Origin of the sequence: uncultured Rhodoblastus sp. (assembly GCF_903903185.1) — a bacterium.
GTDB lineage: Bacteria > Pseudomonadota > Alphaproteobacteria > Rhizobiales > Beijerinckiaceae > Rhodoblastus.
In genome coordinates this window covers 1-56,985 of record NZ_CAIUXT010000016.1, presented here as the reverse complement: position 1 = coordinate 56,985, position 56,985 = coordinate 1, and the positions used below count along the sequence as shown (strand labels likewise).

The 56,985-nt window shown below is 64.1% G+C and carries 50 protein-coding genes and 1 pseudogene; 28 read left to right on the top strand and 23 right to left on the bottom strand.

The window, feature by feature from the left end; all coding sequences use genetic code 11:
• Nucleotides 1-198 precede the first annotated feature (198 nt).
• Nucleotides 199-990: a TOBE domain-containing protein gene (locus QZY01_RS01335; RefSeq protein ID WP_294532463.1), complete on the top strand. Its 792-nt coding sequence runs from the start codon at nt 199-201 to the stop codon at nt 988-990.
• Nucleotides 991-1,131: 141 nt separating this feature from the next.
• Entirely contained in the window at nt 1,132-1,455 is a 324-nt protein-coding gene (locus QZY01_RS01330; protein WP_294532461.1) for a hypothetical protein, read from the top strand.
• Nucleotides 1,456-1,838: 383 nt separating this feature from the next.
• On the opposite strand, the pseudogene QZY01_RS01325 reads toward QZY01_RS01330, so the two are convergent.
• Nucleotides 1,839-2,549, bottom strand: a pseudogene (locus QZY01_RS01325) (hypothetical protein).
• 58 nt (nt 2,550-2,607) lie between these two features.
• Between QZY01_RS01325 and QZY01_RS01320 the strand changes: the two are divergent.
• Entirely contained in the window at nt 2,608-2,961 is a 354-nt protein-coding gene (locus QZY01_RS01320; RefSeq protein ID WP_294532459.1) for a diacylglycerol kinase, read from the top strand.
• Nucleotides 2,962-2,998: 37 nt separating this feature from the next.
• On the opposite strand, the gene QZY01_RS01315 is transcribed toward QZY01_RS01320, so the two are convergent.
• On the bottom strand, nt 2,999-3,988 hold the full coding sequence (locus tag QZY01_RS01315; RefSeq protein WP_294532544.1) for a P1 family peptidase: 990 nt from the start codon (nt 3,986-3,988) through the stop codon (nt 2,999-3,001).
• Between the two features lie 103 nt (nt 3,989-4,091).
• Between QZY01_RS01315 and QZY01_RS01310 the strand changes: the two genes are divergently transcribed.
• A complete protein-coding gene (locus QZY01_RS01310; protein WP_294532457.1) occupies nt 4,092-4,823 on the top strand; it encodes a cytochrome c biogenesis protein CcdA in 732 nt (243 codons plus the stop codon).
• Nucleotides 4,824-5,099: 276 nt separating this feature from the next.
• Here the strand turns inward: QZY01_RS01310 and QZY01_RS01305 are convergent, their stop codons facing one another.
• From QZY01_RS01305 to QZY01_RS01280, 6 genes are all read right to left on the bottom strand, one after another.
• Entirely contained in the window at nt 5,100-6,227 is a 1,128-nt protein-coding gene (locus QZY01_RS01305) for a branched-chain amino acid ABC transporter substrate-binding protein (RefSeq protein WP_294532455.1), read from the bottom strand.
• Between the two features lie 65 nt (nt 6,228-6,292).
• The gene (locus QZY01_RS01300) at nt 6,293-6,613 is read right to left on the bottom strand and encodes a DUF6867 family protein (protein WP_294532453.1); all 321 of its coding nucleotides are present in this window, start codon (nt 6,611-6,613) and stop codon (nt 6,293-6,295) included.
• Nucleotides 6,610-7,332 (bottom strand): ABC transporter ATP-binding protein, encoded by a 723-nt coding sequence (locus QZY01_RS01295; RefSeq protein ID WP_294532451.1) that lies wholly within the window; start codon nt 7,330-7,332, stop codon nt 6,610-6,612. The genes QZY01_RS01300 and QZY01_RS01295 overlap by 4 nt, the downstream gene beginning before the upstream one ends.
• A complete protein-coding gene (locus QZY01_RS01290) occupies nt 7,329-8,258 on the bottom strand; it encodes an ABC transporter ATP-binding protein (RefSeq protein WP_294532449.1) in 930 nt (309 codons plus the stop codon). Before QZY01_RS01290 ends, QZY01_RS01295 begins: the two co-directional genes overlap by 4 nt.
• 19 nt (nt 8,259-8,277) lie before the next feature.
• A complete protein-coding gene (livM, locus tag QZY01_RS01285; protein WP_294532448.1) occupies nt 8,278-9,594 on the bottom strand; it encodes a high-affinity branched-chain amino acid ABC transporter permease LivM in 1,317 nt (438 codons plus the stop codon).
• Nucleotides 9,595-9,597: 3 nt separating this feature from the next.
• On the bottom strand, nt 9,598-10,512 hold the full coding sequence (locus QZY01_RS01280; protein ID WP_294532446.1) for a branched-chain amino acid ABC transporter permease LivH: 915 nt from the start codon (nt 10,510-10,512) through the stop codon (nt 9,598-9,600).
• Between the two features lie 239 nt (nt 10,513-10,751).
• On the opposite strand from QZY01_RS01280, the gene QZY01_RS01275 reads away from it, so the two are divergent.
• From QZY01_RS01275 to panC, 6 genes are all read left to right on the top strand, one after another.
• Nucleotides 10,752-11,261, top strand: coding sequence for a flavin reductase (locus QZY01_RS01275; RefSeq protein ID WP_294532444.1), 510 nt, complete (start codon nt 10,752-10,754; stop codon nt 11,259-11,261).
• A gap of 117 nt (nt 11,262-11,378) precedes the next feature.
• Complete coding sequence (locus tag QZY01_RS01270; RefSeq protein ID WP_294532442.1) at nt 11,379-11,879, top strand: hypothetical protein; 501 nt, start codon at nt 11,379-11,381, stop codon at nt 11,877-11,879.
• A 226-nt stretch (nt 11,880-12,105) separates the two neighbouring features.
• Nucleotides 12,106-14,112: an acetyl/propionyl/methylcrotonyl-CoA carboxylase subunit alpha gene (locus QZY01_RS01265; protein ID WP_294532440.1), complete on the top strand. Its 2,007-nt coding sequence runs from the start codon at nt 12,106-12,108 to the stop codon at nt 14,110-14,112.
• Nucleotides 14,113-14,243: 131 nt separating this feature from the next.
• Nucleotides 14,244-15,128 carry a DUF4339 domain-containing protein gene (locus QZY01_RS01260; RefSeq protein WP_294532439.1) on the top strand — a complete coding sequence of 295 codons (885 nt, stop codon included), beginning with the start codon at nt 14,244-14,246 and terminating at the stop codon, nt 15,126-15,128.
• A gap of 76 nt (nt 15,129-15,204) precedes the next feature.
• Complete coding sequence (locus QZY01_RS01255; protein ID WP_294532437.1) at nt 15,205-15,675, top strand: gamma-glutamylcyclotransferase family protein; 471 nt, start codon at nt 15,205-15,207, stop codon at nt 15,673-15,675.
• A gap of 6 nt (nt 15,676-15,681) precedes the next feature.
• A complete protein-coding gene (gene panC / locus QZY01_RS01250) occupies nt 15,682-16,533 on the top strand; it encodes a pantoate--beta-alanine ligase (protein ID WP_294532435.1) in 852 nt (283 codons plus the stop codon).
• On the opposite strand, the gene QZY01_RS01245 is transcribed toward panC, so the two are convergent.
• From QZY01_RS01245 to QZY01_RS01220, 6 genes are all read right to left on the bottom strand, one after another.
• Nucleotides 16,530-17,201 carry a response regulator transcription factor gene (locus QZY01_RS01245; protein ID WP_294532433.1) on the bottom strand — a complete coding sequence of 224 codons (672 nt, stop codon included), beginning with the start codon at nt 17,199-17,201 and terminating at the stop codon, nt 16,530-16,532. The two genes, panC and QZY01_RS01245, sit on opposite strands and share 4 nt — an antisense overlap.
• Nucleotides 17,194-17,388, bottom strand: coding sequence for a hypothetical protein (locus QZY01_RS01240; protein ID WP_294532430.1), 195 nt, complete (start codon nt 17,386-17,388; stop codon nt 17,194-17,196). The genes QZY01_RS01245 and QZY01_RS01240 overlap by 8 nt, the downstream gene beginning before the upstream one ends.
• Nucleotides 17,389-17,740: 352 nt before the next feature.
• Complete coding sequence (locus tag QZY01_RS01235) at nt 17,741-19,255, bottom strand: histidine kinase (protein WP_294532429.1); 1,515 nt, start codon at nt 19,253-19,255, stop codon at nt 17,741-17,743.
• Between the two features lie 55 nt (nt 19,256-19,310).
• Nucleotides 19,311-20,828, bottom strand: a complete 1,518-nt coding sequence (locus QZY01_RS01230; protein ID WP_294532426.1) for a porin — start codon at nt 20,826-20,828, stop codon at nt 19,311-19,313.
• A gap of 220 nt (nt 20,829-21,048) precedes the next feature.
• On the bottom strand, nt 21,049-23,349 hold the full coding sequence (locus QZY01_RS01225) for an NADP-dependent malic enzyme (RefSeq protein ID WP_294532424.1): 2,301 nt from the start codon (nt 23,347-23,349) through the stop codon (nt 21,049-21,051).
• A 113-nt stretch (nt 23,350-23,462) separates the two neighbouring features.
• Nucleotides 23,463-24,725: a hypothetical protein gene (locus QZY01_RS01220; protein WP_294532421.1), complete on the bottom strand. Its 1,263-nt coding sequence runs from the start codon at nt 24,723-24,725 to the stop codon at nt 23,463-23,465.
• Nucleotides 24,726-24,971: 246 nt separating this feature from the next.
• On the opposite strand from QZY01_RS01220, the gene QZY01_RS01215 reads away from it, so the two are divergent.
• Nucleotides 24,972-25,286, top strand: a complete 315-nt coding sequence (locus QZY01_RS01215; protein ID WP_294532419.1) for a rhodanese-like domain-containing protein — start codon at nt 24,972-24,974, stop codon at nt 25,284-25,286.
• 37 nt (nt 25,287-25,323) lie between these two features.
• Here QZY01_RS01215 and QZY01_RS01210 read toward each other — a convergent pair whose 3' ends face one another.
• A complete protein-coding gene (locus tag QZY01_RS01210) occupies nt 25,324-26,229 on the bottom strand; it encodes a UDP-2,3-diacylglucosamine diphosphatase (RefSeq protein WP_294532417.1) in 906 nt (301 codons plus the stop codon).
• 177 nt (nt 26,230-26,406) lie between these two features.
• On the opposite strand from QZY01_RS01210, the gene QZY01_RS01205 reads away from it, so the two are divergent.
• The 3 genes from QZY01_RS01205 (at nt 26,407) to QZY01_RS01195 (ending at nt 28,485) form a co-directional block, all read left to right on the top strand.
• Nucleotides 26,407-27,366, top strand: coding sequence for a DMT family transporter (locus QZY01_RS01205; protein WP_294532415.1), 960 nt, complete (start codon nt 26,407-26,409; stop codon nt 27,364-27,366).
• A 96-nt stretch (nt 27,367-27,462) separates the two neighbouring features.
• Nucleotides 27,463-28,080 (top strand): XRE family transcriptional regulator, encoded by a 618-nt coding sequence (locus QZY01_RS01200; protein ID WP_294532412.1) that lies wholly within the window; start codon nt 27,463-27,465, stop codon nt 28,078-28,080.
• A 96-nt stretch (nt 28,081-28,176) separates the two neighbouring features.
• Nucleotides 28,177-28,485: an MliC family protein gene (locus QZY01_RS01195; RefSeq protein WP_294532411.1), complete on the top strand. Its 309-nt coding sequence runs from the start codon at nt 28,177-28,179 to the stop codon at nt 28,483-28,485.
• A gap of 38 nt (nt 28,486-28,523) precedes the next feature.
• On the opposite strand, the gene dgcA is transcribed toward QZY01_RS01195, so the two are convergent.
• Entirely contained in the window at nt 28,524-29,519 is a 996-nt protein-coding gene (gene dgcA, locus QZY01_RS01190; protein WP_294532408.1) for an N-acetyl-D-Glu racemase DgcA, read from the bottom strand.
• A 130-nt stretch (nt 29,520-29,649) separates the two neighbouring features.
• On the opposite strand from dgcA, the gene QZY01_RS01185 reads away from it, so the two are divergent.
• The 4 genes from QZY01_RS01185 (at nt 29,650) to QZY01_RS01170 (ending at nt 33,348) form a co-directional block, all read left to right on the top strand.
• A complete protein-coding gene (locus QZY01_RS01185; RefSeq protein ID WP_294532405.1) occupies nt 29,650-30,795 on the top strand; it encodes an ABC transporter permease in 1,146 nt (381 codons plus the stop codon).
• Between the two features lie 133 nt (nt 30,796-30,928).
• Complete coding sequence (locus tag QZY01_RS01180; RefSeq protein WP_294532542.1) at nt 30,929-31,726, top strand: ABC transporter ATP-binding protein; 798 nt, start codon at nt 30,929-30,931, stop codon at nt 31,724-31,726.
• A gap of 34 nt (nt 31,727-31,760) precedes the next feature.
• Complete coding sequence (locus tag QZY01_RS01175; protein ID WP_294532403.1) at nt 31,761-32,657, top strand: MlaD family protein; 897 nt, start codon at nt 31,761-31,763, stop codon at nt 32,655-32,657.
• A 130-nt stretch (nt 32,658-32,787) separates the two neighbouring features.
• Complete coding sequence (locus QZY01_RS01170; RefSeq protein ID WP_294532400.1) at nt 32,788-33,348, top strand: ABC-type transport auxiliary lipoprotein family protein; 561 nt, start codon at nt 32,788-32,790, stop codon at nt 33,346-33,348.
• Between the two features lie 258 nt (nt 33,349-33,606).
• Here the strand turns inward: QZY01_RS01170 and QZY01_RS01165 are convergent, their stop codons facing one another.
• Complete coding sequence (locus QZY01_RS01165) at nt 33,607-40,842, bottom strand: hypothetical protein (protein ID WP_294532398.1); 7,236 nt, start codon at nt 40,840-40,842, stop codon at nt 33,607-33,609.
• Between the two features lie 342 nt (nt 40,843-41,184).
• Between QZY01_RS01165 and QZY01_RS01160 the strand changes: the two genes are divergently transcribed.
• A complete protein-coding gene (locus QZY01_RS01160; RefSeq protein ID WP_294532395.1) occupies nt 41,185-41,580 on the top strand; it encodes an Hpt domain-containing protein in 396 nt (131 codons plus the stop codon).
• Between the two features lie 88 nt (nt 41,581-41,668).
• Here QZY01_RS01160 and pcaD read toward each other — a convergent pair whose 3' ends face one another.
• The 3 genes from pcaD to map are packed head-to-tail and all read right to left on the bottom strand — an operon-like array spanning nt 41,669 to nt 43,983.
• Complete coding sequence (gene pcaD / locus QZY01_RS01155; RefSeq protein WP_294532394.1) at nt 41,669-42,451, bottom strand: 3-oxoadipate enol-lactonase; 783 nt, start codon at nt 42,449-42,451, stop codon at nt 41,669-41,671.
• A 12-nt stretch (nt 42,452-42,463) separates the two neighbouring features.
• A complete protein-coding gene (gene radC, locus QZY01_RS01150; RefSeq protein WP_294532391.1) occupies nt 42,464-43,156 on the bottom strand; it encodes a DNA repair protein RadC in 693 nt (230 codons plus the stop codon).
• Nucleotides 43,153-43,983: a type I methionyl aminopeptidase gene (gene map, locus QZY01_RS01145; RefSeq protein ID WP_294532389.1), complete on the bottom strand. Its 831-nt coding sequence runs from the start codon at nt 43,981-43,983 to the stop codon at nt 43,153-43,155. Before map ends, radC begins: the two co-directional genes overlap by 4 nt.
• Nucleotides 43,984-44,211: 228 nt before the next feature.
• Between map and QZY01_RS01140 the strand changes: the two genes are divergently transcribed.
• Both QZY01_RS01140 and QZY01_RS01135 read left to right on the top strand, forming a co-directional pair.
• Nucleotides 44,212-45,081 carry an FkbM family methyltransferase gene (locus QZY01_RS01140; RefSeq protein ID WP_294532386.1) on the top strand — a complete coding sequence of 290 codons (870 nt, stop codon included), beginning with the start codon at nt 44,212-44,214 and terminating at the stop codon, nt 45,079-45,081.
• Nucleotides 45,078-45,824, top strand: coding sequence for a molybdopterin-binding protein (locus tag QZY01_RS01135; protein ID WP_294532384.1), 747 nt, complete (start codon nt 45,078-45,080; stop codon nt 45,822-45,824). The genes QZY01_RS01140 and QZY01_RS01135 overlap by 4 nt, the downstream gene beginning before the upstream one ends.
• A gap of 68 nt (nt 45,825-45,892) precedes the next feature.
• On the opposite strand, the gene QZY01_RS01130 is transcribed toward QZY01_RS01135, so the two are convergent.
• Nucleotides 45,893-47,386, bottom strand: coding sequence for a mechanosensitive ion channel domain-containing protein (locus QZY01_RS01130; protein ID WP_294532381.1), 1,494 nt, complete (start codon nt 47,384-47,386; stop codon nt 45,893-45,895).
• A 148-nt stretch (nt 47,387-47,534) separates the two neighbouring features.
• On the bottom strand, nt 47,535-48,296 hold the full coding sequence (locus QZY01_RS01125; protein ID WP_294532378.1) for an amino acid ABC transporter ATP-binding protein: 762 nt from the start codon (nt 48,294-48,296) through the stop codon (nt 47,535-47,537).
• Nucleotides 48,297-48,469: 173 nt separating this feature from the next.
• Between QZY01_RS01125 and QZY01_RS01120 the strand changes: the two genes are divergently transcribed.
• From QZY01_RS01120 to QZY01_RS01090, 7 genes are all read left to right on the top strand, one after another.
• Nucleotides 48,470-49,345 (top strand): aldose 1-epimerase family protein, encoded by an 876-nt coding sequence (locus QZY01_RS01120; protein ID WP_294532376.1) that lies wholly within the window; start codon nt 48,470-48,472, stop codon nt 49,343-49,345.
• Between the two features lie 22 nt (nt 49,346-49,367).
• Nucleotides 49,368-50,579: an MFS transporter gene (locus QZY01_RS01115; RefSeq protein WP_294532373.1), complete on the top strand. Its 1,212-nt coding sequence runs from the start codon at nt 49,368-49,370 to the stop codon at nt 50,577-50,579.
• Nucleotides 50,580-50,648: 69 nt separating this feature from the next.
• On the top strand, nt 50,649-51,572 hold the full coding sequence (folD, locus tag QZY01_RS01110) for a bifunctional methylenetetrahydrofolate dehydrogenase/methenyltetrahydrofolate cyclohydrolase FolD (RefSeq protein WP_294532370.1): 924 nt from the start codon (nt 50,649-50,651) through the stop codon (nt 51,570-51,572).
• A 167-nt stretch (nt 51,573-51,739) separates the two neighbouring features.
• Nucleotides 51,740-52,219 carry a cupin domain-containing protein gene (locus tag QZY01_RS01105; protein WP_294532367.1) on the top strand — a complete coding sequence of 160 codons (480 nt, stop codon included), beginning with the start codon at nt 51,740-51,742 and terminating at the stop codon, nt 52,217-52,219.
• 260 nt (nt 52,220-52,479) lie between these two features.
• On the top strand, nt 52,480-54,117 hold the full coding sequence (locus tag QZY01_RS01100; protein WP_294532364.1) for an acyl-CoA synthetase: 1,638 nt from the start codon (nt 52,480-52,482) through the stop codon (nt 54,115-54,117).
• A 37-nt stretch (nt 54,118-54,154) separates the two neighbouring features.
• Nucleotides 54,155-55,942, top strand: a complete 1,788-nt coding sequence (locus tag QZY01_RS01095; protein ID WP_294532361.1) for an acyl-CoA dehydrogenase — start codon at nt 54,155-54,157, stop codon at nt 55,940-55,942.
• 107 nt (nt 55,943-56,049) lie between these two features.
• Complete coding sequence (locus tag QZY01_RS01090; RefSeq protein WP_294532358.1) at nt 56,050-56,274, top strand: DUF6489 family protein; 225 nt, start codon at nt 56,050-56,052, stop codon at nt 56,272-56,274.
• 185 nt (nt 56,275-56,459) lie between these two features.
• Here the strand turns inward: QZY01_RS01090 and QZY01_RS01085 are convergent.
• Nucleotides 56,460-56,985, bottom strand: a 526-nt coding sequence (locus tag QZY01_RS01085) for a M23 family metallopeptidase (RefSeq protein ID WP_294532355.1), incomplete at its 5' end; no start/stop codon positions are given.

Genomic DNA, 56,985 nt, shown 5'->3' with positions numbered 1-56,985 from the left:
CAACAGACCTTTTCCGCGCGAGCGACGCGGCCTTTGCCTTGCAGTGGACCAGATAACGGGCAAAAAGCGTAATGTCATTCGATTACATATTGTCATGAGCTAAAACCAAAACGATCTGCCGGGCAAGCGGAATTTTTACCCGGCCGCGCGACGAAAAGCGCCCCAGGCGAAAAGGTGGCGCCGGGAAACGAGGCTGAAATGACGGGACACAAGATCAACGCCCTGCTGGCTTTGCACAGCGAGGGCCGCTTCCTGGTCGGACGCGAGCGCATCAAGCTGCTCGAAAAAGTCGCGGAACTCGGCAGCATCGCCAAGGCCGCCAAGGCCACCGGCTTCAGCTACAAGACGGCGTGGGATTCGGTCAATGCGGTCAATAATCTGCTGCCGACCCCGGCGTTCCTGACGCGGCCGGGCGGGCGCTCCGGCGGCGGCGCCGAAGTCACCGAGGAGGGGCGCCGCCTGATCGCCACCTTCCACCGGCTGGAGGAGAAATTATCGCTCATTTCCAATATGATCGCCGAGGAAGGCGTGCAAGGCCAGGAAGAGGCGCTGCTGTGGACGGTCGGCGCGCGCATTTCGGCGCGCAACGTGTTTCAGGCCGAAGTGGCGCAGGTCAGGCGCTGGCCGGTCGATGTCGAAGTGACGCTCAAGATCGCCGAGGATCGGCACATTCTGGCCATCGTCACCAACGAGGCCGCCGACGATCTCGATCTCGCGCCCGGACGCAAGGTGCTAGCGCTGGTCAAGTCTCCGTTCATCCGCCTGTTTTCAGTTGAACACGCGCCAAAAGATGGGCGTAATTGTTTCATCGGCGAAGTGACCGAGCGCACCGACGCCGAACGCAACAGCGAAGTGCTGCTCGATATCGGCCACGGCAAGACGCTTCATGCGGTGGTTCCGCGCCAGACGGCTGAAGATCTCGGCCTCGTGCGCGGCAGCAAGGCCGCCGCGACGTTCGACCCCAGCCAGGTCATTCTGGCGGTGAATTAACTCAAAATCCGGAAAAAACCGCCGCTTCCGCGCGACCGCGCGGAATTCATAAATCGCGCTCGGTTAGCCCGGGTTTGAGAACGAATATCCGGACGCGCGATGGCGTGGTTCCATTCGCCGTGGCGCGACGATACTCTTGGGATGGCGCTTTTCGTCGCGTTTGCATCGAACCGTCGATCCGTTTTCGGTGGTCGTCGCGCCGATACTTTCGACGATGACGCGTTAGCTGACGAACGGCGCGCCGCGCGCGTTTTGCATGATGAACGAGAAAAGGCGACGCCCGATCTTGTTCCGCTGGCTGGTTCCCGGCGGCGGATGGCGAGCCTCGACAGATATGTTCCCCCGGCAACGGCCGCAAGCTCTTCCATGTCCAGCGTAGAAGCAGGAAGTGATCTCCTGGGAACTCGGCATTACGCCGATTTGATTTCAGATCTCGGTCCCTTCCGGCTCTTTCGATGGATATGAGACACTTCGGCACCCTTTCCCTATACCTGCCACGTTCGTGACAGCCTGCTTGAAGGCCGTTTCCTGGGCATCGCTCCTCTTTTTTGAATACCGCCAGTAAGTGATCCCGGTCTGCGCATTGCATTTATAATAGCCCGCATCGTGGGGTCCAGCAAAAGCCTGGAAGGAAACCATAGTCGCAACTAAGATTGCAGCGGATAGGGCGATTTTAAAAACTTGTTCTTTGTGCATTCGCTTATTTCCTCCCATTGACAACAATAAGAAATGCCGCTGTCGTTCCGGCGACATGGATAGCGTTGTTTAACCACGCAATCCCAAATAGTTTATTGGCGGCTCGAAATTTGTCAACGCGAGTGAGACAGGCGCTTCGAAATGAGGGATCGTCAGGAATCAACCGCTTTGATTGTCGGGTTTGAATGCGCGAAGGAGTAGTTCCATCCGCCGTGGAAATCCGCGCGCTGGATTTTAAGGCTCCAAATTTCCTCGTCCAACACGCCGATACCCTTGGGATTGGGCTTTTTGTCGGGTTCGCACCGCGCTGTCGATCGGTTTTCGGTGGTCGTCGCGCCGATCCGTTCGACGGTGACGTGATAGTTGACGGGCGGTTTAGCGCGCCAGTTTTGCATGATGAACGAGAACAGGGGATGGTCGATCTTGTTCTATTTGCTAATTCCCCGCAGCAGATGATGAACCTCGATGGAGATGCCCAGTTCATCGGCGAGGCGCTGCAGTTCGACCTTCCGCAATCGCACGCGCGAGCCATTCGACCCGCCGCCAACGGCGGTGACGACCTGGCGCCTCGCGAGCCGATCAAGCAATGCGCGAAAATGTGGACGCCGGTTTTGCGCAAAAACATTGCGAAAACAAAGGAATCTAAAGTCGATTGCGATTCAACCGAATCGCAATCGACTCTAGCGAACGCGGCGGACATCTTGGCGCCATCGGCGGATCGTCTGAACCGCGAAGGCGCCCGTGTCGTTTTGGACGCAGCCCTTGACCCAGCCCGCGTTGTTGGCGAGATCATGAATTCCATTTGGTGTAATAATCGAGATGTGGGGCGCATGAGTTCCGGGATAAAGGTTAGACAGTTTCATGCGACCCTCGTATATACGCGATAGAATTGGGTTCCCTCCCTGGAAAATGTGTAGAGTTTTGAGCAAGCATCAATTGATCCGCGCCTTCGAGGCCTCGTTCCGCGGCCTCGCCAGCGCCTGGCAAACGGAGCGCGCCTTTCGTCTTGAAGTGGCTGTGCTGGCGGCGTCCATTCCCTCTGCCTTCATTCTGACGCCGGACGCCTTTCGCCGCGCTGAATTGATCGCCTGTTTGCTGGCGGTGCTCGCGGTCGAGCTGTTGAATACCAGCATCGAAAAACTCTGCGATCGCACGACGCCGCAGATCGACCCTGTCATCAAGATCGTCAAGGACATGGGTTCGGCCGCCGTATTCTGCGCAATTTGCATGGCGGGCGTGCTCTGGATGGGCGCGACGGTCGAACGATTCTCATGAAGGCGTCGATGCCGCCCGGCGGAAACATCGATTAAAATCAGCCGCCAAATTTCTGCCGCCAACTCGGCAGGGCGCCTACAAAGGGCAAAGGCGTCGCCTCATAGACCGCGCGGGCGATGGCGCGGGCGAGGCAATCGGCCGCCGCCGCGCCGATCCCGGTCAGGCTGAAAATATCGGCTTCGCGGCCGCTGGCGCCGGTGGCCGCCGCAAAAACCACGTCGCCGTCGAGCGCCGCATGGATCGGCCGCAACGCGCGGGCGACGCCATCCTGCGCCATGATCGCCATGCGCTTGGCCAGCGGCTTGGTCAGCGCGGCGTCGGTGGCGACAATCGCGATGGTGGTGTTCTGCGGCGCCGCGCTCTTGGATTTCAGCGCCAGATGCTCCGGCAAGAAGGCTTGCGGCCAGCCGCCGCCGCCGAATTCGCGATTCTGTTCATAAGGCGCGGCCCAGAAATGGCCGGTGTCGCCAATCGTCGCCTGTCCCACCGAGTTGACGGCGACCAGCGCGCCGACGACAAAACCGTCTTGCGTCACCATGCTGGCCGAACCGAGGCCGCCCTTGAGATCGGCCAGCGTCGCGCCATAGCCGGCGCCGCTGGTGCCGAGGTCGAAAACCTCCGCCGCCGCCCGCGCCGCCTCGCGCCCGAGTCGCCAATATTTCGGCTCGCTCCAGAAATTCTTGTCGCCGCCATTGGCGAGGTCGAACAGGATCGCGCCCGGCGCCAGCGGCACCAGCTGGCCGGCGACGTCAAACCCCCGACCGATCTCGCGTAAATAAGACTGCACGCCGCCCGTCGCATCGAGGCCATAGGCCGACCCGCCCGAGAGAACCAGCGCGTCGATCGTCTGCACGGTCATTTCCGGCTCCAGCAAAGCCGCGTCGCGCAGACCCGGCCCGCCGCCGGCGATCGAAATGGCGGCGGTCGCGGGCAAGTCAAAGATCAGCGCGGTGACGCCGGAAGCCAGGACCGGATCATGGGCGGAGCCGACCTTGACGCCGGCGACATCGGTGATGAGATTGCGCAAGGACAGTTCCATTTCCCAAGGATCGGTTGAAATCCATTGAAGCAGAGATGGGATTCTATCGTATAAGGCGTCAGGGCGCAGCGACGAAGACGGAATTCTTGCAATGACGAGTAATGTGACCATGTCGGCGGCGGCGCTGGCGGGGCTGTTGTCCTTTCTCAGTCCCTGCGTGCTGCCTCTGGTGCCGCCCTATCTGACCTTTATTGCCGGTTCGGGGCTGGAGGAACTGGCCGAGGGCGGCGAGCGCCGCGCCGAACGCGACATGCTGATCGCGGCGATATTGTTCGTGCTCGGCTTTTCCACGGTGTTCGTGCTGCTCGGCGCCACCGCTTCCGTGCTCGGCCAGTCGGTGCGCCAGCATCTGCCCCTGCTTTCGGCGCTGGCCGGCGTCGCCATCGTCGGCATGGGCCTGCATTTTCTGGGCGTTTTCAGGCTGAATCTGCTCTATCGCGAAAAGCGAGTCAGCGTCGAAAAGCCGATCGGCCTCTGGGGCGCCTATGTCATGGGCCTCGCCTTCGCCTTCGGCTGGACGCCCTGCATCGGGCCGATTCTCGCGGCGATCCTCGCCGTCGCCTCGCAGGAGGCGACGGTCGCCCATGGCGCGATCCTGCTCGCGGCCTATTCCCTTGGCCTCGGCCTGCCTTTCGTGCTCGCGGCGCTGGCGATGGAGCCCTTCATCCGGTTCATGAAGCGTTTCCGCGCGCATTTCGGCAAGGTCGAGAAAATCGTCGGCGCGTTGCTGGTGGTCACCGGCGTGATGTTCCTGACCGGGGGCATCCAGAGCGTCAGTTTCTGGCTGTTGCAGACGTTTCCGGGGCTCGCGACGCTGGGGTGACGGGCGAGCGCGGCCCGGGCGGACGGAAGGCCAAGACGCTCGTCGCCTCTTCGCGTCAAGGAGCGCGGTCAGGCGCGTCTCGAACCATGGGCCGCAGACGAAACCTTCATCACAGGCGCATTGCGGAAAGATCGCGGCCAGCGATCCCCCCTGCTTCGAGACGGCCCTTTCAGGGCCTCCTCAGCATGAGGGGCGTGGTGGACGAGGCCAGATGGAGCGTTTTCTCAAGTGCAGAATTAGTTATATTTTCCAGTAATTTAAAATTAGTATATCACCTCAATTCTGAACTTGCTCATAGGTGATTTTGCCGTCCGCGCCGGGGCGCCACTGGTAGACGACATAATCGGCGCGGGTGACGTCGCCCTTGGCGTCGAAGGACAGGTCGCCGACCACCGTCTTGAACGGGCCGCCTTCACGCAGGGTCTTGGCCACCAGGGTCGGATCGGTGGACTTGGCCTTTTCCATCGCCTGTTTGATCGCCTGTACGGCGGCGTAGGAATAGAGCGTATAGGTCTCCGGGTTGTAGTGCTTGGCCTCAAAAGCTTTGACCACGGCGGCGGCTTCGGGGCGCTGGCGCGGGTCGGGCGGGAAGGTCATCAGCGTGCCGACCACGCCCGGTCCGGCAATCGCGGCGAATTCCTGGCTGGCGATGCCGTCGCCGCCCATCAGCACGGCCTTGACGCCCTGGTCGCGCATCTGGCGCACCAGTAGCCCGCCCTCGGTATGGAGGCCGCCGAAAAACACGATGTCGGCGTCGACCGATTTGAGCTTGGAGACAATCGCGGAATAATCCTTCTCGCCCTTGTTCAGCCCCTCATAGAGCACTTCCTTGACGCCGGCCGCCGCGAGCGCCTTGCGCGTCTCGTCGGCGAGGCCTTTGCCATAGGTGGACTTGTCGTGGACGATGGCGATTTTCTTGCCCTTGGCATGGGCGACGAGATAGCTGGCGGCGACCGCGCCTTGCTGGTCGTCGCGGCCGCAGGTGCGAAACAGCAGCGGCAGGCCGCGCTCGGTGATCTGCGGATTGGTCGAGGCGGGGGTGATTTCGAGAATCCCGGCCTCATTATAGGATTCGGAGGCCGGCATCGTGACCGACGAATTGAAATGGCCGACGACCAGGGTCACGCCCTCGCCGATGAATTGATTGGCGACCGAGCGGCCCTGCTTGGCGTCGCCCGCGTCGTCGCCGATGCTGAGCACGATTTTCTGGCCCAGAACGCCGCCGGCGGCGTTGATGTCCGAAACCGCCTGTTCGACGCCGTTCTTCAATTGCGCGCCGAAAGCAGCGTCGGAGCCGGTGATCGGCCCGCCGACGCCCATCTTGATTTGCGCCTGCGCGACGCCCGACAGCAGGACGGCGGCAAGACAAGTGGCGAGACAATGGGCCAGCAAACTCTTCTTCATGGATGTTTTCCCTTGCCGTTTAGCGACGCGATCTTGCCGTCATGCCGGGTTTTTGTCGATGGGCGTCAGTTATGTTTTTCGCCAAGCCAGGGATATTGCCTCCGCACCAGCGCGTCATGAGCGCTCCGCCAGGCGAGCCCCTGGGCGAAAAGCGTCCAGCCATAGGCGATCAGCGCGGCAAAAGGCGCGGCGAGCGGTTCGCCAAACAGCGACCAGTGCAGAAAGCGCATCGCAAAAGTCAAAGGCAGGCCATAGAGCGCCAGCAGCCACAAAGGCTTCCAGTTCAGGGCGACGGCGCGGCCCGCCGCGAACGAGGCCAGCCCGCCGATGATCAAGGTGACGCCAATGAAAACGCGCGGGTCGCCGATTACGAAGGCACTGTTCAACTTCCGCCTCCTTCGAGATAGGCGGCGCGGATTTTTGGATCGCGCAGCAGTTCCGCGCCCGGTCCCTGCATGGCGATGGCGCCATTGACCATGACATAGCCACGATTCGCGAGTTTCAGCGCATGATGCGCGTCCTGCTCGACGAGGAACACCGACAGGCCCTCCTCGCGGTTGAGGCGGCGCACCACTTCGAAAATCTGTTTGCAGATCAAAGGCGCGAGGCCGAGCGAGGGTTCGTCGAGCAACAGCAGTTTCGGACGGCTCATCAGGGCGCGGGCGATGGCCAGCATCTGCTGCTCGCCGCCCGACAAGGTGCCGCCGCGTTGCGCCGCGCGCTCTTTCAAACGCGGGAAAATGTCATAGACGCGGTCGAGATTGGCCGAAAAACCGTCGAGGCTCGCCAAAGCCGCGCCCATTTGCAGGTTTTCATAGACGGTCATGCGGGGAAAAATCCGCCGTCCCTCCGGCGACTGGGCGATCGACAGCCGCGCGATCTCATGGGTCGGCAGGCCGGTAATGTCGCGCCCGTCGAACCGGATTCGCCCGGCGCGCAGGCGGGGGGCGCCGAAAATGCTCATCATCAAAGTCGACTTGCCGGCGCCATTGGCGCCGATCAGCGCGACGATCTCGCCGGCGCCGACTTCGAGATCGACGCCGCGCAAGGCCTGCACGGCGCCGTAAAAGGCCTCGGCGCCCTCGATCGACAATAGCGCGCTCATGGCTTCGTCTCGGCTGTCAGCTCGGCTTCGGCGGGCCCGAGTTCTTCATCCTCGACGCCGAGATAGGCGGCTATAACGGCTGGATTCTCTCGCACTTCCAATGGCGAGCCATCGGCGATCTTCTGGCCGTAATCAAGCACCACGACATGATCGGATATGGCCATGACCACCGCCATGTCATGCTCGATCAAGAGGATCGAGACGCCTGATTCCCCCCGGATTTCGCGCAGAAGCGTCGCCAGCCCATGGGATTCGTTGGCGTTGAGGCCGGCGGCGGGCTCGTCGAGGCAGAGCAGGGCCGGGTTGGCGCACATGGCGCGGGCGATTTCGAGCCGCCTTTGGTCGCCATAGGGCAGGGCGCCGGCGGGATCGTCGGCGCGGCGCCGAAGCCCGATGCGCTCCAGCCATTTTTTGGCGCGCTCGACCGCCTCGCTTTCGGCGCGGCGGTAGGAGGGCAGTCCGATCAAGCCGAAGACGCCGTAACCCGAGGCCGGGGTCAAGGCGATATGCTGGGCGACGATAAGATTTTCCAGCGCGCTCATGCCGGAAAACAGTCGGATGTTTTGAAAGGTGCGGGCGATCCGGGCTTTTTTGGCGATCTCGAAATCGGCCATGCGCTCCAGCAGATAGAGGTCTTCGCCGCCGTCGTTGGAGTTCCTCCGGGCCGTGGCGGTCAATTCGTCGATGCGGTCGTCGTCGAGTCCGCCCTTGGGCGAAAAGGCGATGCGGCCGACGGTCGGCTTGTAAAAACCGGTCAGGCAATTGAACAAGGTGGTCTTGCCGGCGCCATTGGGGCCGATCAGCGCGGTGATGTCGCCGCGCCCGACCGAAAAGGACACGTCGTTGACGGCGGTGAGGCCGCCGAACCGCATGGTGACGCGATCGACCCGCAGCAGCGGATCGTCGATCCAGGCGAACCCCGTCATGGGTGGACCTCGCGCGCGCTCACGATCTGGCCTCCGGCTCGGGCCCGAGCGTAATGGTCGGCTGGCGCATGGACACCAGCCCGCGCGGACGGAAATTCATCATCGCCACCATGGCGATTCCGACCAGCAGCATACGATATTGCGTCGGGTCGAAATTCTCGCCGAAAATCGCCTTCAGGAAGGTCAGTTCGCGCAACAGTTCCGAGGAGCCGACGATCAGCGCCGCCGCCATCGCGACGCCGAACTGCGAACCGCCGCCGCCGAGGACGACAATGGCGAGAATGGTCGCGCTTTCGGTGAAGGTGAAGCTCGAAGGCGACACGAAACCCTGCCTCAGCGCGAACAGGCAGCCGGCGACGCCGGCGAAAAAGGCGCCGAGCGCAAAGGCGGTAAGCTTGATTTTGGCGGTGTCGAGCCCGAGCGCGCGGCAGGCGATTTCGTCCTCGCGAAGCGCTTCCCAGGCGCGGCCCAAAGGCAGGCGGCGCAGCCGGATCGAGACGAAATTGGCCAGAAGGGCGATGGCCAGCACCAGATAATAGAGGAAAATCAGCTTGTGCACACCGGCGAAAGCCACGCCGAAATGGGCGGCGAAGCCACGCGGGCCGGGGATGAAGGGCAGGCCGAAAAACGTCAGGCCGGGAAAGCCGTAAAGGCCGGCCTCGCCCTTGGTCACCGCGTCCCAGTTGACCGCGACAATGCGCAGCATCTCGCCGAAGGCCAGAGTGACGATGGCGAGATAGTCGCCGCGCAGGCGCAGCACCGGGAAGCCGATGCAAAAACCCCAGAAGGCCGCAAGCAGCCCGCAGACCGGCAGCAGCGCCCAGAACGACAGGCCGGTCAGGGGCGCCAGCAGCGCATAGCCATAGGCCCCCACCGCGTAAAAGGCGACATAGCCGAGGTCGAGCAGGCCGGCGAGGCCGACGGTGATATTGAGCCCCCAGCCGAGCAGGACATAGAGCAGGATCTGCACGCCGAACGTATCGACCCATTTGAGCGCCGCCTGCGGCCCGAGCAGGGCCAGGATCAGCAGCGGATAGGCGACCAGCGCCGCCAGCGCCGCGGGCGCCAGCCATTTCCTTTGCTTGCCCGTCGTGGCCTGAGCCAGAGCAAGCGCCGCTTTCGGGCGGGACTCCCAGAGCGAGAGCAGGAAGCGCAGGCCGAAGCCCAGCGCGCAGAACGCCAGGAACAGCGGCCAGCGCGCGGACAATTCCAGCAGATTGTTGAAATCGGGATCGGCGCGAAAGGCAATGATCGGAAAGGCTAGGCCGGCGACGATCAGCGTCGCCAGCGCGGACTCCTTCAGCGCGCGAGAAAAGGGCGAGGCGGCTGCGCTCAACACTCACACCTTCTCGACATCGGGCCGGCCGAGCAGGCCGGAGGGCATGAAGATCAAGGTGACGGCGAGGATCGAAAAAGCCGCGACATCCTTGTAGTCGCTGGAGAAATATTGCCCCCACATCGTCTCGATCAGGCCGATCGCCATCCCGCCCAGCACCGCGCCGGGCAACGAGCCGATGCCGCCGAGCACGGCGGCGGTAAAGGCCTTCACGCCGGGAACGAAACCGTCGGAGGATTTGACCACGCCGTAATGCAGCAGGAACAGGCTGCCGGCGACGGCGGCGAGCGCCGCGCCGATGACGAAGGTGAGGGCGATGGTGCGGTCGACGTCCACTCCGAGCAAGGCGGCCATTTTGGCGTCCTGTTCGCAGGCGCGCTGCGCCCGGCCGAGCGGCGTCTTCTGGACCACGTACCAGAAGGCGGCGAGCAGCGCCGCCGTCACCGCGACGATGAGAATTTGCTTGTAGGACAGGGTGACGTCGTAGGCGCCGCCGCTGGTGATGGCAATGACCTTGTCGAGGAAGGGCGGGATCGACTTGTTGTTCGGCCCCTGCGTTACGGTGACAAAATTGGCGAGAAAGGTTGACATGCCGATGGCCGAGATCAGCGGCGCGAGGCGGAAAGAGCCGCGCAGCCGGCGATAGGCGACGCGCTCGATGACGAAATTCCACAAGGCGGTCAGCGCCATCGAGGCGAACAGCACCACGACGAAGGCCGGGCCTTCCGCGACGCCGAAACCTTGAGTCAGCAGCAGCAGCAGCAAAAGGGCGATGAAGGCGGAAAGCATGAAAACGTCGCCATGGGCGAAATTGACCATGCCGATAATGCCGAAAACCATTGTATAGCCGATAGCGATCAGTCCATAGATCGAGCCGAGGGTCACGCCGTTAATCAGTTGCTGCAGGAAAATTTCCATCGGTAATCCAGAATCGGCCGGGGTCCGCGCGGCTTCGGCTTCGGGACGCTAGCAAGCGCCGGGCCGGGCCGCAACACAAGGCTTGGAACACAGAAGGCTTGCAAGACGCGGCGGATTGGCCGTCGCCGCGCAAAGTCGCCTTGGTCGGCCAATTTTACTGGCCAAGCTTTCCCGCCGGAGCGGCGCGGTGTAAGCAGCGCGCTGGCGGGAAAGAACGGAACACCAGCATGGCGGTCGAAATGACGTTCGCGAAAGGGGAATCGATGCTCGATCCCAAGGCCTATCGCGACGCGATGAGCGAAGTCGCCTCTCCGGTGCATCTGATCGCCACCGATGGCGTCGCCGGCGTCGCCGGCATGACGGTGACGGCGCACGCCTCGATCTCGGACCAGCCGCCGACGATGCTGGTCTGCCTCAACCGCCATTCGCCCTCGACGCGGCGGTTTCTGGAAAACGGCGTTTTCAGCCTCAATGCGCTTGGGGCCGCCGACGAGGCGCTGGCGGATATTTTCGCCGGGCGCACCGACGCGCATTTTGAGCAGAAATTCACCCATGGCGACTGGCGCAAGGGCGTCACCGGCGCGCCCGTGCTGCGCAGCGCGCTGGTCAGTTTCGAATGCCGCCTGATCGACGTGAAGGATGTGGAGACGCATCACGTGCTGATCGGCGCGGTTGTCGCCGTCGCCCATGGCGGCGCGGGCGCGAGCCTGCTCTACCGCCGCCGCGGCTATGACCGGAGCCGGAAGTAGCCCTTTGCGAAACACGCAAGAAACCAAGCCTTAACCTTTCCATTCGTTGACTCTGTCGATTCACGTTCACGCAACGCAGGCGGGGGTAGCGTTGCTCGAACGATGGAGCCGCCAACTATGTCTGTTGCAAATCCGGCCAAAGCCGCGCTGTTCGGCCTGCATGAAGCGGGAGCGGGGGGTCGCCGCGCCCTGATCCTGTCGCTGGCGCGGGCCGCCAACAACCTGACGCCGGCGGAAATCCGGCAATTGCGCCGCGCCTTGTTCGAGGAGGAGGGCGTCAGCCGCGACGAGGCCGCCGCCTTGTTCGAACTCGATCGCGCGCAGAACGCCCCCTGTCTCGAATGGACCGAATTCTTCGTCGAATGCCTTACCGACCACCTGGTCTGGCAGGTCCGCCCCACCGGCGTTCTTGCCCAGGAGCAGGCGGAATGGCTGATCGGCGAGGCGGGCAGGAAATTCTCGCTGTCCGGCTTCGCGTTGCTCGCAAACGTGCTCGCCGAATCCGACCGCGCGCCGCAATGGTTTCTCGATGAAGTGCGCAAGCGCGCCCGGGCGCCGGCGGTGCAGGCGGCGCTGGCGGCGGCGGCCGCGATGAACGGAGAACTTGCTTCGGCTTGATACCATTTTTCGTTGACTGCGACTCGTCGCGGCCAACGAATCCCTCGCATGAGTTCGGCGTCGCGTTCGCTCCTATCCAGCCCTCGCAGGTTCTCACCTGCGAGGGCTGGCATAAGCCGTTTGTTGGCTGGACGCAGGCGGATAGTTCCCATAATAGTCGGTCCCAACAGATCATCCGCTGGGCCTTGTCCTCCGCAAGGCCGGAAAAATCCGTTCCGGTGCCAGAATGTTCGAGAAAATACTCATCGCCAACCGTGGCGAAATAGCCTGTCGCGTCATCAAAACCGCCCGCCGTATGGGCATCAAGACCGTCGCCGTCTATTCCGAAGCCGACAAGGACGCGCTCCATGTCGAAATGGCCGACGAGAAGTTTTACATTGGCGCTCCGCCGGCCTCCGAATCCTATCTGGTCATCGAAAAAATCATCGACGCCTGCAAGAAGACCGGCGCCGAGGCCGTCCATCCCGGCTATGGCTTCCTGTCCGAGCGCGCCGCCTTCGCCGAGGCGCTCAAGGCCAATAATATCGTATTCATCGGCCCCAATGTCGGCGCCATCGAAGCGATGGGCGACAAGATCGAATCGAAGAAATTCGCCAATGCCGCAAAAGTCTCGACGGTGCCGGGCTATCTCGGCGTGATCGAGACGCCGGAGGAAGCGGTGAAAATCGCAGATGGCATCGGTTATCCGGTGATCCTGAAGGCTTCCGCCGGCGGCGGCGGCAAGGGCATGCGCATCGCCAATTCGCGCGAGGAAGTGGCCGAAAGCTTCGCCCGCTCCAAGTCGGAGGCGAAAAGTTCGTTCGGCGACGACCGCGTCTTCGTCGAAAAGTTCATCGTCAATCCGCGCCATATCGAAATTCAGGTGCTCGGCGACAAGCACGGCAATGTCATCTATCTCGGCGAGCGCGAATGTTCGATCCAGCGCCGCAACCAGAAGGTGATCGAGGAGGCCCCGTCGCCGCTGCTCGACGAGGCGACCCGAAAGAAAATGGGCGAGCAGGCCGTGGCCCTCGCCAAGGCGGTGCAATATGATTCCGCCGGCACGGTGGAATTCGTCGCCGGCCAGGACAAGAGTTTCTTTTTTCTGGAAATGAACACCCGCCTGCAGGTCGAACATCCGGTCACGGAATTGATTACCGGCATCGATCTGGTCGAGCAGATGATTCGCGTCGCCTATGGCGAACCGCTGACGCTCAAGCAGAGCGACGTCCAGTTGAAGGGTTGGGCGGTCGAAAGCCGCATCTACGCCGAAGACCCGACCCGAAACTTTTTGCCCTCCACTGGTCGGCTGGTCAAATATCGTCCGCCCGAGGAGGGCCGCTCCGAAGGCGTGACCGTGCGCAACGACACCGGCGTGTTCGAAGGCGGCGAAATCTCGATCTTCTATGATCCGATGATCGCCAAGCTTGTCACCCATGCGACCGACCGCCTCAGCGCCATCGAGGCGCAGGCGCACGCGCTCGACGGATTCGTCATCGACGGCATCCGCCACAATATCCCCTTCCTGTCGTCGCTGATGCAGCATGAGCGCTGGCGGTCGGGCAATATTTCCACCGCCTTCATCGCCGAGGAATATCCTGACGGGTTCAAGCCGCTGACGGCTGCGGGCGAGGTCGCCCGTCGCCTGGCCGCCGTGGCGGGTTTCATCGATGACGTCGGCAACCGGCGCAAGCGCCAGATTTCCGGGCAACTGGCGACCCAGCACCCGGTGCGCTTCCTCAACGATCGCACGGTCATGCTCGACAAGACGCCTTACGAAATCGAACTCGAACAATCCGACGGCGCGCTGCTGGTGCGCTTCGCCGACGGCGGCTTCGCGCATCGCCTCGAATCCGACTGGGTTCCCGGCCTGCCGGTTTGGAACGGCCTGATCGACGGCGAAAAGGTCGCCGTTCAGGTGCGGGCGATTCTCAACGGCCATGAAATCGCCCATGCCGGCGTCACCGTCGAGGCGCGCGCCTTCACCCGCCGCGAGGCCGAGCTTTTCGCACTGATGCCGGAAAAGAAGGTCGCCGACACTTCGAAATATCTGCTTTGTCCAATGCCGGGCCTCGTCAAGAACCTGTATGTGAAAGAGGGGCAAGAGGTGAAGATCGGCGATCCGCTCGCCATGGTCGAGGCGATGAAGATGGAAAACGTTTTGCGCTCCGAGCGTGACGTCACCGTCAAGGCGATCAAATGCAAGGAAGGCGATTCGCTCGCCGTCGATGCGGTAATCCTCGAATTCGGCTGAGGCTCGCTGGTTTCTCAACTTGAACGCCGGACTCGCGCGAGTCTGGCGTTTTTTTGTCTCCCGGCGCAGATTGGCCACGCCGGCTCCATCGCGAGGGTCGGTTTTCACGGCGGTATTTCAGGCGTTCGGCCATGGCGGGAAATTATTTTTTCAAGGATCGCGCGGGCGCGCAAAACGGTCCGGTTTCGCTGGATGAACTGGCGGCGCTGGCGCGGGCCGGGCGCCTTGGGCCGGCAGACGCCGTCTGGGTCGAAGGCGGCGGGCCGGCGCCGGCGAGCGAGGTCCCGGAACTCGCCGCAGCCCTCGGAGAGGCCGGCAACCGGGCGGCGGCGGGCGTCGGCCCGCTGCAATCCTTCCTGCCGGTCTGGGGATTGTTCTGGCGCTCCATCGTCGCGTCGCTCGGCATTTCCCTGGTCTTTACGGCGCCCTGGGCCGGTTTGTGGTTCTATCGCTGGTTCGCCGGGCGCGTCGCCTTGCCGAATGGCGTTCGCCTGTTCCTGCAAGGCGACATTGGCCAATGCTGGCCGACTTTTGTCGGTTTCGGCCTGATCGGGCTCGGGTTGGGGCTGGTCAACCAGAGCCCGACGGGGCAGGCGATCGCCGGCGCCCTGCTGCTCATCAACGCGGGTTTGGTTTTTGCGCTGACGGGTTGGTTCGCCCGCGCCCTGCGCAGCGAGGACGGGGCGCTGAAGGTCTCGTTCGAGGGCGGATTCTGGACCTTTTTCGGATGGAGCGTGCTGTTTCTTTTCGCCGTCGAGACCATCGTCGGATGGGCCTGGATCCTCAAGCTGATGCTGCGCTGGATCTGTGCGCAAACCGTGGGGACGCATGAGTTCGAATTTACCGGGACGGGCGTGAGCATTCTCTGGCGGACCTTCGCCGCCGCTCTGGGCTGCGTCTTCATCCTGCCGATACCGTGGATGATCCGCTGGCTTGCCGGTTGGTTCATTTCGCGGATCGTGGTGACGCCGCCCGCCGCGAGCGCAGCCAATATCCTCCAGGCGCAAGCGGCTTGAACGATTGGTGACGATTGGCCTGCGGGTCCGGTCTTTGCTAAGGATCGGCAAGCGTCAGAAATCCTCGGGACCAACCATGCCGCTCACTTTCGCCTATGGCTCCAACATGGACGCCAAAGCCATGGAATTGCGCTGCCCCGGCGCAAAAATGCGGGGCCGGGCGCGGCTGCCGCGTCACCGGGTGGCGCTGCTGCCGGACGGTTTCGCCACCCTGGTTCGCGACGCCGGGTCCACGGCGCATGGCGTGTTGTGGGAATTGAGTTTTGGCAATCTCGCGGCGCTCGACCGCTACGAAGGCGACGGCTATGTCAAAGTCAGCCAGCCGGTGCTGCGCGAAGGCTTGCCGCCGATGCGGGCGTTGATCTATATCGGCCGGCCAGCGGGCGGTTCCCACCGCGCGCCGGAGGACTACATGGCCCGAATCGTAGCCGTGGCGCGAGAAGTCGGCCTGCCGATCGGCCATATCGATTTTCTTCGCCGGCTGGCGGGTGAAAATCTTGAACCTTGCTCGCGCTTTCGCGCGATCCGGAACCCGAAAGCGCTGTGAGCCAAAATGTCCGACGCGCCGCACGTCTTCCGCGATATTTCCTCACTGCGCGCCGCCGTGGCGCGATGGCGGGCGGCGGGCGAAAAAATCGCGCTGGTTCCGACCATGGGCGCGCTGCACGCCGGCCATGTCTCGCTGGTCGAGGCCGCGCGGAAGGTGGCGCAGCGGACCGTCGTTTCGATTTTCGTCAATCCGGCGCAATTCGCCCCCAACGAGGATTTCGACGCCTATCCCCGCACCTTCGACGCCGATCTCGCCAAACTGGCGCAGGCCGGCGCTGCGGGCTGTTTCGCACCCCCCGCGCGCGAGATCTATCCCGAAGGCTTTTCGACCCAGATCATTCCGGGCGGCCCGGCGCTGGCGGGGCTGGAGGACCGCTTCCGCCCGGATCATTTCCCCGGAGTCGCTCTGGTGGTGGCCAAATTGCTCAACCAGGCCCAGGCCGACAGCGCATTTTTCGGCGAAAAGGATTTCCAGCAATTGGCGGTCATCCGGCGCTTTGCCGCCGATCTCGACATTCCCACCCGGATTTTCGGCGTCCCGACCCTGCGCGAGGCGGACGGCCTCGCTCTGTCCTCGCGCAACATCTATCTGAGCGTGGCGGAACGCGCGCAGGCGCCTTTGCTGGCCCTCGTTCTCAACGAGACGGCGGCGGCGATCCGCTCCGGCGCGGCCCCGGCGCAAGCGGCGGCGCAAGCGGCCTTGCAGCTTGGCGCGGCGGGTTTCGACGTCGATTATCTGGAGGCCCGCCACGCGGAGACGCTGGCCCAAATCGCCTCGCTCGAAGAGGGGCCGATCCGCCTGCTGGTTGCGGCTCGGATCGGCAAGACGCGGCTGATCGATAATCTGGCGGTTTAGCCGTCGAGCCGCCGGTTCAGCGCCTTGACCGCCAATTCGGTGCGGCTGCGGGCGTTGAGCTTTTCGAGAATGCGGCTGACGTAATTCTTCACCGTGCCTTCGGCGAGTTTGGTGTCGCCGGCGATTTCCTTGTTGCCCTTGCCTTCGACGATCAATTGCAGAATCTCGTTTTCGCGTTCGGTCAGCGCTTCGCCGGGCAGATCGCCGTCGCCGTCGAGGAAGCGGGGCGGGCGGCGCACGCGGCGGAATTCATTGAGCAATTTGCGCGCGACATTGGGCGTCAGCCGCGAATGGCCGCGCGAGACCGAGCGGATCGTCGCCAAAATCTCGGCTTCGTCGGCGTCCTTGAGCAGATAGGCCTGGGCGCCGGCGCAGATGGCGTCGAAAATGAGATCGTCGGTGTCGAAAGTGGTCAGGATGACGACTTGGGTGTCGGGACAGTCCCTGACGATCTGCAACGTCGCGGCAATGCCGTTGAGGCGCGGCATCTGGATGTCCATCAGCACAATATGGGGTTTCCAGCGTCGCGCGGCCTGCACCGCCTCGGCCCCGTCGGCCGCCTGGGCGACGATTTCGAAATCCGGTTCGAGCGCCAGCATCGAGGCGAAGGCCCGGCGGATCAGATGTTGATCCTCGGCGATCAGGATGCGGATGCGCTCGTCAGGCAACAAAAAATCCCCCCCGCCGCCCGTTGGGACGGCGCCCATCGTCGGCCGCTGGAAACAATCCGCTGGCCTGTTGTTTCGAGCGCCAATTCCAAAAAAGCTGGAGATTTTTTTTTACAACAGGCCTCTCGAACAAACGATCCATCGCCTGTTCGAGGAAGGTGAATTCGTCGAACAGCTTTGGAGCCATGGCTCGCAAGCGAAAACCAAAACGCACCAGGCGCTACAAATTCCCGGCCGGGTGGGGCGCCCGACGTAAAATCCCAAGAGAATTCCGAGCGAACCTAGCGTCTTTGGCGATCGATTGCAATTTTTACTTATATTCAACGGGTTATGCATTAGTCTCGGATCAGGGTCCCGACGTCGCGGTCCGCCGCCCGGATCGAATTTCGGCGTTCGATTTCCGCGCTGGTTCAACCGGATATTCCTGCCGGAAAGTTAGCGCTCGAGGGAAGGCGGCCTTCTTTGCAGGCCCCGGCCCGACCGAGCCGAATTAATTATTTAAATCATTGATTTATAATCAAATAAATTGAAAAGAGAGGTTAGCTCGGCGGTTCTGGCGGCGCGACGATCTCGATGCGGACGCCTCGCCCCGGCGCGGTGTCCACGGTGAAGCGGGCGCCGAGCGACTCCGCTTTTTCGCGCATGCCGGTCAGGCCGAAATGGCCGGTCTTGATCCGGTCGCGGTCGAAGCCGACGCCGTCATCGGCGACGACCAGCGTCAGCGCCCCGCAATCGTCGACTGAAAGAGCGATTTCGACGCGGCTGGCGCTGGCGTGCCATTCGATGTTCCGCAAGGCTTCCTCGCAGATGCGGTAGAGCGTTTCCGCCCTTTCGCCTTCCGCCGCCCCGGCGCGCTGATTGAGATTTGCAAGAACGTGGATTCCGGTGCGGTCGGTGAAACGGCGACCGAGGGTTTCGAGCGCCGCTCCGAGACCCTGGGACTCGACATTGCCGGCGCGCAGGTCGGTCAAGGCGGCGCGGGCGAGGGCCAAACCGTCGCGAACGGCCTGTTCGGCGCGGGCCAGTTCGTCGATCATGCGCGGATTGGCGTCACGCCCGGCGACCTTGCGGATCAGATGAATTTGCGGCGCCAGGGCGACCAGCGACTGGACGAGCGTGTCGTGGAGGTCATGGGCGATACGCAGGCGCTCGCGCATCACCGCATTGCGCCGCGCTTCCTCGGCGCCCTGCTCGGCTTCCGCGCGCAACCGCCGCAGATCGCTGACATCGCGGCCCACGGCCTGATATTCGCCAAAACCGCGCCGGGCGCCGATCCAGTTGACGCGCCACCAGATCCATAGGGTTTCCTGTCCGGGAACGCGCAGGGCCTGTTCGAACGAGCAATCCGCCTGCTTTGAAAGCCGCGAACGCCAGCTTTCCTCGGGCGCGCCGACGCCGAGTACCTGGTCCGCATGGCGCCCGAGAAACGCTCTCTCCGGCCCGAGCAACAGGCTGCAGGCGTGGCGGTTGACGAAAGTGACGCGCAGGTCGGCGTCGAGGCGAAACACCAGATCGGCGGAGGTTTCGACAATGTCGCGATAAAGCGCCGCCTGTTCCAGGATCAACTGCCCCGCCGCCTGCGCCCGACGTTCCGGCGTGGACGAATTGCCGGCCCAATCGCCATCGACCCCCGAGTCTTTTGTTTCCGCGATGTTTTTACCAGGCGTCGGCCTCCGCTTTTTAGCAAATTGCTCTGGCGCCCCGGTATCGCTTCCTTCGGGCGCCAGCCGCTGTTTTGCGTCGCGTTCGGCGCTGGCCAGGACGAGAAAGCCGTCGCGGCGCGGGTCGAAAACAACGGATAACGAAAAAGACGGGGAGTCGAAGGGCGTAAGCCGCGGGCCGGGAAGGTCGATAGGCGCTGCGCCCTCGCCGCGCAGGGCGGCGAATTCGGCCTCCATGGCGAGAAAAACCGGGGAGTTGAAGATTTTTTCGCCGGGGGGCGGCATCCAGTCCATCAGGGCGCCAACGCGGTCGATCACCCTGAGATCGGCGTCGAGTCGGCCATAGCCAAAATGTTTTTGCGCCAGGGCGCGCGCGAAATCCGATTCAATCATCTCTCACCCTACGCCTTTTTGGCCCTCGCGGATGATTCCGGCCCATGTCGGGCGGTCAAAAATTATGCTGGACGCGGATGCGTCCCGACCATTCATTGGCGGTAGGCCAGGCCGGGGAATTTGGCTGCTGCGGCGCAACCGGCGCGGCCCCCGAGGCCCCCGAGGCCTTGCCCTGGGTAAAGGCGATTTCGCCGCCTACCATCATGTTCTTGAGCGGCGTCCAGGTCAGGTTGGCGCCGACGGAGGTCTCGCGGTAATTGCTGGCGCCGGCGACTCCGGGCGCGCCGGTCCGCGCCGCCTCGGTGTAATTCATGCCGAAAAAACTGGCGAACAGCGAGGAGGACAAGGTCGGCGTCCAGAAATGCTTGAACGCTGCGATCAGCGCATAGCCGGAAGATTGGTCGCACTTGCCGAAAGGCTGGGGCGTCGCGGTCACGCAATCGTAATCGTAGCTGGTCAGGCCCGGCGCCGCAGCGAGGCGCGGATTGGCGATGCCCGGATGGCTGGGATCGTTGACGCCGGCGAACAAGGGCTGATTATCGCCGGTGAGATAGGCCGAAGCGCCGCGCGCATAGGTCGCCTGAAGGATCATGGCGTCGGCGTCGGACAGGTTCGGCAGGTTTACCTTGAGGCCGCCCTGGGCGGCGAAACCCCATTGCGTCGTTGTGTTGGCGTCGGGCTGGCCTGGCGCGACCGATTCGGGCGCGACATAGCGGGTGCGCAGTTCATGCGCCGCGCCAGAAAGTTGCGCTACGCCAAACGGGCTTTCGACGCGCACGGCGGCGACCGGGTCGGGGAAGCCGGGACCGGAATAATCGGCCGAAGCATTGACGTTGACCGCCTGCCCGACGAGATTGCGACGCTCGCGGTTGTTCTCCAGCGCCAGCGCCGCCATCACCCCCGGCGTCGGCTGGAAGCGATAGGCCAGCAATTCGGTATGGGCGTTCGATCCGCGCAGCGGCATGATGTTGTAGGCGTCGGCATAGAAATCGAAAATCGACTGGGCGCGTCCCGCCGTCCATCCGGCCCAGTGCAGCCAGGCCTGGTCCAACCGGGTGAAATTGAGCCAGGCGTTGGGGTTGACGCCGGCCAGATCGGCCTGGGGGCTGTAAACTCCGGCGGGATTGGGCGACAGCATGCCGGCGCCGAAAATCGTCGTGACGTCGACATAGGCCGACACGGGGCCGGCTTCGGTCGGCAATTGCGCGCCGATGCTGGCGCCGAGGCCCAGACCGCCGCCGACAGAAGCGGGATTTGGCGCGCGCGACGTCGCAGGGTAAGTCGACCGCAGGGGCGCGCCGGGATTGGGCGTGAAAGCCGTGAGCGGAACATGGCGCAGGGCGAGATCGGAAAAGGCCCGGCCGCCGAAATTCAGGCAAAGGTCCGAACCGGGCAGGGTGAAATAGCCGGCGCCGTCGGCGTCGCAGGTTCGGGCGTAGGAGATCGCGCGGTCCGACAAGTTCGGACCGAAATCCGGCGCAAGCGATCGCTCCGCGCCCCTTGCGGAAAGCGCAGCGAGAAAACACGAAGCCAGCAGCACGAAGCCGGCGATCCGGCCCAGGCCGAACGTCATCCAGAACCCTTCTTCGCCTGTTTTTGCGCGCATCTTTGCCGGGCGCGGTTGAGCAGGCGGCTAACGCCTTTTGGAGCCTTTCGCGCGAAGCGCAGGCAAAAAACCCGCGAGAGACACCGCAAAAGACTCGGCGGCTCGCTTCCAGCGGCGCGACTTCGCCTCCGAGCAACGATCCGACCCACTTAATATAGCATCGATTGGGGCTAATTCCGGCCGAAGGTCACGCCATATCCGGTTCTTCGTCCTTCTGTTGCGCTTCCGCAACAGCGACGGCGGTCATGTTGACGATGCCGCGCGCGGTGATCGAGGCGGTGATGACATGCACGGGCCGCGCCGCGCCAAGCAGGATCGGCCCGACCGGCAAGGCGTCGGCCATCATCTTGGTCATCTGGAAGGCGATATTGGCGGCGGCCAGATCCGGCATGATCAGCACATTGGCCTCGCCCTTGAGCCTTGAGCCGGGCAGCTTGAGATTGCGGATTTCCTGCGACAGGGCGGTGTCGGCCTGCATTTCGCCATCCACTTCGAGATCGGGAGCGTGGGCGCGGATCAGTTCGAGCGCCGACCGCATTTTTACCGCCGAAGGCGCGTCGTCGGCGCCGAAATCGGAATGCGAGATCAGGGCGATTTTCGGCTTCAGGCCGAAACGGCGGACATGGACGGCGCAGAGCAGGGCGGTCTCGGCGATTTCCGCCGCGGTCGGGTTGAGGCGAACATGGGTGTCGGCGAGGAAAAACGCGCCCTTGTGGGTGACCATCAGGCTCATCGAGGAAAAGTCGCCGACGCCGGGCGCGACCCCGATGATGTCCTTGATGTAGCGCAGCCGCGACGCGAACTTTCCGCCAAGGCCGCAGAGCATGGCGTCGGCCTCGCCGCGCTTGACCGCCAGCGCGCCGATCACCGTATTATTGGTGCGCACCAGCGTGCGCGCGGTCAAGGGGTTGATGCCGCGCCGTCCGGCGACCGCCAGCAGCGTGGCGACGTAATCATTGTAGCGCGGGTCGCTTTCTGGGTCGGTCAGCGCGAAATCCTCGTCGATGCGCAGCGACAGGCCGAAAGTCCTGAGCCTTTTCTCGACCACGGCGCGGCGGCCGATCAGGATCGGCCGGGCGATGCCTTCCTCGACCACCGATTGCACCGCGCGCAACACCCGCTCGTCCTCGCCGTCGGCGTAGATCACGCGTTTCGGCTTGGTCTTGGCGGCATGCATCAGCGGCTTCATGATGAAGCCCGAGCGGAACACCGTGCGTTCGAGCTGTTCGTGATAGGCGTCGAAATCGAGGATCGGCTTCTTGGCGACGCCGCTGTCCATCGCGGCCTTCGCCACGGCGGGGGCGATGCGCAGGATCAGGCGCGGATCGAACGGCGAGGGGATCAGCGAATTCTTGCCATAGAGCGGCGCGACGCCGCCATAGGCGCGGGCCACCACGTCCGACGGCGTTTCGCGCGCCAGCGCGGCGATGGCGTCCACGGCGGCGAGTTTCATCTCCTCGTTGATGGTCGTCGCGTGGACGTCGAGGGCGCCTCGGAAAATGTAAGGAAAACACAGGACATTATTGACCTGGTTGGGATAATCCGAGCGCCCGGTGCACAGCATGGCGTCGGGACGCACGGCCAGCGCCTCTTCCGGCGTGATTTCGGGATCGGGATTGGCCAGCGCCAGAATGAGCGGGGTTGCAGCCATCGATTTGACCATTTCGCGCTTGAGCACGCCGCCCGCGGACAGGCCGAGAAACACGTCGGCGCGGGCGATCACCTCGGCCAGCGTCCGCGCCGAAGTCTCCTGCGCAAAGGTCTCCTTGAGCGGGTCCATCAGCTCGTTACGGCCCTTGTAGACGACGCCCTTGAGATCGGTGACGGTGATGTTCTTCCGTCGCGCGCCGAGCGCGACCAGCAGGCTCAGGCAGGCTAGCGCCGCCGCTCCGGCGCCCGAGGCGACGATTCTGGCCTCCTCGATCTTCTTGCCGGCCAGTTGGAGGCCATTGCGCACGGCGGCGGCTACGATGATGGCGGTGCCGTGCTGGTCGTCGTGAAAAACCGGAATCGACATGCGCTCGCGCAGCAGCCTTTCGACTTCAAAACATTCCGGGGCCTTGATGTCTTCGAGATTGATGCCGCCGAAGGTCGGCTCCAGCGCGGCGATGGCGTCGACCAGTTTTTCGACGTCATGGCCGGCCATTTCGAGGTCGAACACGTCGATGCCGGCGAATTTCTTGAACAGCACGGCCTTGCCTTCCATCACCGGCTTGGCGGCGAGCGGGCCGATGTCGCCGAGGCCGAGCACGGCGGTGCCATTGGTGATCACCGCGACGAGATTCTGCCGGATGGTGTAATCGGCGGCGCGCGCCGGGTCCTCGGCAATGGCGAGGCAGGGCGCGGCGACGCCGGGCGAATAGGCGAGCGCCAGATCGCGCTGGTTGCCGAGCGGCTTGGTCGCCGTGATCTCCAGCTTTCCCGGGCGGGGATGGGAATGATAAATCAGCGCGCCCGATTGCATGTCGGAGGTAAGGCGATCGGTCATGGATGATCCTCTCGATGGACGGCGCTTCGCCGAATTCCAGACTGGCGACCAGCGCGCGAAATCGTTTTTTCGCTATCCGCTGAAATTCGAACAAGGCTTGGATGGAAAAACGTTCAAGGTTTGGCCGCGTTCGCCGGACGCGCGGGTTCGGGCGCGGGGGCGACTTCCAGCCTGCCAATGAGCGCCGTGGGATCGGCGACATGGAGCAGTTCCCCGACTTTGAGCGGTTCGCCCTTGCCCTTGAAGCGCAGGGTCAGGTTTTTCGGTTCGGCGATGAAACGGTCCACCGCTTTGGCCGTCGCGGCGACCGCCTGGGCGCCGGAAAACAACAGCGGCGCCTGCGAAACCACGCTCCGCCATTCCGTCTTGACCTGTTCGGGGCTACGGCCCTGGCTCAGCGAGACGAAGGCGACGATCTTGTCGAACAGGCCGGCGTTGGTCACATCGATCTGCGCCCAATCGACGGTCGCCGCCTGAATGGCCTGCTCGCGGGTCGCCTTGTCGCCGGTGAAGACGCTTTTTTCCAGTCCCGACAGCGCGCCGCTGAAGGCGATCTTGCCGATCTTGCGCAGGTCGAGCGAATAATCGGCCAGCTTGTATTCCCGCGCGGGCAGATCATAGGCGCCGGAGTAATGGGCGTCGCCGGACACCTCGCCATAGCCGAAAGCCGTCAGCGCCGCGCCGCCTTTCGACTGCGGCGGCATTTTCACCGAAAGGCCCGCAAAATTGGCGTCGGCGGCAAGTTGAACGCCCGAGGCGTCGAACGTCTGGTCGACATGGGCGGGGCCGGCGTTGAGCCGGATGCGGTTGCCGCCCGGCGCGCCGGCGGCGGTCGCCTTGTCGACGAGCGATAATTCGCCGCCATCCCAGTTCAGATGCGCGAAGCGGAAAGCCGGCAGATTGAGGTCCTCGCCACGCAGCGAGGCGGCGAGGCCGGGCATCGAGAGCGCCTCGAAGCGCGCCGGTCCGGAATGCAACGTGGCGTCCCCGCTGTCGTCGGGCAGGACGCCGTCGAGCGAAGCGAAAGCCAGCGATTGCGCGCCGCCCTTCTCGATATGGTCTGCGACGACGTCATGGAGGATATAGCGGTCGCCATTCTCCGAGAGGATTTCGACCTCGGGAATTTTCAACTGTTTCGCGGTCAGGCGTTCGAGCAGCGCGCCCGTCGCCTCGCGCGTGAGTGTTCCGGAAAACAGGCTTGCAACTTCCGGCTGGCTCAGATTGGCGTCGCTCAACTGGACGTTCTTGAAGGTCACCTTGCCCTTGGCGCCGGTCGAAAACGCCGCCTGGTCGAGCGAGACGTCGCCGGCGCCAGCCGGCGCGACCGCCAGCATTAGACCGGACAGGGCGAGCGCGGCGCGAGAATGGATCGACATGCAAAAAACTCCGGGGCGCGGCAGGGTGCGCGGATTCGAGGCATTTGCCAAGCGCGGCTTCGCCATTTTCGCCGAGAGCGGCTTCGCCGCATTGGAAAGCCGCTTCCAACGGCCGTTTTATGGCCATCAGGCGACATGGACGAAGAAAATGGACCAAATCTTGCGTCAAAATTCCGGCGACGGGGTGGAAAGTTCGGTCGAACCGACTATTTTGCGCCGTCGAAGAAATGATACGGAGTGAGGTCCATGGTCGAAATCGTCACGCGCGAAGAATTGAAAAAGGGTTTGGCCGATGGGTCCATCGCGCTGTTCGACGTGCGCGAGCCCAATGAATTTGCCGCCGGTCATATTCCCGGCGCGTCCTCCCTGCCGCTGTCGCGCTTCGACCCGGCGCTCCTGCCCAGCGAGCCTGGAAAACGCGTGGTTTTCAGCTGCCGATCCGGCCAGCGCACCTTGCAGGCGATCGAATTGGCGCGGCTCGGCGGCCGCCGCGACGCCACCGCCCATTATGCCGGGTCGATGAACGACTGGCTCGCCGCTGGAGAACCGGTCGAAAAGTAAGCGCGAACGGATCGGGCAGGGGCCACCGGACTTGCGTTTACGCCCGCGCGGTCTCGCGCGCCGCGATGGTTTCCGGCTGGGTTGCGGGCAGGCCGATCGGCTGCGGGAGCGGGACGACCTGAACCGGCGTCGGGGCCGAAATTCGGGCCGGGGTCTGGGCGCGTTCGGCCTCCAGCAGGCCCCAGTGCAGCAATTCAAGCCTGCCGTCGAAATGTTCGGCGATGGCGGTGCAGGATTCGACGAAATCGCCAGTGTTCACATAGGTGACGCCGTCGATGTCGCGGATCGTGGCGTGATGGATATGGCCGCAGACCACGCCGTCGACGCCGCGCTTGCGCGCCTCGCCCGCCAGCATGACTTCGAAATCGCCGATGAAATTGACGGCGTTCTTGACCTTGAGCTTGGCCCATTGCGAGAACGACCAATAGGGCATGCCGCATTTGCGGCGGAAAATATTGAACCAGGTATTGAGCCAGATGGCGAAATCATAGGCCCAGTCGCCGAGCAGGGCGAGCCAGCGGGCGTTGCGCACGACAATGTCGAACTGGTCGCCATGGACGATGAGGAATTTCCGGCCGTCGGCGGTCCGGTGAATGACGTGATCGACCACTTCGACGCCGCCGAATTCCAGTCCGATGAATTCGCGGGCGAATTCGTCGTGATTGCCGGGAACGAAAACCACGCGCGCGCCCTTGCGCACTTTGCGAAGCAGTTTCTGCACCACGTCGTTGTGCGCCTGCGGCCAGTACCAGCCGGATCTGAGCCGCCAACCGTCGACGATGTCGCCGACCAGGAAAAGCTCCTCGGAGTCATTGTGCCTCAGAAAATCGAGCAGAAGCTCGGCCTGACAGCCGCGTGTGCCCAGATGGATGTCGGAAAGGAACAAGGTCCGGTAAAGCCTGGGCTCAGGCGAGTCGGCGTGGTCGTCCGGCGCTTCGGTCATTTTTTCCCTGCGTTGGCGGCGGCGGGATCGGGATTGTTTCCGTCTCGCAATCCGCGTGTTCGAGGAACCCTGCGCCTTCCGTCGGCCCGCAGAATCGCGGACAGCGCAAGAAGGACTTGCGAAATTGCTGACAGCTTATTGTTGCGAGACGATGACGATGCTGATCTTCATCGAGGCATGCTGATCGCAGTTCTGCTGAAAATCCTTTCAACCGTTGCCTTTACAGCCATGGCGATTGGCGTGCGCGCCGCCGCGTCCTCCTGTCCGGTCGGCGAAATCGTGTTTTTTCGCTCCGCTATCGCGCTGGTCGTATTGTTGGCCTGGCTGCGAATCAGCGGCGGCTTTCCCGCCCATCTGGCGACGACGAAGCCGCTGCGTCATCTTGGCCGGGGCCTGTCGGGTACGGCGGGCATGTTCGCCAATTTCCTGGCCTTGTCGCTGCTGCCGCTTGCCGACGCCACCGCCTATTTCTACGTCTCGCCGATTTTCGTCACCCTGATCGCGGCGCTGGCCCTGCGCGAAAACGTCCTCGCGATGCGCTGGATCGCCGTGGCCATCGGGTTTTGCGGCGTTCTCGCGATGCTGTCGGACCACATCGGCTTTTCGCCGGACGATTCCCAAACCCCTCAGGGGTTTGGAGCGGAAGGGGCCGGAGCCCTCGTCGCGCTTTCGGGCGCGGCTTTTGCGGCCTTGTCGATCATCCAGACGCGGCGGCTGGCGATTTCGGAACACACCGGCGCCATCGTGTTCTATTTCACCTCCCTCGCGGCATTTTTCGGGGCGCTGCTCATGGCGCTGGCGTGGATCTGGCCCGCCGGGGCTTTTGGGGCGTCTTTTCTCGCCAGTCAGGCCTATGTTGCGCCCGGCGCGCGCGAATGGCTTGCGCTGGCCGGGGTCGGTGTGGCCGGCGGCGTCGCGCAGATCCTCGCCACGCTTGCCTATCGCTTTGCGGACGCCTCGCTGCTTGCCTCGTTCGATTATCTCGCCATGCTCTGGGCGCTGCTGGCGAGCCTCGCCTTTTTCGGCGAATGGCCCTCGGACGCCGTTCTGGCCGGCGCGGCGGCGATCGCCGGTTCCGGCCTGCTGGCCATTCTCGGCGAAAGATCGGCGCGACGACGACAAGCCTCGCCCGCCTGAAACATTCGTTCGATATTTCAAACGAAACTGGCTATTATTTCAAACGGTATTCCGTTTGATGCGGGTTCCTTCACGCAACGGGCCGGATTTGAAGCAATGGGGATTGAAGGGCGGGACAAGCAGAAGGCGCTCGAAGCCGGAGCAGCCGCTTTGTCGGGACAATTGGGCAAGACCGTGCAACGGCTGCGCAAGGCCTACAATCTGTCGCTGTCGGAATTGTCCGAACAATCCGGCGTCGCCAAATCGATCATCAGCCAGATCGAGCGCAACGAGACCAATCCGACGCTTGCGACGATCTGGCGCCTGGCGCAGGCGCTCGACGTGACGATGGAGCGGGTGTTGCGCGAGCGCGACGATTCGCCCTTCATCGAAAAAATTTCACGCGGCGACACGCCGATCCTGGTGTCCGACGACGGCAAGTGCCGGCTCGCCATCACCGGCTGGATCAAGACGGTGGACTGGCTGCAATGTTATGATTTTTCCGCCGAACCCGGAGGCGTGCTCGAATCCGACGCGCACCAGCCCGGCGCGGTCGAACAACTTTCGGTCATCGAGGGCGAATTGCAGGTGGAAGTCGCCGGAGAGACCGATTTCTTGCGCGCTGGCGAAACCCTCCGCTATCGCGCCGACCGCCCGCATCTGATCCGCAATGGCGCCGAAACGCCGGCGCGGGCGGTGATGATCTGCATATTAAAAGCGGCGGCGATGGAGTGACGCCGGCTTTCGTCGCCATCCGGCCCGCATTGCGCCGCAAAGAATCTTGCTCCAGACTATCGACCATCGCCTCTCTCGATCGGCAAGGCGACCGCGATGGCTGCAACGAACCGCGCGATCATTCTGACGTTTGCTTTGATGAGCGGCGCTGGTCCGGTCCACGCGCAGGCTTACATGAATTTTGAGTGCGCCGACGGGGCCAGGCTGTCGCTGATTTTCGAGAAGCCGGGAACGGCGCTGATCATGGTCGGCGGCGGCGCGCTGCGATTGCAGAATCGCAAGCCGGCTTCTGGCCTGTGGTATGCGTCGCCGCATGGCGATTTTCGCGCTGCCGGGGTAAGGGCGCGGTTCAGGATGTCGGGTCGCGCGCCGACGACTTGCGTCAAGGTCGGAAACCGACCGTGACCGCCTTCGAGGCGGTCGCGACTTGCCGATCTGTTCGCCTACCCCCACAGCGCCCGTTCCGGCGGGTAAACCGTCGAGCCTTCGTAGCGCAGGCCCTCGGGCCGGTCATGCGCCAGCAACAGCGGGCCGTCGAGATCGACAAACCGAGCCCGTCCGGCGAGTAACAGGGCCGGGGCCATGGCCAGCGACGACGCCACCATGCAGCCGACGAACAGGCCAAAGCCCAGTTTTTCGGCGGCGTCCGCGAGCGCCAGCGCCTCGGTCAGGCCGCCGGTCTTGTCGAGCTTGATGTTGATCAGATCGTATTTTGTGCGCAATTGCGCGAGGCCGTGGCGGTCGTGGGCGCTTTCGTCGGCGCAGACCGGGACTGGCCAGGTTCTGGCGGCCAGCGCGTCATCCGCGCCGGCGGGCAGGGGCTGTTCGACCAAAGCGACGCCCGCCCGCGCGCAGGCGTTGAAATGCGCCTCCAGATCCTCCGGGCGCCAGGCCTCGTTGGCGTCTACGAGCAGTTCCGAGTCCGGCGCAGCTTGCCGCACCGCCGCCAGCCGCTCGGCGTCGCCCACGCCCGCCAGCTTGATTTTCAGCACCGGTCGATCCGCCGCCCGGGCCGCCGCCCGCGCCATGGCTTCGGGCGTCCCGACCGACAGGGTGTAAGCGGTGACGCAAGGCGCGAGCCGGTGCAGGCCGGCCAATTGCCAGGCCGGGACGCCGGAAATTTTCGCCTCGAGATCCCACAGCGCGCAATCGAGCGCATTGCGCGCCGCGCCGGCCGGGAGCAGCTTTTGCAAGGCCACGCGGTCGGCCCCGGCTTCGAGCGATGCGCGCACCGATTCGATCGCCGACATCACGCTCTCGACGCTTTCGCCGTAGCGCGCATAGGGCGTGCATTCGCCGCGCCCCAGGGATCGGTATTCGCGCAAGGAGACCACGACGACGACCGCCTCGGTTTTGGCGCCGCGCGCGATGACGAAGGGGTTTTCGAGCGCGAAACGCTCGATCTGGACGTCCATCTGGCGGCGTTGCGAAGCGGTCATGGCCTGCTGAAGGGCGCGAGTCGTAGCTTGTCGGCAATTTGGCTTTTGCTTAAATGGCTTGGCGAGGTTATTCAAGAACGATTGGCGAGCTTATTCAATCCTTCGGGTCAGCAAAGCAGAATCGCGCGAAATGTCCAAATTCGACACCGCCGCCCCGCGCTTTTCGGTTGAAAAGGACGGGGAGAACACCCGCATCGCCTTGAGCGGCGCCTGGACCATCGCCGCTTCGCGCGTCCTCGAGCAAAGCGCCAAAGCGCTGGCCGAGGCCGCCCATGGCGCGGCGAAGGTTTCGATCGATTTCGCCGGCGTGACGCGGCTCGACACGGCGGGCGCATGGCTGATCGACAAGGCCCGGACCAGCATCGCGGCGGCGGGCGTCGCGGCGGAATATGCCGCCGTCTCGCAAGACCAGAACACGCTGCTGCACGAGGCGGCCTATGCCCCCCCGGTGGTCGTCAAGCTTCCCAAGCTCAATCCGCTGGTCAGCTTGCTCGCCGGGTTTGGCGCATGGACTCTCGACATCGTGCGCCAGATTGTCGCGGGCGTGGCCTTTCTCGGCGAACTGGTGATCGAATCGTCGCGGACCTTGTTCAATCCGAAGCTCGCGCGGCCGACTTCGCTGGTCTATCACCTCGAAACCTTTTCCCTGCGGGCGGTGCCGATCATCGTGACGATCAATTTCCTGGTCGGCTGCATCGTCGAACAGCAGGGCATTTTTCAGTTGAAGCGTTTCGGCGCCCCGATTTACGCCGTCGATCTGATCGGGGTGCTGGTTCTGCGCGAACTCGGCGTGCTGTTGACCTCGATCATGATCGCCGGCCGCTCGGGTTCGGCGATCACCGCCGAAATCGGCTCGATGAAAATGCGCGAGGAGATCGACGCCCTGCGGGTGATGGGCATGTCGCCGATCGACGTCTTGATCCTGCCGCGGCTTTACGCACTGATCATCGCCTTGCCCTTGCTTACCTTCCTCGGGGATATGGCGGCGCTGTCCGGGGGCCTGCTCACCGCCTGGATTTATGAGGGCATCAGCCCGGTGGCCTTCGCCAACCGCCTTCAGGACGCCATCGGCCTGAACACGTTTCTGGTCGGCCTGATCAAGGCGCCGTTCATGGCTCTGGTCATCGCCATCATTGCGTCGATCGAAGGGTTCAAGGTCGAAGGATCGGCCGAGTCCCTTGGCCGGCGGGTGACCGACTCGGTGGTCAATGGCATCTTCATGGTGATTTTCGTCGATGGCCTGTTCGCCATTTTCTTCGCCAGCATCCATTACTGAGGGGCCGATGCAAGAAAACGACAGCCAGGAAAACGAGAGCCGAGAACGCGAAAGCCAGCAAAACGACAAGCCGGAAATTGACAAGCCGCCGATCATCCGCGTCCGCGACCTTTATGTCGGCTTCGGGCCGAAAATGGTGCTCGAAGGGCTCGATCTCGACGTCAAGGCCGGCGAGGTAATGGGCTTCGTCGGCGGCTCCGGTCAAGGCAAATCGGTTCTCACGCGGACGATCCTCGGACTTTTGCCGAAAACATCCGGCGAGATCGAGGTTTTCGGCGAAGACATCGACAAGCTTTCGCCCGAAGAACATCGCGCGCTGGAGCGGCGCTGGGGCGTATTGTTCCAGAGCGGGGCGCTGTTCTCCGCGCTGACCGTCAAGCAGAACATCCAGGCGCCGATGCGCGAATATTTGTCGCTGTCGCAAGAGACGATGGACGAACTGGCGATGCTCAAGATCAAGCTGGTCGGGCTGGCGCCGGATGCCGCCGACAAGTTTCCCTCCGAGCTTTCGGGCGGCATGATCAAGCGGGCGGCGCTCGCCCGCGCCCTGTCGCTCGACCCCGAACTGCTGTTCCTCGACGAGCCGACGTCGGGCCTCGACCCGATCGGCGCGGCGGAGTTCGACGAGTTGATCTCGACCCTGCAGAAGACGCTCGGCTTGACCGTGTTCATGGTCACGCATGATCTCGACAGTCTCTATTCGATATGCGACACCATCGCGGCTCTGGCCGACGGCAAGGTGATCGCGTCCGGTCCGCTTTCGACCATGCTGGCGTCGGATCATCCCTGGCTGCGATCCTATTTCCATGGCAAGCGGGCGCGGACCATCGTCCCGCAAGGCGCGGCGCCGAAAATTCCGGATGTTCCGGCGTCCGACGCGGGTTTGCTGACGGCCGCCCCGGCGGGTTCCCGGCACGGAGCGCGCGCGTGAGCGGCGAAACGCTGAAAGGACAGGGAGACTGCCAATGGAAACGCGCGCAAATTATGCGCTGATCGGCCTGTTCACGCTGGCGGTGATCGTCGGCGCCTTTCTGTTCGTGTTCTGGTTCAAGGGCACGGGCGGCAAGGTGACGCTGACAACCTATCAGGTACATTTCGCGGGCTCGGTCTCGGGCCTTTCCAATGGCAATTCGGTGCTGTTCAATGGCCTCAAGGTCGGCGAAGTGACCGAACTCGGCCTGATGCCCAACGATCCGAGCCGGGTCTTCGCGACCATCAAGGTCGATGCGCAGACGCCGGTGAAGACCGACACCAAAGCCCAGCTGGAGACCGGCGGCCTGACCGGCTACGCCTCCATCGCCTTGCAGGGCGGCAGCGCCGCCGCCGAGGCCTTGCCCGCCAACGCCGTGATCGACGCGCAACCGTCGCAGCTGCAAATATTGATGAAGACGGCGCAGGACCTGAGCACCAAGGCGGACGTATTTATCGGCAACGTCAGCAAGATGGTGGACGAAAACGCGCCGGCGCTGAAAGCTTCCGTCGCCAATATCCAGACGCTGACCGGGGCGCTGGCCGACAGTTCCGGCAATTTGCGCGAGTTGATCGACAGCGTCGATCCGGCCAAGGTCAACGCCATTGTCGATAACGCGGATCAGGCCATGACCCGGATCAACACCCTGCTCGGCAAGGGCGAGGGCAAGACCATGGTGGCCGATATTGCCGAGGCCGCGCGTTCGATCAAGAAGCTCGCGGAAAATCTGTCGCGCTTCGCCAATACGGGCCTGCGCCAATATGAGGGGCTGGCGGTCGATGGACGCCGCACCTTGCAGGACGTCGGTCATGCGGTGCGGCAACTGGAGCGCGACCCGCAAAGCATTCTTTTCGGACCGAAGCCGGCTTTGCCCGAATACAAGGGCCGATAAAAGCTTTTCGGCGAGGAGAGGCTTGCTATGCTTTCGCTTTGGCCATGGTTTGGCCAGAGTTGGTTGAAATCGAACTGGGGACGGCGTGAAGCGAATTGGAATCTCCTTTCGGCGCGAGGCTGCCCGGCTTTTGTCCGGGCTCGTTCCGGGTCCGGCGGCGCTGCTGTTCGCGCTGCTGCTGGCCGGCTGCGCGAGCGCGCCGCAGGTTTACAATCTAAGTCCGGCCGCGGTTGCCGCCCGCATGGCGCGCGGAAATATTTCCGTCGATGTGCCGACGGTCGCGCCGCCGCTCGACAATGATCTGGTGGTGGTGCGCGAAAGCGAGGATCGCTTCGCCTACCTTCCCGGCGTGCGCTGGGCGGACCGGCTGACCTATCTCGTGCAGAGCCGAACCATCGAGACATTTCAAAACGCCGGAATGCTGTCGCGACTTCGCGGCCCCGGGGAGCCGTCCGCTGCTTCGCTGGCGCTCGCGATCCGCCATTTTGACATTGATGCGACGCGCCGCGTCGCGCGGGTCGAAATCGCCGCCCAGATTGTCACAGCGAGCGGGCAGGTCGTTTCGGCGAAAATGTTTTCCGCCAGCGAACCGGTCGGCGAGATCAAAGCCCCGGAGGCCCTGGAGGCGCTCGACCTCGCCTTCCGCCGGATTCTGCCGCAACTCGTCGCCTGGGCCGCAAGGACGGGCTGATATCATCGGCCCTTGAAAAGGACCGATGATATCAGCCCCGACTGGAGCGGCGCCGGCTGACGCCGGTAGGGCGTCGATAGTCGCCCGTCCTTGCGAACGGCTATGGCTTCCGACGAGTCGGAAGCAAAGGCAGATGGCTTGAATGCGCCGATGCAAAATTCCATTTTCACGGATGGCCGAAAAAAACGCCCGGATTTCTCCGGGCGTTCTGCTCATTCAACGTCGGCCGCTCAACCAAGCCGAACTAAGGTCGGCCGCTCAACCAAGTCGTCCAGAGGCATGGGCGAGCAGGGTGTAGACCTTGCCGGTCTCCGAGAGGAGATAGGCGCGGGTCAGGGAGCCATCGCGATCCTCGCGGTCGATCTCCATCAGCAGCCGTTCGAATTCCTGCAAATAGCGATCGACGGTCTGGCGGAAATCGGCGTCGGCGCCATAGCGGCGGCGGACATCGTCGAAACTCTTCAAGCCCTGGGAGGTATAGAGCCGGCGGTCGAAGGCGGCGCCTTCGCCGCGACGATAGCCGTCCCAGGCGTCGACGAGGGCGTTTTCATCGAATACCCGGGCGATGTCGGCAGACAGATTCTCCAGCGGGTCGCCGGAGGAGCCGCGCCGCGCCGGTTGCTCGTCGAGCGAGGCGCGGGCGAGCAGGTCGCTCATCCAGCCGCCGCCGCGTTCGCTTGACGACGGCGCCGGCGCTCGCGGCGCGGTCGGGCGCAGGTCGAAGCGCGATTCGCCAAAGGTCTCCTGACGCGTTTCTTGACGCTTGTCTTCACGCGCGGCCTGACGCGGCGGTTCGCGACGCGGCGCGAGCCGTTGCTCCGGCAGTCTTTCGTGGATCGCGCCAAAATCCTGCGCGGGGATGGTGGCGGTGTCCCGCGCGGGGATCGCGGCCGAATCCCTCGCCGGGATTGCAGGTTCGGGCCGGACCGGGATCGCGGGTTTGGGCTGGGTCGCCGGTTCGGAGATGTCATGTGCGCGTTCCGAACGGGCGACCAGATCGGTCAATTCGCTAAGCGCCTTGATCTGGTCGGCGACAACGCGGCGCATGGCGGCGGTCTGTTCGCCGGCCTCGCGCGGCAGTTCCAGCGCGCCGCGCCGCAATTCCTGCCGCGTGGCTTCCAGTTCGCGCTGGATTTCGCCGGTCATGGCGCGCAGTTCGCCCGAGACCGCCTTGTAGCGGTCGGCCGCCTGCTGGAACGTCCGGTTCATCTCGCCGAGATTCTGCTCATAGACGGCGGCGATTTCCGTCGCCGCCCGCGCGCCTTCGCGCTCGGCGCTCTGACGCAGTTCCTCGTATTGGCCAGTGAGTGCGCCGGCGGTGGCCGTCGAGGACTCCGCGAGGAAGGCGCCGACCTCGCGCGCCCGGATTTCGGCCTGCGACAAGGTGCGTCCGATCGCACCGCCGAAATTCTCCAGCCGGCTTTCGAACTCGCTCTGGCGCTGCTGCGCTTCGTCGAACAGGCGCTGCATCGTCTGGAGCCGCGCTTCGAGCGCCTCGTCGATTGACGCCTGGGCCGTCGCCAGCGTGTTGAGACGCTCCTCCAGCGTCTGATCAATGGATTTCTGCGTCGCCGACATTTCGCGCAGGCTGGCTTCGAGAACCCGGTTCTGGCCGCCGATGGAGCGCGCCGTCTCGCTGGCGAGGCGCACACTTTCCTGTCCCGACGAATCGAGCCGGTCCAATTCGCCGCGCAGCGCTTCGACGGCGCCGGCAAAAGCTTCGATCTTCGGCGCGAAGGAGCCGTCGAGCCGACCGAAATCGGCTTCGGCGGCCTGCATCAGCTCGATCAGCGAGGCATGGGTCTGCGACAGGCCGTCGATCAGGCCGCCGACCTCCCGCCGGAGCTGGAGATTGACGTCGGTCAGCCGCGTCACCGAGCCGGCGGCGCTCTCATCGAGCGCCTGGCTCAACGAGGCGCTCGACCCGGCGATCGCCGTTTCGAGCGTCTGGGTAGCGCGATCGAGATTCTCCCGCATTTCGCGGTCGGAACGCTCCAGCGTCGCGCCGATCTCGGTCTGGCGCCGGCGCAACTCTTCGAGCATTTCCCCGGAACGATTGGATAGGGCGCTGACGGCGCTTTCGCTGAAGGAGACGATCTGCGACACCACTTCGCCGCCGCGCGTTCCCAACAATTCGATCAGCTTTAGGCCGCGCGTATCGAACCATTCGTTGAGTTCGGAGGCGCGGGCGTGCAATTCGTCGGTCAGCGCCCGGCCGCGTCCATCGACGGTGGCCTCGATCTGGCCGATGCGGCGATCCAGTTCCTCGCCGACCACGCCAAGGCGGCCAACCACCTTCTGCTCGAACAGATCGATATGGCCGCCGAGACTGGCGGCGATTTCACTGGCGCGGCCGCCGAGCGTGGAATCGATCTCGTGGGCTTTCGACGACAATTCCGCGCTGAGCTCGGTGGAGCGGGCGAGGATGATGGCGTCGAGTTCATGCGCTTTGGCGTCGAGCGTGCTGCCGACTTCGCCGAGGCGACCGAATACCTTCTGCTCGAACAGGTCGATATGGCCGCCGAGACTGGCGGCGATTTCATTGGTGCGGCCGCCGAGCGTCGAATCGATCTCACGGGCCTTCGACGACAATTCCGCGCTGAGCTCGGTGGAGCGGGCGAGGAAGATGGCGTCGAGTTCGTTCGCTTTGAGGTCGAGCGTGCGGCCGACCTCGCCGAGGCGACCGAATACTTTCTGCTCGAACAGCTCGATATGGCCGCCAAGACTGGCGGCGATTTCACTGGCGCGCCCGCCAAGGGTGGAATCGATCTCATGGGTCTTGGACGACAATTCCTCGGTCAGCGCGGTGGAGCGCGCTAGGATAATCGCATCGAGTTCGCGCGCCTTGGCGTCGAGCGCGCGGCCGACTTCGCGGCCGCCTTCGCCCAGCACCTTGGCTATGTCGATGGCGCGTCCCGCCAGCGCATCGTTGAGCTGGTCCGAGCGCAAGGCCAGGCCGGTATGGGCCTTGCCGATAAGTCCGTCGATGGTCTCGAAAATTTCCTGCGACTTATCGGTGGTTTGCGCGGCGAAGCGGTCGAGCTGTCCGCCGAGGAGATCGGCGATGGTCCGGGCCCGTTCGCCGAGGCGCGCGTCGAGCGCCGAACCATGCACGTCGATGGTCGCCTCGATCGCCGCCAGCCGTCCGCCGATGGTCTCGGCGAGGGCGTCGGCCTGCGCGCCGATGCGGTCCGTGACGCCGCCGCCGAGTTCGGCGATGGCGGCTTCAAAGCCGCGCAGATTCTGCGTCAGTGTCTCGCGAAGGACTTCCGTCTGCGCCTGAATATGGTCGGCGGAGCTTTCGCCGCCGCCGCGCATCAGTTGTTCGAGCGCCGCGAGTTGGGCGACGAAATCGGCGTTGAACCTTTCGGCATGCTGCGCCAGCTTGGCCCGCGCCTCGGCGATGCCGAGCGCCAACTGGGTCTCGAAAGCATGGAGACTGACGGAAATCTGCTGGGTGAGCCGCTCGGCGTGCTGGCCGATGGAGTTGGAGGTTTCGTCGCCGCCGCGTGTCAGCGTCGCCTCGAAGGCGTCGAGACGCCGGGCGAGGGTTTCGTTGACGCGGTCGCCATGCATGCCGACGGCGGCGACGGCTTCCGAGGCGACCTGGGCGAAGCGCTTTTGGGTCTCTCCGACGCGCTGGGCAACCTGGGCGGCGGCTTCGCCCGTTCGGGCGGCAAACTGGTCGGCGGAGGCGGCGAAATTGCGGTCGATCGTCGCCGTCTGCGCTAGCAGGCCGCTAAGAGCCGACTGGGTAGCCGCCTCGAACTGCGCCTGCGTCGCGGCGATATTGCCGCCGACGGTCTCGCCGACCAGCCGGCCGATCTCTTCGATCGACTGGCGCAGGGTCCGCGTCCGCGCTTCGGCGCCGCCGACGGTCTCCTCGGTGATCCGAACGAAATCCTGGCGGAAGGCCTCGCCTTCGCCGGCAAGCGCGGCGATATGCTCCCGGGAACGGCTTTGCAGGGCGGCAATCGACGATTCGGCGGTCGCCTCGAATCGCGCCTGGGTGGCGGCGACCGTTTCGCTCAGCGTCGCGCCGACTGTTCGGCTGGCCGCTTCGAGCGACAGGCGCAGGGATTCCGCGCGCGCCTCGGCCTGACCCACCGTTTCCTCGGTGATCCGGGCGAAATTCTCGTGGAAGGCCTCGCCGTGGCTGGCAAGGGCATCGATCTGTTCCCGCGATTTGCCTTGCAGCGCCGCGAGCGAGGCGTCGGTTGCGGCCTCGAACCGCGCCTGCGTGGCGGCGACGGTCTCGCTCAGCGTCTCGCCGACCGTCCGGCTGGCCGCTTCGAGCGACAGTCGCAGGGTCTTCGCGCGAGCTTCCGCCTGGCTTACCGTTTCCTCGGTGATCCGGGCGAAATTCTCGTGGAAGGCCTCGCCATGGCCGGCGAGGGCGTCGATCTGTTCCTGCGATTTGCCTTGCAGCGCCGCGAGTGAAGCGTCGGCGGCGGCTTCGAACCGCGCCTGCGTGGCGGCGACGGTCTCGCTCAGCGTCTCGCCCACAGTCCGGCTGGCGGCTTCGAGCGCCTGCCGCAGGGCGTTCGCGCGCGTTTCCGCCTGGTTCGCCGTTTCCTGAGCGATCCGGGCGAAATTCTCGTGGAAGGCCTCGCCATGGCCGGCGAGGGCGTCGATCTGCTCCTGCGATCTGCTTTGCAGCGCCGCGAGCGACGCGTCGGTTGCGGTCTCGAACCGCGCCTGCGTGGCGGCGACGGTCTCGCTCAGCGTCTCGCCCACAGTCCGGCTGGCCGCTTCGAGCGACAGGCGCAGGGTCTTCGCGCGAGCTTCCGCCTGGCTCACCGTTTCTTCGGTAAGGCGCGCGAAATTCTCATGGAAGGCATCGCCATGGCCGGCGAGGGCGTCGATCTGGTCCTGCGCTTTGGCGTGAAGGGCCGCCAGCGTCGCCTCGGCCGCCGTCTCGAATTGCGCCTGGGTTGCGGCCACGGTCTGGCTCAGCGCCTCGCCCACCGCGTGGCTGGTCGCTTCGAGCGATTCGCGCATGCCATCGGTCCGCGTCCGGGCCTGACCGACGGTTTCCTCTGTCAGGCGGGCGAATTGGCTCTGGAAGGCCTCGCCTTGTTCGGCGAGGGCGGCGATCTGCTGCTGCGCTTTGGTCTCCATTGCGGCGACGGTCGTCTCGGCGACGGTCTCGAACCGCGCCTGCGTGCTGGCCACGGTCTCGCTGAGCGCGTCTCCTACGGCATTTCCGGCGGCTTCCAGCGAAATCTGCAAAGCCTGCGTCCGGGTGGCGGCCAGTTCGGCGGTTTCGTGCGCCAGCCGGGCGAAATTCTGCTGGAACGCTTCGGTATGACCGACCAGAGCCGAGAGCTGGTCCTGCGTCACGGCGGCGACCATATGTTCCAGACGCTCGCCGTGGACGCCGACGGCGTCGACGGTCAGTTGCGCCGTCTGGGCGAACTGCTCCTGGAACGCGCCGGTATGGCCGACGAGCGCGGCCAGCGTTTCCTGCGTCGCCGAGCCGACGGTCTGCTTCAGATGTTCGAAGTTTCGCGAGAAAGACTGCTCGATGCGGGCGGTCTGCGCCTCCAGCGTTTCGACGGTCGCGCCCGAAAGGACGTCGAACCTGTGCCGCAGGTTCTCGGTCTTGTCCTCGATCGCGGCGAGAGCGGCATGGGTCGAAATTTCGATGGTTCCGCGCAGGGCGTCGCCCGCTTCCCGCACCGAATCGCCAGCCCCGCGCAGCGTTTCGCCAGCCGCCCGCAACGCCTCGGTCTGTCCGGCGACGCCTTCGATGGCCTCGGCGGCGGTGCGCGCGAAGGCCTCGTTGAAGGCCTCGGTGTGGCCGGCCAGCGCCGCAAGGGTTTCTTCCGCCGCCAGGTGGAAGTTCTCGCGCAGCGCATCGGTCTGGCCAGCGACGCTTTCGACCGCTTGCAGGCTGACGCTGGCGAAGGTCTGGCCGACGCTCTCGGCATGGGCGCCGAAGTCCTCGACGGCGCGCCGCGCCGTTTCGCCGACATGATTTTGCAGGGCTTCGGCCTGGGCGCTCATGTCCCGGAGTGCGGCCTGCGTCGCCTGCGCGAAATGCTCGGCCGAGCGCGCGCGCTGCGCATCGAGGGTCTGCGAGAAGGCTTCGCCAGAGGCGCCCAGAAGGTTCTGCGCCGCTTGCGTTTCCCCGCGCAGGCGCTGGGCGAGATCCTCTCCGACCGAGGCCAGAGACTGGCTCAGGGCAGGGCCATGGACCGCGACGATTTCATGCAGCCGCTCGGTCTGACCGGCAATGCGGCCGGTCAGTTCGTCGCCTTGCTGTCCGATGGTTTGGCCAATGCGCTGGCCCGCGTCGCGAAGATTCTGCGCCAATTGGTTCGACTGGCCGTCAATCTGTTCGAGGAATGAACTGGCGAAGGCGCGCAAGCGTCCGTCGACATCGCCGGCGCGCTCCTCGATCCGCCGCGAGGCCTCGCCGCCGGTGGCGTCGAAACGGCCCAGCAAGGCTTCGGCGCGGCTTTCGATCTGTTGCAGCAAGGCATCGCCGGTCCGGGCGAAGGCCTGCTCGATGGCGCCGCTCTTTTCCTCAAGCTGGCTCGCGAGGCGTTCGCCGGTGGCGTCGAGCAGCCCGGTCAGTTGCCGGGTCGCGGCGTCCAACTCGCCGGAAACGGAATTTTGGGCGTCGGTCAGCGCCGCAGAAACCCGGTTTGCATTGAGCACGATGGATTCGCGTTCGCTCGCCAATTCGCTGAGCAGCAGCCGGATGCGGCGCTCGTTTTCGCCATGGGTGCGCTCCAGCGAGGCGACTTCGGCGCGAACCATGGTGTCGAGTTCGCTGGCGCGGGCCAGCGCCCGCTCGATGCCGTCGCCCATCGAGGCGACCTCGCGGCGGATCGCCTGGCTCAGGGTGACGACCTGTTCGGTGGCGATGGTCTCGGGTTCGGCGAGCCTGATCGCCACTTCCGCCATCGAGCGGGCGGTCAGCCGCATTTCCTGGGCGCGGCGGGCGACCGAGCCCATCGCGAGGAAGAAGATCACCGGACCGATCAGAGCGAAGGCGGAAATGGCGGCTGCCGGGCTGAACAGCGAGCCGGAAAAGGCCGCGCCATGGGTGAACAGGAAATAGCCGATCCACAGGCCGGTCCAGGCGGCGGCGGCGATGATCGCGCCGGTCATGGCGGTGGAATCGGGGCGCGCCTGCAGACTCTGCAGGATCTGGCCAACCGAGGGGCGGTCGTCGTTGGCCGGGAAGGCGTTCGGGGTCAGGGGCGAGCGCGGCGCTTCCGGGTCGCGCGGGCGCACGGCGCCCGAAAGTTCGTCGGCGGCGATTTCGGGCAGGCGCGGCGTTGGCGGCTCATTATCGGGGCGCGTCGTCGGCAAATGGAATTCGAGTTTGGGGCCTTCGCCGGTCTCGGCGGAGGTTTCCGCTGGCGTTTCGTTGGGCGTTTCGGCGTTTGCCGCTTCCGGCTCGACATGCAGCCGAAGCGCGTCCTCGATCGCCGACAAAGCGGCGGCCGCGGGATCCTGAGCCTTGCTCGGTGTGGACATGACCAAATCGCCCTTTTGACTTTACCAACGTCGTGACGCGACCTTACGCGTCGCGTCGGTGGTTCACCGCCAGTCGCATTAAGAGGCAGTTAACCAAGACACACTTTACGCTGGCGCCGCCGCGAAGAAAACAGCCGCCGGGGCGGCTTTTGCCAACGTCGTTAACGGAGTTTTTTCCATGTTGCTAAAATTTTCGGAAAATATCGGAAAATGAGGGGTTTCGTCCATTTTTTTGGGCGAAGTTGGGCAGCGCGGTTTCGTCCGGATTTTTCAATTTCGCAACCACAGGTCGCCGCCCTTCGGCGTGAAACCGCTCCAAATCCACGCCGACAGGAGAAAACCTTGGCCCCCGCCCAGCGTATTCCCGGTTTCGATTCCGCTTCCACCGCCAGCGGGGACGGCGCTGGCGCATGCCCGATCGATCTTGTCCATCTGGCGCGCCAGACCATGGGCGACAGCGCGCTGGAAAGCGAATTGCTGGCGCTGTTCGACCATCAGGCGGGGCGGATCGCCGAGCAACTCGGCCGCGCCGATGCGGACGCGGCGAAGTTTTCGCGAGCCGACCTGGCGCACAAGCTCAAAGGCTCGGCGCGCGCCGTCGGCGCCCATGAAGTCGCGGCGGCGGCGGAAAATTACGAATATTGCGCGGGCAAGGGCATTTTGCGCGACAGCGACACGCATAGGCTGATCGAGGCGGTGGCGCGGGTCCGGGCGGCGTTGCGAGAGATGGCGGGGTGAACGAAGAAGGACTTCGACTTTACGTCACAAGAAGCGGTCGGCATTTTCCGCTCTCCGAAGATCGGCGCGAAATAGCGAAATCGATATTTTAGCCTGCCAGAAACACCGTCACCGCCTCCAAAAAAGCCTCCTCGGCCTCGACGCTGGACAGATGCGCCGCCTTGAGCCGGACCAGCCGTGAATCGCTCAAACTCTTCGCCAGAGCGACGCCGAGTTCGGGTGGCGTCGAAGCGTCGGATTCGCCGACAATCACCAGAACCGGGCGGGGCGGCGCTGCGCGGATCGCGTCGCGCAGATCCGTGTCGCGCAGGGCCGAGCAGCAGGCGGCGTAGCCGAGCGGATCGCTGGCGAGCAGCATGTGCTCGATTTTTCGCGCGACGTCGGGCCGGTCATTGCGGAAACCTTCCGTCAGCCAGCGCTGTGCGACGGAGGGCGCGAGTTTCGTCATGCCTTTTTCGCGCGCCGAGCGGATGCGGGCGTTCCAGCCGGCGGCGGACGGGAAATAAGACGCCGTATTGGCCAGCACGATTTTGTCGAGCCTTTCGGGCGCGTGAATCATCAGCCATTGGCCGATGGCGCCGCCCATCGACTGGCCGAGAAAATGCGCCCGCTTGACGCCGAGCGCGTCCATCGTCGCGCAGACGTCGCCGCCGAAATCGGCAAGCGCATAGGGCCCGGCAGGACTCCGCGACCGGCCATGGCCGCGCAAGTCGAGGCGGACGAGAAAGAATTTTTCGGCCAGCGCCGGCGCGATGTCGTCCCAGACTTGCAGATTGGCGCCGAGCGGATGGGCGAGGATCAGCGCCGGCGCGCGCCTCTCGCCCGCGAGCGAGACGTTCAGCTTTAACCCTTCGATCCCCCAATCGACCATGGCTGTTTCCCGTCAGAATAGTTTCAGCGCGCGCATCGATGCATGGCCGTTGCGGCCGATGATCAGATGATCGTGCACATTGATGCCGAGCGGCTTGGCGAGGGAGGCGATATTCTGCGTCATCACGACATCGGCCGAGGAGGGAGTAGGGTCGCCGGAAGGGTGATTGTGGACGAGAATGACCGCGCTCGCATTGAGTTCCAGCGCGCGGCGAATGATTTCGCGCGGATAGACCGGCGTATGGTCCACCGTGCCGCGCCCCTGCACCTCGTCGGCGAGCAGGCCGTTTTTCTTGTCGAGAAAGATCACCCGAAATTCCTCGGTGTCGAGAAAGGCCATGGCGCCCCGGCAATAATCGAGCACCTGCGTGAAAGCGCCGAGCGTCAGTCGCTTGCGCATGGTTTCCTTCGACAGCAGACGCGCCGCCGCCTCGACGATCTTCAGCTCGGTGACCGCCGAATCGCCGATGAACTCCACTTCCTTGAGCCGCGCCGCCGGGGCGGCGATCACCTCGCCGAAAGTACCGAATTTCTTGAGCAGCATTTTGGCGATCGGCTTGACGTCGCGGCGCGGAATGGCGCGAAACAGCAACAATTCCAGCACTTCGTAATCCGCCAGAGCCTCGGACCCGCCCGCCAGAAATCGCTCGCGCAGCCGCTCGCGATGGCCGGCGTTCAGCGATTCCTTTGGTGCGTCGTCCTTCATTCCGCCTTGCCATAGGGCGGGCAATGCAGGCCGCGCGGCGAGAGGGTGAAGATTTCGGCGCCCGTCGCGGTGACGCCCAGCGCATGTTCGAACTGCGCCGAAAGCGAACGGTCGCGGGTCACGGCGGTCCAGCCGTCGGCCAGAATCTTCACCTGCGGCTTGCCGAGATTGATCATCGGCTCGATGGTGAAGAACATGCCTTCCTTGAGGGTCACGCCCTGGCCCTTGTGGCCGTAATGCAGGATGTTGGGCTCGTCGTGGAACAATTTGCCGATGCCGTGGCCGCAGAATTCGCGCACCACCGAACAGCGCTCGGATTCGGCGTAGATCTGGATGGCGTAGCCGATGTCGCCGGTGGTGGCGCCGGGCTTGACCGCCGCAATGCCGCGCCGCAGCGCTTCATAGGTGACTTCGCACAGCCGCTGCGCGCGGCGCGCGACTTCGCCGATGAAATACATGCGGCTCGAATCGCCGTGCCAGCCGTCGACGATATAGGTCACGTCGAGATTGACGATGTCGCCGTCGCGCAATGGCTTGCTGTCGGGAATGCCATGGCACACGACATGGTTGATCGAGGTGCAGATCGACTTGCGATAGCCGCGATAATCGAGCGGCGCCGGATAGGCGCCATTATCCATGCCGAATTCATAGGCCAGCCGGTCCAGCGCTTCGGTGGCGACGCCTGGCTGCGCGGCTTGCGTCAACAGGTCGAGCGCTTCGGCGGCGATGCGCCCGGCCTTCCTCATGCCGGCGAAAGCTTCCGGCCCGTGCAGTCTGATCTGGCCGTTCTTGCGGACGGGCGAGGCTTCGGCTTCGATAAAAGTCATTTTTTCCATTTCGCTTGATGCAGTCCGCCGCCGACGGGAAAAATGGGTCCGGAAAACGGTGCAAAGACCATGCGCCAGGCGCCGGCGCAAGCTCCTTCGATCGCCAGATTTAGCCCAAACCGGGCGACGCGCAAGGGTTCGGGCGATAAAACTTGGCTGCATCGACATGGCTCGTCAAATTGGCCCGTCAACTTGGAGCTTGGGGCTGCGGCTGCTAGAACGCGGATCATGCGCGCACGAGCGGCCAATGATCTTTCCCCCTTCGGCCAGCATCAGCCGCATGGCGCGCTGCGCCGTCTGCTCCAATTCACCCAGAACGCCGGGATGCACTGGCTTGGGCAGCGCGCGGCGCTGCTGGTGCGCGGTGTCGGCCTGCGGCGGCTGCGCTCCCGGCCGGTCGATGTCACGGTCGAAACCCTGCGCGCCCGGATGCGGCTTTATCCCTTCAACAACGCCTGCGAAAAGCGGCTGCTGTTCACGCCGCAACTCGCCGACCGTGAGGAAAGGCGGTTTCTGGCCGCCCGAATCACGCCGGACATGACGTTTCTCGATCTCGGCGCCGGCGTCGGGGCTACCAGCCTGTTCGTGGCGCTGCGCGCCGGGCCGCGCGCCAAAATACTCGCGGTCGAGCCGCAGCCGATGCTCTACGAGCGCCTGGTCTACAATCTGCGGCAGAATCCGGCGGCGACCGTCAAGGCGATGGACTGCGCCGTCGCCGACTCGGAAAACGACGTGACCCTGTTCATCAATCCCTATGATCTCGCCGAAACCTCGATGCGCATCGTCAATGTCGAGGGCGGCGGCGGCTCGGCGCGGGTTCCCGCCTATGCGCTGGCGACGCTCGTGCGCGAGGAAGGGTTCGGGCGCATCGACGCGATGAAACTCGATGTCGAAGGCGCGGAGGATCTGGTGCTGGAGCCTTTTCTGAGCTTTGAGCCGGAAACGCTCTGGCCGCGCGCGCTGATCCTCGCCTATTCGCCGGGGAAATGGGACGTCGATCTCTGCGCCATGCTGGAAGAACGCGGCTATGTCCGCGTGCTGCGCACCCGCGTCTATGTCATTTATGAACGCTCCGAGGACCAAGGTCTAACCCCATGAGCGAAAAACAGGTCACCGCCGCCGTGCTGGTCATCGGCGACGAAATCCTCTCCGGCCGCACCCGAGATACCAACAGCGGCCATATCGCCCATTATCTCGCGCAGATTGGCTTGGAGACACGGGAAATCCGCGTCGTTCCCGACGTGGAGGAGGAGATCGTCGCAGCGGTCAACGCCTTGCGGTCGCGTTACGACTATGTCTTCACCACCGGCGGCATCGGCCCGACCCACGACGACATTACCGCCGACGGCGTCGCCAAGGCTTTTGGCGTCGGCATTTCCGAAGATCCGCGCGCGTTGGCGCTGCTGCTGGAGCGCATCGCTCCGCAAGACCTCAACGAGGCGCGCCGCCGCATGGCGCGTATTCCCGATGGCGCGGAACTCGTCGCCAATCCGATTTCCCGGGCGCCCGGCTTCTGGATCGGCAATGTCATCGTCATGGCCGGCGTGCCGGCGATCATGCAGGCCATGCTCGAAGATGTTGCGCCGAAACTGGCAAGGGGGGTGAAAATCCTGTCCGAAACCCTCGATGCGCACGGACTGCCCGAAGGCGCCTATGCCGACGCTCTCTCGGCGCTGGCGAAAGCCCTGCCGGACGTATCGATAGGCTCCTATCCGCAACTGTCAGATGGCCGCTTCAAGAACCAGATTGTCTTGCGCGCGAAAGACGCGCGGGCCCTGGCGGCGGCGGTCGCAAAAACGCTCGAAATGCTCGCGGAGATTTCGGCGCGGCACAGCCTGTGAAGCAACGGGTCTGATTTCCCCCCGCCCGATCAGGCGGGAGGAGCCTGCCTTGTCGCCGAGACCTTGCGTTACGCCGCCGAGGGCTTTGAAGCCGTCTCGCCGGGGTTTTTGGAGACGCCTGTCGTCCGGTTGACGATGACGTTCTTCCAGATGTTATCGTTGGGAACGATGTTCTGGAGTCCTTCTTCCGTCAGGATGGTCGTGCTGAAGATATTGACTCCGACGACCTTGCCCTTGATGCCGCCGGCTTCGACCTCGTCGCCGATGTCGAACGGCTTGAACACCATGATCAGGAGGCCGCTGGCGAAATTGCTGAGCGTGCCCTGCAGGGCGAACGCGACGACAAAGCCGGCGGCGCCGATCACCGCCAGCAGGGGCGCCAGATTGACTTCAAGCGCCGACAGGCCCAGCAGAACGCCGATGGCGAGGATGATCCGTCCCGAGCTTGAAACGAGGAAGTCGGCGAGAAGCTGCGAAGAATGCAGCCGGCCACTGCCCAAAGCCCGGCGCAGGAGCCCGCGAACGATCCGGGCGACGACAATCGATCCCAGAATATAGGCGAGGAAGGTCGCCAGATTGCGCGCCCAGCGGAGGCCGCCCTCATCGGCGGTAAGCCAGGCCGAGACCCGCGCCCAGGTCGCGGCCCGATCCGAGACGTCGATCTTGATCCCGCCGATCGACGCCACATAGAGACGATAGGTCTTGGGGTCGCCGCCCTTGAGCTCCCAATTGTCGAGCACGAGCTTCAGGCGATCGAGCAGGGCGGTGCGCTCGCTCGTCAGCTGTGTGCTGTAATCGACCAGTTGCACCTTGGCGTCGGCCTTGGCGGCAGAGGCTTCCTCGGTCTTCTCGACCAGTTTTTCCGCCTTTTTTGAAGCATCGACGACGGCGGCGGGAGCAGTGGCGGGCGCCGCCGGGGCGGCCTTGGCCAGCGCCTTGGCCTGTTCGGCGGTCGCGGCTTCCTTCTGGGCCGCCGCGACGACATTCCCGGCCTTCGCGTCGCTCGCGGGCGCGGTCGCAGGCGATGCTGCGGCTGGTTTCGCCGTCGCCCCCGCGATCGCCTCGGCCTTTTTTTCCTCCTTGGCGGTTTCGCTGCTCGTGGCTTCGACCGTCTTGGCGAGAGCCTTTTGCGCTTCCGCGACCTTTTCGGAGGCCGCGCCGCCGGCGCCGCCGGTCGCCTTCGCGTTCGCCGTGGCCTTGGCCAATTGCCCCGCCGCCGCCTTTTGTTTTTCCAGCAGGGCGATTTCGCGGTTCTTGCGATGGACGCTCAATTCGGCCAGCGTGATTTCGCGTTCCTTGGCGCGCAAAAGATCGAACCAGCCTTTCGCTTCGGTCTCGACCTCGTCCTTCGACAATGGGGCGAGCAGGAGTTCGAGGTCGTCGAGTGAAATCGCGGGATCCTTGGTGGTGAGCGGCCCCGGCGGAGCCGGCGCGGGCGCCGTCTGGGCAGCCGGGGCGGCGCTATCGGCGGCGGCGGGCCATGAGCCCAGTCCGACGCCAAGCGCCAGTGAAAGCCAGATCGTGGCCAGGAATCGTCTGGCCTGCTGGTCGCAAATCGACATGTAGTATCCCCCTCCGCCATTTGGATGCGGAATCCGGGCGCCGTGGGCGGCGCTTCCTCGACCTATTCCTAAGAAAAAAACTCCGGTTAGGCAATCCGCGCGACGGTCGCCGCATCGGTCGCCCTTCCGCAACGCTAAGTCCGCGTCTTCAATGCAGGATCTGCTTGAGAAAAGTCTTCGCCCGTTCGTGTTGCGGGTTGGAGAAAAAAGCCTCGGGGGCGTTCATTTCGACAATCTGGCCCTGATCCATGAAAATCACCCGGTCGGCGACCTGGCGGGCGAAACCCATTTCATGGGTCACCACCATCATGGTCATGCCGTCGCGCGCCAGAAGCTCCATCGTGTCCAGCACTTCCTTGACCATTTCCGGATCGAGCGCCGAGGTCGGTTCGTCGAACAGCATGATTTTCGGCTTCATGCACAAGGCGCGGGCGATGGCGACGCGCTGCTGCTGGCCGCCGGAAAGATGGCCCGGAAATTTGTCGGCCTGATCGGCGATGCGCACCCTTTGCAGGAAATGCATGGCCTGGGCCTGCGCCTCGGCTTTCGGCGTCTTGCGCGCCCAGATCGGGGCGAGCGTGCAATTATCGAGCACGCTCAGGTGCGGAAACAGGTTGAAATGCTGGAACACCATGCCGACTTCGCGCCGCACTTCCTCGATGCTCTTGAGTTCGTCGGTCAGTTCGACGCCATCGACAATGATTTTTCCGGCCTGATGCGCCTCCAACCGGTTGATGCAGCGGATCAAAGTCGATTTTCCTGAGCCCGAAGGCCCGCACAGCACGATTTTTTCGCCCTTGACCACTTCGAGATCGATGTCGCGCAGCACATGAAAGGCGCCATACCATTTATTGACGCCGATCATGCGAATCGCCGGGCAGGTCTCGGCTTCGGGCGAAGGGACGGTCATGCGGCAGGACTCCGGGGCGGCGGATTCTTTCGCGCGCCGCCTTGTGTCCGCTCGTGGCGGCGACGCAAAGCAAGGCGGGCGGCGCGAAAATCGCGCGTGACGGCATTCTATAGCAAATGGCCTTTCGGCCAAATGACGGTCGGATCGCGGCTTCAAGTTCGGGCAGGCGGGCAATGGACGAATTCATCGAAATCTCCTCGGGCGATGCGGTCGCGCGCATCGCCCGGCGCGGCGCCGAACTCAAAAGCTGGAAAATCGCCGGCAGGGAATTGATCTGGCCGGGCGATGTGATGTTTTGGGCGGAGTCGGCGCCGATTTTGTTTCCCGTCGTCGGATGGACGCGGGACGGCATTATCATCGAGGGCCGGCGCTATCCCCTCGGCCTGCATGGTTTTGCGCGCGGGCAGGATTTCGTTGTCGCCGAAGAGGCGGGGGACCGCGCGGTGTTCCGCCTCGCGGCCAATCCAACGACGCGGGCGCTCTACCCGTTCGAGTTCGCGCTAGAACTAATTATATCCATACAAAACAATAAATTAAACATCGTTATTAATGTCGTCAATGAAGACAATAATCTCCTGCCTTTCGCCTGCGGCCTGCATCCGGGGTTCAACTGGCCTTTGCCGGGGGCGACCGGGCCGCATTTCGTGCGCTTCGACCGGGAGGAGCATCCCAAAATTCCGCTGATTACGCCGGGCGGCCTGTTTTCTCCCGAAACCCGGGAGATTCCGCTGCACGGCCGCGAGTTGCCGCTGACGCCTTCGCTGTTCGAGGAAGCCCTGTGTTTCCTCGACGCGCGCAGTTCCGGCCTCGATTTTTTCGCCCGCGACGATTTCGGCGCGGCAAGACCGCTGTTACGCATGGAGCTGGAAAACTTCCCCCATATCGCCCTGTGGTCGCGGCCCGGCGCCGCTTTCCTGTGTCTCGAAGCCTGGACCGGTCATGGCGACCCGGAAGGATTTGCCGGCGATATTTTTGCAAAGCCTTCCATGCGCAACCTTGGCCCGGGCGAAAGCGCGCGCTGCGCCGCCACATTCATCTGGAACGGCTGACGCCCAGCTGATAGACAGCCACATGAATGTTTCGACAGGCGCTGCGCAGAAAAATCTCTATCTTTTCCTTGGCGCGCGCGGGCTGGGCGCCTTTGCCGCGCAAATGCTCGATGTCGCCCTGGGCTGGCATGTCTATGCGGCGACCGGCAGCGCGCTCAGTCTCGGCCTGATCGGCCTGGCGCAATTCCTGCCGCTGATCGTCCTGCTGATCTGGAGCGGCCACGTCGCGGACCGGTTCGACCGACGCAAGATATCCGCCTATGCCGCTCTGGGTCAGGCCGGAGCCTCGCTGGCGATTTTTGGCGTCGCCACGATGGATGCGCCGATCTGGCTGATTTACCCCGCTTTGCTGGCGCTCGGATCGGCGCGCGCCTTCGCCGGCCCGGCCAATGCCGCGCTGTTGCCGGAAATCGTCGAAAAAGAACGGTTTCCGCGCGCCGTCGCCCTGTCCGCGACCATGTTCCAGGCGGCGACCATCGCCGGGCCGGCGCTGGGCGGCCTGCTGTTCGCCGTGGCGGGCGTAAAAGTGTTCCTGCTCTGTGCGCTGCTGGCGGTGGCGGCCGCCCCGCTGGCGCTGGCGATCCGCCGTCCTGACGCTTCCGCGGGGCGCGCCGCCGCCGACCCGGTCGAGACGAGCCCGCTGGCGGGATTGCGCTATGTCTGGTCGAACAAGCTGGTTCTCGGCGCCATCTCGCTCGATCTGTTCGCTGTCCTGCTTGGCGGCGTGACCGCGCTTTTGCCCATTTACGCGCGCGACATTCTGCAAGTCGGGCCGGTGGGCCTCGGCATTTTGCGGGCGGGACCGGCAATGGGCGCGATTCTGGTCGGGCTGACGCTCGCCGCCTTTCCGCTTCGCCGGCGGGTCGGCCTGAAAATGCTCGCCTGCGTCGCCGGCTATGGCGTGGCGACCATCGTTTTCGCCTTGTCGACTTCCTTTGCCCTGTCGCTGGCGGCGCTGGCGGCGCTCGGGGCCTTCGACGTCGTCAGCATGGTGGTGCGCCAGACCCTGGTGCAGATGGCGACGCCCAATGAAATGCGCGGGCGGGTTTCGGCGGTCAATTTCCTGTTCATCGGCGCTTCGAACCAACTCGGCGAATTCGAATCCGGTCTCGCCGCCGCGCTGCTTGGCGCGGTCGGCGCGGCGTTGCTGGGCGGTTTCGGCGCGCTGGCGGTGGTGGCGATCTGGGCCGTGGCCTTCCCGAATTTGCGCAAGGCCGATGCGATGGGGACTTAACAATTTCGCCAAGCTCTGCGAAAAGCCGGGCTCCGCCAAGAAAATTAAGCGACCCGCTGGATTGCCGCCATGACCTCATCCATCGTAAAGCCGTCCGGCAAACAGGCGCTGCTGATCGACGGCAAGGCCGCCTCGGCGGTCGCGATCGAGCGCGTGGCGCGCGAGGCCGCGTCGCTCCCTTTCAAACCCGGTCTTGCGGTGGTTCTGGTCGGCGAAGACCCGGCCAGCCAGGTCTATGTCAAATCCAAGGGCAAGGCCGCCCAGGCCTGTGGCTTTCATTCGGTGCAGCATGACCTGCCGGCGACGACGGGCGAGCCGGAGCTGATCGCGCTGGTGCGCCGCCTCAACGCCGATCCCGCGATTCACGGCATATTGGTGCAATTGCCGTTGCCGGTGGGTATCGATACGCAAAAAGTTCTGCTGACCGTTGCGCCGGAAAAGGATGTCGATGGGTTCCATCCGGTCAATGTCGGTCTGCTGGCGACCGGCGCCGTCGAGCGCGCCCTGATTCCCTGCACGCCGGCGGGCGCGCTGCTGCTGATCGAGGAAGCGGCGAGGTTTCTGGGCCGCGATCTCGCCGGCGCCGAGGCGGTGATCGTCGGGCGCTCCAACATCGTCGGCAAGCCGATGGCGAACCTGCTGCTGGCGCAAAACGCCACCGTCACCATCGCCCATTCGCGCACCCGCGATCTGCCCGCCGTGGCGCGCCGCGCCGATATTCTGGTCGCCGCCGTGGGAAAGCCGGAAATGATCCGGGGCGACTGGATCAAGCCGGGCGCGCTGGTGATCGATGTCGGCATCAACCGCGTTCCGGCGCAGGGCCTGAACGCCGAGGGGCAGAGAAAAACCCGGCTGGTCGGCGATGTCGCCTTTGACGAGGCGCTCGATGTCGCGGGCGCGATCACTCCGGTTCCGGGCGGCGTCGGGCCGATGACCATCGCCATGCTGATGTCCAACACTTTGCGCGCGGCCAAGCTCGCGCGCGGAGGTTAGAATGCGGTGGGAGATTTGAGTTTCACCGAACGCGCTCCGCCAGGACTGGGTGTTTTCCGAACCTTCCCGCTTTCGGAGGATGACGCGATAAATTCATCGCGGTGAGCGATGAATTACCGAGGGCGATGCGGGACTGCGCAGCGCCGGCAAACTGGAGGAGATCAGCCATGAGCGGAGCCGCCGAGAGGATCAAGGACATCGGGCCACAGCCGCAATCGTTCGACATCGAACGCGCGACGAAGGACAACGCCAATTACCGTTCGGTCGCCTGGAGTGGGCGCTACCTGCAAGTGACGCTGATGTCGATCCCGGTTGGAGGCGATATCGGACTTGAAGCGCATCCGGAAACCGATCAATTCCTGCGACTCGACGCCGGCAGCGGCCGGGTTCAGATGGGACCCGCGAAAGACCAGCTGACTTTCGAAAAAGAAGTCGCGGACGGCTGGTGCGTCCTCGTTCCGGCGGGGACCTGGCACAACATCACCAATATCGGCGCGACGCCGATGCAGGTCTACGCCATCTATGCGCCCGCCCATCACAAGCCCGACAAGGTGCAGGCGACAATCGCCGTGGCCGAAGCCGACAAGGACGACGAACCGGCGGCCTGGTCGGTGCAGCCAATACACGCGCCCGACAAACACGGGTGACCGAATTGGCCCGGTCGAACGCAAGCGCGTCGCCCGACAGGCCGGCTTGTCGAAAATTTTCGGCGATCGGTCGCCGGATGCCTGGTTTCTCCTTATATTCAGCGCCGGCCCGTGCGCCGGCGCCGGCGCGGAAGTCTCTGCAATATGAACGCGGTTCTTTGCCTTCCGGCTAGTTGGAGGGCGCCGGCAAATTGGCTAATCTCCGCGCCAACGCCGCTCCGGCATTGCGCGCGAGGGCAACGATAAAAAGAGGGAAAACCATGGGAAAGGCCTATCTGTCCGGTCTCGATCGCAACAAAGCCAATTTCGCCGCTTTGACCCCGCTGAGCTTTCTGTCCCGCGCGGCGGACGTGTTCCCTCACAGGACCTCGATCGTCTATGGCGACCGACGCTATAACTGGGGGCAGACTTTCGAGCGCTGCCGCCGCATCGCCTCGGCCCTCCAGAAAAGGGGAATCGGCAAGGGCGACACGGTCGCGGCGATCCTGCCCAATATTCCGGAAATGCTGGAATTGCATTTTGCCGTCCCGATGAGCGGCGGCGTGCTCAACACGCTCAACACCCGCCTCGACGCCGAAGCCATCGCCTTCATGCTCGATCACGGCGAGGCGAAAGTCCTGTTCACCGACCGCGAATTCACCCGCATCGTCGAAAAGGCGCTCACGCTGCTGAAGGGGCCAAAGCCGTTGGTCGTCGATATCGACGATTCGCTGTTCGAGGGCGGCCGCCTGCTCGGCGAAATCGACTATGAGGCGCTGCTCGCCGAGGGCGACGCCGATTTCGAGAGCCTGCCGCCCGACGACGAATGGGACGCCATCGCCCTCAATTACACGTCGGGCACCACCGGCAATCCCAAGGGCGTGGTCTATCATCATCGCGGCGCCTATCTGAACGCCATCAACAATATCGTCAGCTGGGGCATGCCGCCGCATTCGGTCTATTTGTGGACCCTGCCGATGTTCCATTGCAACGGCTGGTGTTTTCCCTGGACGGTCGCGGCCAATGCGGGGGTGAACGTCTGCCTGCGCCGGATCGATCCCAAATCGGTGTTCGACCTGATCCGGGCCGAAAAGGTTTCGCATTTCTGCGGCGCGCCGATCGTCCATGGCATGTTGATCAACGCCGATCCGGCGATCCAGTCGGGGATTTCACATCAGGTTTCGGCGCTGATCGCCGGCGCCGCGCCGCCGGCCTCGATCATCGAGGGCATGGAGCGGCTGGGCATCTCGATCACCCATGTCTATGGCCTGACCGAGACCTATGGCCCGGCCTCGGTCTGTTCCAAGCAGGGCGAATGGGAGAGCGAGAGCCTTGCCAGACGCGCCGAACTGAACGCGCGGCAGGGCGTGCGCTCGCTGCTGCAGGAAGGCATCGACGTGATCGACACGACCCATTTCACGCCCGTGCCGCATGACGGCCAGACGATGGGCGAGATCGTGTTTCGCGGCAATATCGTGATGAAGGGCTATCTCAAGAACGAGCGCGCGACGCAGGAATGCTTTGCCGGCGGCTGGTTCCGCACCGGCGATCTCGCGGTGATCGACCCGGACGGCTATATCAAGATCAAGGACCGCTCAAAGGACGTGATCATCTCCGGGGGAGAGAATATTTCCTCCATCGAGGTCGAGGACGTGCTCTATCGCCACAAGGACGTGCTGGCGGCGGCGGTCGTGGCGGCGCCCGACGAGAAATGGGGCGAGGTTCCTTGCGCGTTCCTGGAATTGCGCGAGGGCGCCCATCCCTCGCAGGAAGAGTTTCTGGAATTCTGCCGCGCCCACATGGCGCGATTCAAGGTGCCCAAGAAATTCATTTTCGGCCCGCTGCCGAAAACCTCCACGGGCAAGATCCAGAAATTCATCCTGCGCGAAGCCGCGCGCGCGACCGACGCCATCGGCTGATTTGGCCCGCGCTGCATTTTAAAATTGGAAGTCCGTCATGACCGCTTATTCCGCGCCGATTCGCGACATGCTCTTCACCTTGCGTTCGGTCGGTGATTTCGACCGGGTCGCCGCCTTGCCCGGCAATGAGGATATCTCCGCAGATCTGGTCGGCGCCATTTTCGAGGAGGCGGGCAAATTCGCCGGCGAAGTGCTGGCGCCGCTGAACCAGCCCGGCGACGTCGCCGGCTGTCAATGCAAGGACGGCGCAGTGACGACGCCGGACGGAGTCAAGCAGGCTTTCGCCGCTTTCTGCGACAAGGGCTGGCACGCCATGCCGGCCAAGGCGGAATATGGCGGCATGAGCCTGCCGACTCTGGTCTCGACGCCGGTGATGGAAATGTGGAAAGCCTCGAACATGGCCTTTTCGCTATGCCAGATGCTGACCATCGGCGCCATTTCGGCCATCGATCATCATGGCTCGGAGGCGCAGAAGGCTCTCTACCTGCCGAAAATGGTTGCGGGAACCTGGACCGGTACGATGAACCTGACCGAGCCGCAGGCCGGCTCCGATCTCGCCGCCGTGCATGCGCACGCCGTGCCCGACGGCGACGCCTACCGCATCACCGGCACGAAAATCTTCATCACCTGGGGCGAGCACGACGTCGCCGAAAACATCATTCATCTGGTGCTGGCGCGCCTTGCCGGCGCCCCTCCGGGCGTGAAAGGCATTTCGCTGTTCATCGCGCCCAAATTCCTGGTCAATCCCGACGGATCGCTCGGCGCCCGCAACGACCTCGTCTGCGCCTCCATCGAGCACAAGCTCGGCATCCACGCCAGTCCAACGGCGGTGATGTCCTTCGGCGAAAACGGCGGCGCGCACGCCACTCTGGTCGGCGAGCCCAATCGCGGCCTCGAATATATGTTCACCATGATGAACCACGCCCGGCTCAACGTCGGGCTGGAAGGCGTGGCCATTTCGGAACGGGCCTATCAGCAGGCGCTTGCCTACGCCTTCGACCGCGTCCAGGGCCGCCCCATCGGAGAGGCGGCGGGCAAGCCGATCGCCTATCATCCCGACGTCAAGCGCATGCTGCTCGACATGAAATCGCGCGTCGAGGCGATGCGGGCGCTGGCCTATTACACCGCGAGCCAAATGGATGTCGCCCGCCAGTCGGCCGACGACGGCGAGGCCAAAAAGGCTCAGGCGCGCGTCGACCTGCTGATCCCGGTGGTCAAGGGCTGGTGCACCGAGAATTCGGTCGGCGTCGCCTCGACCGGCATCCAGGTGCATGGCGGCATGGGGTTCATCGAGGAGACTGGCGCGGCCCAGCATTTCCGCGACGCCCGCATCACCACGATCTACGAGGGAACCACCGCGATCCAGGCCAATGATCTGATCGGGCGGAAAATCGTCCGCGACGGCGGCGCTGCGGCGCGCGAGCTGATCGTCGACATCGAGGCGACGGTCGCCGCCAGCGCCGGGGCGGCGGAAGTCGCCGCCCTCGCCGGGGCGCTGGGGGGGCCGATGGTCCATTTCGCCGATTCCGTCTCCTGGATTCTCGATCATAACGGGGCCGCGCCGGCGCGCACCGCCGCCGCCGCCGTGCCGATGCTGCATCTGACCGGGATCGTCGCCGGCTACTGGCTGTTGGTGAAACAGGCCGGGCTTGCCGCGCAAATGCTGGCGGCAGGCGAGGGCGACGCCGATTTCCTCAAGGGGAAACTGGTCTATGCGCGCTTTTTCGCCAAACACGTCCTTCCAGGCGTCGAAGCGCTTTACCGCGCGATCAGCGAAGGCTCCGAGGCGGTCGAAGACTTCGATCCGGCGCTGCTCGCAAGCTGAAGCTTTGGTCGTTAACTAATTATTAACAAAGTAATGGCTTTCCGCCCGCGCAGGCTTATGGTTTCCTAGGATGTTGCGTTTGTTGTCTGCTTCCTGAGGTCGCTCCGATGAAAATAACGGTCAATGTCGACTGTACGCCGGCCGAGGCGCGCGCTTTCATGGGCTTGCCGGATTTCGAACCCATGCAAAAACGCGCGATGGAGGAGCTTGAAAAACAAATGATGGAGTCGCTGGAACGCTATTCGCCAGAGGCTTTGCTCAAGACCTGGTTGACGCCGGGCGCGCTTAACGCCGACTGGCTCCACGAATTGTTGCGCCAGGGACGGAAATAAATATCGGCGAATAAACAAGCACGATAAACCTGAGCACGGCCATTTCCTTTATTCATTTGAGCGCGAAACCTTTGCAATGGTCGCAGCCCCACGACCTGCGACGAAAATGCGGCCGTAAGAAAGATACGACTTACGCGCATGCGCCAGCCGGTCTCCGAGCGAAAGAATTGCCGCAATCACCCCGGTCATGGCGCGGAATTCAAGAGGCGTCCGGCGCGAAGATAACGCGCGGGATCGACGGCTGCGCCGTCCACCCGCACTTCATAATGCAGATGTGGGCCCGTCGAGCGTCCGGTCGAGCCGATTTCGCCGAGAAACGCGCCGGCCTCGACCCATTGGCCGTCATCGACCGCGATTTGCGACAAATGGCCATAGCGGGTGGCGAGGCCCGCGCCATGGTCGATCTCGACCAGATTGCCATAGCCGCCGGACGGACCGGCGACGACGACGCGTCCGGCGGCGGTGGCGCGCACGAGATCGCCGATGTCGCCGCGCAAGTCCACGCCGCTATGCAGCGCCGGACGGCCGAGGAAGGGATCGGTGCGGAATCCGAAGCTCGACGTCACGTCGAGCGGGCCGGTCATGGGCTGGCGCACGGGCGCATGGGGCAGGGCGCGGCGCAGGCCGTCGACCAAAGCGAGGCTTTGACTGACGCTGGCGAAGGCGTGCTCGAATGCGTCCGCTTCCAGCGTCGATTGCGATTCAGATCGG

Bases quoted from the DNA above. Each gene is read 5' to 3' on its own strand.
- QZY01_RS01335 (WP_294532463.1), top strand. From the start codon at position 199: ATGACGGGACACAAGATCAACGCCCTGCTGGCTTTGCACAGCGAGGGC.
- QZY01_RS01330 (WP_294532461.1), top strand. From the start codon at position 1,132: ATGGCGCTTTTCGTCGCGTTTGCATCGAACCGTCGATCCGTTTTCGGT.
- QZY01_RS01310 (WP_294532457.1), top strand. From the start codon at position 4,092: ATGACGAGTAATGTGACCATGTCGGCGGCGGCGCTGGCGGGGCTGTTG.
- QZY01_RS01305 (WP_294532455.1), bottom strand. From the start codon at position 6,227: ATGAAGAAGAGTTTGCTGGCCCATTGTCTCGCCACTTGTCTTGCCGCC.
- QZY01_RS01295 (WP_294532451.1), bottom strand. From the start codon at position 7,332: ATGAGCGCGCTATTGTCGATCGAGGGCGCCGAGGCCTTTTACGGCGCC.
- QZY01_RS01290 (WP_294532449.1), bottom strand. From the start codon at position 8,258: ATGACGGGGTTCGCCTGGATCGACGATCCGCTGCTGCGGGTCGATCGC.
- QZY01_RS01280 (WP_294532446.1), bottom strand. From the start codon at position 10,512: ATGGAAATTTTCCTGCAGCAACTGATTAACGGCGTGACCCTCGGCTCG.
- QZY01_RS01275 (WP_294532444.1), top strand. From the start codon at position 10,752: ATGACGTTCGCGAAAGGGGAATCGATGCTCGATCCCAAGGCCTATCGC.
- QZY01_RS01270 (WP_294532442.1), top strand. From the start codon at position 11,379: ATGTCTGTTGCAAATCCGGCCAAAGCCGCGCTGTTCGGCCTGCATGAA.
- QZY01_RS01265 (WP_294532440.1), top strand. From the start codon at position 12,106: ATGTTCGAGAAAATACTCATCGCCAACCGTGGCGAAATAGCCTGTCGC.
- QZY01_RS01260 (WP_294532439.1), top strand. From the start codon at position 14,244: ATGGCGGGAAATTATTTTTTCAAGGATCGCGCGGGCGCGCAAAACGGT.
- QZY01_RS01255 (WP_294532437.1), top strand. From the start codon at position 15,205: ATGCCGCTCACTTTCGCCTATGGCTCCAACATGGACGCCAAAGCCATG.
- panC (WP_294532435.1), top strand. From the start codon at position 15,682: ATGTCCGACGCGCCGCACGTCTTCCGCGATATTTCCTCACTGCGCGCC.
- QZY01_RS01240 (WP_294532430.1), bottom strand. From the start codon at position 17,388: ATGGCTCCAAAGCTGTTCGACGAATTCACCTTCCTCGAACAGGCGATG.
- QZY01_RS01235 (WP_294532429.1), bottom strand. From the start codon at position 19,255: ATGATTGAATCGGATTTCGCGCGCGCCCTGGCGCAAAAACATTTTGGC.
- QZY01_RS01230 (WP_294532426.1), bottom strand. From the start codon at position 20,828: ATGACGTTCGGCCTGGGCCGGATCGCCGGCTTCGTGCTGCTGGCTTCG.
- QZY01_RS01225 (WP_294532424.1), bottom strand. From the start codon at position 23,349: ATGACCGATCGCCTTACCTCCGACATGCAATCGGGCGCGCTGATTTAT.
- QZY01_RS01220 (WP_294532421.1), bottom strand. From the start codon at position 24,725: ATGTCGATCCATTCTCGCGCCGCGCTCGCCCTGTCCGGTCTAATGCTG.
- QZY01_RS01215 (WP_294532419.1), top strand. From the start codon at position 24,972: ATGGTCGAAATCGTCACGCGCGAAGAATTGAAAAAGGGTTTGGCCGAT.
- QZY01_RS01210 (WP_294532417.1), bottom strand. From the start codon at position 26,229: ATGACCGAAGCGCCGGACGACCACGCCGACTCGCCTGAGCCCAGGCTT.
- QZY01_RS01205 (WP_294532415.1), top strand. From the start codon at position 26,407: ATGCTGATCGCAGTTCTGCTGAAAATCCTTTCAACCGTTGCCTTTACA.
- QZY01_RS01200 (WP_294532412.1), top strand. From the start codon at position 27,463: ATGGGGATTGAAGGGCGGGACAAGCAGAAGGCGCTCGAAGCCGGAGCA.
- QZY01_RS01195 (WP_294532411.1), top strand. From the start codon at position 28,177: ATGGCTGCAACGAACCGCGCGATCATTCTGACGTTTGCTTTGATGAGC.
- dgcA (WP_294532408.1), bottom strand. From the start codon at position 29,519: ATGACCGCTTCGCAACGCCGCCAGATGGACGTCCAGATCGAGCGTTTC.
- QZY01_RS01185 (WP_294532405.1), top strand. From the start codon at position 29,650: ATGTCCAAATTCGACACCGCCGCCCCGCGCTTTTCGGTTGAAAAGGAC.
- QZY01_RS01180 (WP_294532542.1), top strand. From the start codon at position 30,929: ATGGTGCTCGAAGGGCTCGATCTCGACGTCAAGGCCGGCGAGGTAATG.
- QZY01_RS01175 (WP_294532403.1), top strand. From the start codon at position 31,761: ATGGAAACGCGCGCAAATTATGCGCTGATCGGCCTGTTCACGCTGGCG.
- QZY01_RS01165 (WP_294532398.1), bottom strand. From the start codon at position 40,842: ATGTCCACACCGAGCAAGGCTCAGGATCCCGCGGCCGCCGCTTTGTCG.
- pcaD (WP_294532394.1), bottom strand. From the start codon at position 42,451: ATGGTCGATTGGGGGATCGAAGGGTTAAAGCTGAACGTCTCGCTCGCG.
- radC (WP_294532391.1), bottom strand. From the start codon at position 43,156: ATGAAGGACGACGCACCAAAGGAATCGCTGAACGCCGGCCATCGCGAG.
- map (WP_294532389.1), bottom strand. From the start codon at position 43,983: ATGACTTTTATCGAAGCCGAAGCCTCGCCCGTCCGCAAGAACGGCCAG.
- QZY01_RS01140 (WP_294532386.1), top strand. From the start codon at position 44,212: ATGCGCGCACGAGCGGCCAATGATCTTTCCCCCTTCGGCCAGCATCAG.
- QZY01_RS01135 (WP_294532384.1), top strand. From the start codon at position 45,078: ATGAGCGAAAAACAGGTCACCGCCGCCGTGCTGGTCATCGGCGACGAA.
- QZY01_RS01130 (WP_294532381.1), bottom strand. From the start codon at position 47,386: ATGTCGATTTGCGACCAGCAGGCCAGACGATTCCTGGCCACGATCTGG.
- QZY01_RS01125 (WP_294532378.1), bottom strand. From the start codon at position 48,296: ATGACCGTCCCTTCGCCCGAAGCCGAGACCTGCCCGGCGATTCGCATG.
- QZY01_RS01120 (WP_294532376.1), top strand. From the start codon at position 48,470: ATGGACGAATTCATCGAAATCTCCTCGGGCGATGCGGTCGCGCGCATC.
- QZY01_RS01115 (WP_294532373.1), top strand. From the start codon at position 49,368: ATGAATGTTTCGACAGGCGCTGCGCAGAAAAATCTCTATCTTTTCCTT.
- folD (WP_294532370.1), top strand. From the start codon at position 50,649: ATGACCTCATCCATCGTAAAGCCGTCCGGCAAACAGGCGCTGCTGATC.
- QZY01_RS01105 (WP_294532367.1), top strand. From the start codon at position 51,740: ATGAGCGGAGCCGCCGAGAGGATCAAGGACATCGGGCCACAGCCGCAA.
- QZY01_RS01100 (WP_294532364.1), top strand. From the start codon at position 52,480: ATGGGAAAGGCCTATCTGTCCGGTCTCGATCGCAACAAAGCCAATTTC.
- QZY01_RS01095 (WP_294532361.1), top strand. From the start codon at position 54,155: ATGACCGCTTATTCCGCGCCGATTCGCGACATGCTCTTCACCTTGCGT.
- QZY01_RS01090 (WP_294532358.1), top strand. From the start codon at position 56,050: ATGAAAATAACGGTCAATGTCGACTGTACGCCGGCCGAGGCGCGCGCT.